Here is a 57,671-nt window from a genome sequence, read left to right on the forward strand (position 1 = left end):
CAGCGGGCAGATCGTGATCCAGGCTGTCGTTGGAAAAAGCAAAATCCAGCTCATGTGGGACTGGTTTGCAAAAGCGCTGAAGCTGAGAGACCGGAACGCCAACACGCGTGAATTTTCCGGAACATCCTTTCAGTTGGAGACGATACCGAAGCTGAAGATTTCAATCGATGGCGAAGTGCTGGCATCCACGCCAGTCCAGGTCCGCGTTGCGAGGGATGCCATAGAGGTCGCTTGTCCATAAGGGGCGGAACTATCCTGCGATGGCCGCGTAATTCTATTATGACACAACATAATGGAGAGTCCCCCATGGCGAAGATTGACAAGAAAAAAGCCGGACATTCGCACGAATATGAACGGCTGAACCCCGGGGCAGCACCCGGCACTCCGCATCGACCGGACAGTTCCTACGGCATGGATAAGGGCAAGGCCGGCGGTACGTATGGCGATGCGGACAATGTGCCGGTAAACAAGGACGATGATGCGACCCCCGGCGGCCAAGCCCCGGAAAAGGTGAGCGACCGTCCCAATTTTTCCACGGTTCGGCCCGGAGACTATCCGCTGAAGGATCGCAAGGACAGGCAGGCTTGAGCGTTTAGCAAAGCTATCGGGCCCCGCTGACTCCTTGCGCCTGATGCGGAGCTTTCGGCGGCGACAGCCTTATCCTTCGCAAAACTCCGCATCAACTGCGGCGCACAGCCTGTTTGGACAATCTCAAGCCTTGACAAATGGCCCGCAGACCTGTGTTACGCGTGCAATCTTTCCATCTGGGAAAGCACCCAATTCCAAAGGTCCATCATGCACGCATATCGCACCCACAATTGTTCCGCGCTCCGTTCTTCGCACGTTGGCGAGACCGTCCGTCTGTCCGGCTGGATTCACCGCAAGCGCGACCACGGCAATCTGCTGTTCGTCGATCTGCGCGACCATTTCGGTCTGACCCAGATCGTCAGCGAAACTGGTAGCGAGGCGTTCAAGACACTCGACAGCGCGCGCGTGGAATCGGTCGTCACGGTGACCGGCAAGGTTGTGGCCCGCGACGCCGAAACGGTGAACAAGAATCTGCCGACTGGCGACGTTGAACTGGTCGCCGATACGGTGAGCATGCAGGGCCCGGCCGACGAACTGCCGATGCCGGTTTTCGGCGAACAGGAATATCCCGAGGATATCCGCCTGCGCTACCGCTTCCTCGACCTGCGGCGCGAAAGTGTTCACGCCAATATGATGCTGCGCTCCAAGGTTATCGCCAGCCTGCGCAACCGGATGACCGAACAGGGCTTTACCGAATTCCAGACCCCGATCCTGACCGCTTCGTCCCCGGAAGGCGCGCGCGATTATCTCGTCCCGAGCCGCGTTCATCCCGGCAAATTCTATGCGCTGCCGCAGGCACCGCAGATGTTCAAGCAGATGCTGATGGTCGCCGGTTTCGACCGCTATTTCCAGATCGCGCCATGCTTCCGCGACGAAGACGCGCGCGCCGACCGTTCGCCGGGCGAATTTTACCAGCTCGATTTCGAAATGAGCTTTGTCACCCAGGAAGATGTGTTCCAGACGCTGGAACCGGTTCTGGCTGGCGTGTTCGAGGAATTTGCCGATGGCCGTTCGGTGACGCTTGCGGGCGAATTCCCGCGCATTCCCTACAAGGAATCGATGCTGAAATATGGCAATGACAAGCCGGATTTGCGCAACCCGATCATCATCCAAGACGTCAGCGAACATTTCAAGGGCTCCGGCTTTGGTCTGTTCGACAAGATTACCTCGACCGGCGGCACGGTGCGCGCCTTTGTCGCGCCGGAGGCCGGCAAGAACAGCCGCAAATTCTTTGACGCGATGAACGACTGGGCGCGCGGCGAAGGTTTTGCCGGGCTCGGCTATATCAACATGAAGGAAGGCGCAGCCGGAGGGCCGATTGCCAAGAACCATGGCGAGGAAGGCACGGCCAAGCTGCTCGCCGATCTCGGCTGTGGTCCCGACGACGGCGTGTTCTTTGCCGCGGGCAAGGAAGCGGAAGCCGCACGGCTCGCCGGTCTGGCACGGACCCGCACTGCGGAGCAACTCGACCTGATCGACAAGAATGCGTTCAAATTCTGCTGGATCGTCGACTATCCGATGTTCGAATATGATGCCGAACTGAAGAAAATGGACTTTTCGCACAACCCCTTCTCGATGCCGCAGGGCGAACTGGAAGCGCTGGAAAACCAGGATCCGCTCGACATTCTCGCCTGGCAATATGATATTGTCTGTAACGGCATCGAGCTGTCCTCCGGCGCGATACGGAACCACCGGCCCGACATCATGTACAAGGCGTTCGAGATCGCCGGTTACACCAAGGAGCAGGTCGACAGCGAATTTTCCGGCATGATCAACGCGCTGAAATATGGCGCGCCGCCGCATGGCGGTTCGGCTCCGGGCGTGGACCGGATCGTTATGATGCTGGCGAACGAACCGAATATTCGCGAGGTTGTCTTGTTCCCGATGAACCAGAAAGCCGAAGATCTGATGATGAGCGCGCCGAGCCCCGTCGCCGCGAAGCAGCTGCGCGAATTGCATATTCGGGTGGTGGAACCGCCAAAGGAAGCGTGATCTCAACAACTCAGATAGTCGTCATGCTTAACCTGATTCAGCATCCAGAGCCGTAACAAGCATGTTTTGCGAGCGGTTGTTCCGGATCCCGGATCAAGTCCGGAATGACGAAATAGGAAAAGTTCAATGATCCTCCCCGTTATGAATGTCTTTCCATCGTCCCATGGCGATATCTGCTATTTCGAATGGGGCAAGGCGGAGGACGGCCCGTCTGTCCTGCTGCTGCACGCGACCGGCTTTCACGCCCGCTGCTGGGACCAGGCCATCGCTGCCTTTCCGGCTGGCACACATGTAATCGCGGTCGATCAACTCGGCCACGGACGCAGCGCCGCACCGATCATCACCGACTGGACCGATGTCGCGGGCGCGACCGCCGAACTGGTGCAATCGCTCGGAATCCGCTTTGCGGTTGGAGCAGGGCACAGCATGGGCGGCCATTGTCTGGTGCAGGTCGCGGCCAGCCACCCTGATCTGCTGGAGCGGCTCGTCTTGATCGATCCGGTGATCATGGAACGGGAATTCTACCGGGATCTGCCCGATTATAGCGCGACCAGTGATATGGTGGCCAGACGGCGCAATAGCTGGACCGGACCGGATGTGATGTTCGAACGGTTCAAGGACCGGCATCCCTACAAGACATGGGATCCGGCAGTGCTGCGGAATTACTGCGAATATGGTCTGCTGTCAGACGGGGAGGGTGGTTACAGGCTGGCCTGTCCCCCACAGACCGAGGCATCGGTCTATGCGACCAGCGCCAGCGTCGATCCATGGCCTCTGATCGATCAGATCGAAAAGCCGGTCACTATCCTGCGCGCGCCACAGATCGAGCGGGATGGCGCCTTTGATTTTGCCGGTTCGCCGACGCCGCCAGGACTCGCCGACGGTTTTGCTCATGGCAGCGATATTTATCTGCCCGATCTCACCCATTTCATGCCGATGCAGGACCCGAAACGGATTGCGGAACTGATCATCAGCGGCTAATGTCTCGTTCAGATTAGTATCGATATTTGTGAACGACCATCTTTCGGGGGAATGGACATGAACAAATTATGGATCGGTGCGATCACCATCTTGATGACGCTATCAGGGCTTTCTGCAGCAGCGCAGGCCGAGGTTCTGACCATTGAAGGACTGGCAGCGGCCAATTCCCCCGAATTTGCCCGGATACAATCGATATCCATCGACCGTTTCGGTGGCCGCGACGGGCGGGCGCTGGCCTTTGAACTGGAAGACAGGCTTTCCGGCATAACGGTCTTTGGCCGCCCCTATTTTAATGTGATTGGCGGACCGTCCGCGGTGCAATCCGATGCGACGCTCTCCGGCAATGTTACCGCCGGGGTCGAGCAATATGAAACGACCGCAAAGCGGCGGCGCTGCGTCGAGCGGGATGACAAGGACAAATGCGTCACCCATAAAAATATGAAAGTATCTTGCCTGACCCGGACCATCGATTATCGCGCGCAGGTCCGGGCGACGCGATATAGCGATGGGCGCAGTATCTATACGGAAAGTTTTCCCGACCAGAATGAACAGACGATATGTTTCGGCGATGACGAGGATTTTTCGAGCAGTGAATCGGTGCTCCGGAGCATGATAGCCGGGACCGCCAGCGCCATCAGCAATGATCTGGCCCCAAGAGAATATCGTGAGGAAATCCGCATATTGGAAAGCCGCAAGGGTATGACGAAAACGGAAGGAAATTTCTTCAAGGCCGCGATCAAGAAGACCAAGAGCAACGCGGCCGAGGCCTGCCGGATGTGGGACGAAGCGGCCGGCAATGGACAGGTTCATATCTCGCTGACATTCAATCGCGGCCTCTGCGCAGAACAGCGCGGCGATCTTGAAGGTGCGCTGGATTTCTATCAAGAGGCGGACAGATTTTCCCCGGGAAAGCTTGAAGTGACGGAATCCTTGCGGCGCGTGAGCGATCATCGGCGCGCATTGGATGAATGGGAATTGCGTCAATCCGGAAGAGACTGAAGTCAAGAATGACTCACAGGGTTAACCGGCTGGCTGTTCATGCCAATCGGATATAGATTGACCTGCTCGGACTGAGCCTGTCAAAGCCGGTCCGAAGACGATAGATGCGGTTGAGCGTTGTCCGTCCCTTGGATCAGCGAGCGGTGCGCGAACGGAGTAAGAATGACCATAGACCTGTCCGACTATGAATCCGGCGACAAATTTGATGGCAATTATAGTGAGGCGCTGAAAGCGCTTCAGGACCGGCTCGCCCAGATCCATTTCAAGCATATCATCCACGGTTGCCGGTCGATTCTGGTGTTCGAGGGCTGGGATGCAGCGGGCAAGGGCGGCACGATCCGCCGGATGACCGGGGAATGGGATCCGCGCTATTATGATGTCTGGCCGATCGGCGCGCCGACCAGGGAAGAGAAAGACCGGCATTTCCTCTGGCGCTTCTGGCAGAAACTGCCGGGGAGCCGCGAAATCGGCGTGTTCGACCGCAGCTGGTATGGACGGGTGCTGGTCGAGCGGGTTGAAAATTTTTGCACCAAGGCCGAGTGGAAGCGCGGCTATGACGAGATCAATGAATTTGAAGCGCAGCAGATCGACGGCGGCACCAATGTGGTGAAGCTGTTCTTTCACACGACGCAGGAAGAGCAGGACGAGCGTCTCACCAAACGGCTCGACACGCCGCACAAGCGCTGGAAGATTACCGCCGAGGATTTTCGCAACCGGGAAAAGCGAGGCGATTATCTCGAAGCGATGGACGATATGTTCAAAAATACCGACACCCGCTGGGCGCCGTGGAAAGTGATCGCCGGTAATGACAAGAAATCCGCGCGCATCGCTGCCATGACCCATGTCGCCGATACGCTGGAAGCAGCGCTGCCAAAGGATTTGCCAGACGCTGATCCGGAGCTGGTGAAACTGGCGCATGATGCTTTTGGCTATGAGGCCAAGGATTAGCAGTCAAAAGGTTGATTTTTCGTCCGGCACAGTGAAGCCAGAGTCATTCCACCGGGCGAGCGGATAGCCAGACGGCCCAACCGGAAAATAGGGTTGCAATTGCTCCGCTCCCGCCGGAAAATGGCACTGAGCCCAGTCCCGAACGCACGGCAGCCATATTCAAGACAATGGCAATCACGCCAGCGATCATAGTGATCAGGCCGATTACCCGGATTTTTTTGCTGTCGTCGCGAAACAGTGTCAGGCTGAAGAGCAGGGCAGCCAGTCCGATTATCGCCTTTGCCAGATTGTAGAACAGAAATGATCCGGCGAGCAGGGTGCCCATAAGCGGCGCGAACTCGGGACCCGCTTTGGCCGCTGGCAGAAACATCGACAGTCCGATGCCCGACTGGACGATATTTATCAGCCCTGCCGCAACCAGAGCGGCCCAGCCCCATTGCATCGCCGGAGACCGAACCAGACCGACGAGCGAAGCGACCGTGATGCCGGTAAACAAGAGAATCTCTGTGGTCCAGATTGTCGATCGCAACGGCCAGCCATCAATAATCCCGACACCCTTCAGGGTCACGATATACAGCGATTGCGTCGCTACAGTGAGCAGCAGCATGATGGATACAGTTATTGCGATGCTGCGGGTTGTCTGTGGCATAAATTCTCCAGAATTCTCTATGGTTTGAAGGCTATTCAGGCGGACGGGAGAATTTGTTACAGTCGCAGGAAAATTTCATGAACCTGGGGCCAGGTCGATATCAGAGAGAAATTGTGCTCGATTCGAACAAGTCGGCCGTTAACGGCATTCATGGAGAGGATCATATCCGTACAGATACTGATTTGAATCAGTCGGAAAGCGGTTAGGGTTGCAGATCAACGACATTCATCTCTCCGAATTGGGAAGATGAAGGTTCACGCCCACGAACTTACAGAAGGTATTATTCCATGCCCGCATCCAAGCAAATTCTCGTCGCAACCGATCTGACGGCTAGGGGAGACCGGCCGTTTGCTCGCGCCAAAATGCTCGCGGATGTCTGGAATGCGGATAGAACCTTGTTGTTTGTGAACAGCGCCAAGACCGAGGTTGATATTGCCAAGGTCGAGGCTCTTCTGGTGCGGAATTATGGTGAGGATACCGAAGGCTGCAATCTCGCGATAAATTATGGCAAGCCCCCCAAGGTCATTGCCGACACCGCGTTGCAGCTGGGCAGCGATCTGATCATTGTCGGGGCTGCCCGTCACAATAATATCTCCGATTTTTTCCTCGGCACTGCGGTGGATCATTTGGTCCACCATGCCGAGGCTCCCGTGCTTATCGTCAAGGAGCGTCCGCGCGCGGACTATAGCCGAATATTGGTGGCGACCGACTTTTCGGATTGTTCGGCAAAAGCGCTTCGCGTTTCGCTGGCCTTTTTTCCCGCTGCGCAAATCGATCTCGTGCACGCATATCATGTGGCTTATGAAGCCTGGCTGAAATCAGAGGGCGTTGCGACGGAAATGCTGTCCGATGCGGAAAAGGAATTGCGGGATTTCATGGACGCTCTGAACCTGTCCGACACGGATAGCGCTCGCGTGAATCCCCGTCTGGTCCAAGGCAATCTTCACCAATCCGTGCATAATATGCTCGATTCCGGTGATTATGATCTTCTGGTTCTGGGAACCCACGGTCGGGGCGGTTTTTCCATGGCAACCATCGGCAGTCGCGCCAGTGAAATGATGGGCTGGTCGCCGGTGGACGTGTTGATGGTCAGAAACTCTGGCTAGAATGGATGTGTGCTAGCGAGGGAAATCGGTCTCGCGGCGGATATTTGTTGACAGTGTTATCTATATAACACACCTGCAGTTATATGGAATTATCGAAGAATATCGAAATCGAAACCAACCAGCCGCAACGCTGGATCATTCTGGCCGAGATAGCGGGTTTTGTCGCCTTCGCTTTGCTGTCCAAATATCTTATGAGTCTGCTGTTCTGGCGTTACGCTGGTCCGGTCTCGCTATTGCTGACCCTGGCTCTTGTCACAGTCTATATGCGCAAGATCGGTATTGACTGGCCTTCTCTGGGTCTGCGTCGCTTGCCCGGAATCAGAGCGAAGCTGATGGTAGCCCCGCAAGCCATGCTGGTCTTCGTGGCTTTCGCTATCGCGGTCGCATTGACCACCATAGGTGGCCCGGCAATCGGGCTGGATTTCATGACCGAGATGCCAGAGGGCGTGGAGGACCGATGGGGCGATGTCGCAGGAAACCTTCCTAAATATCTGATGTGGCTTGCGATTGTCTGGACCGCAGCGGCTTTTGGCGAGGAGATGTTTTTTCGGGGCTATCTGATCAGCAGGCTGCAAACCGCTTTTTCCGGTCACAGGCTGGCGTCCGTTCTAGCGGTGATCCTGCCCGCGTTTTTTTTCGGCTATGGGCATTTTTATTATCAAGGCTGGCGCGGCGCCATTGTAACCGGCTGCATTGCATTGGCATTCGGTACGATGTTCCTGCTGCTGAAACGCAATCTCTGGCCGGTGATCCTGATGCACGGCATAATCGATACGCTGACTTTCACGGCGCTCTATCTGGAGTGGGAATAGATATGGGCTGCCGATGTCATGAAGAGGGTTCTCAGCCAGAATTGTAAACCATAAGATTTGCACCGCTTCGCTTTTTCAGCAAGATAGACAGACATGCTCCGGCCAATTGTCGGTTGTGTCATATTTCGATCGCAGGAGAAGCCGGTGAATCTATCGCCTGACAGTTACGTGAACTGTGCAAAGCAAAACTGGTCCAAGCTGAAAAATTCCGCCGTGGCTGCAATTTTTCTCGGTATTGCTGCGACATTGCTCCCCCTGGATAATACAAAGGCACAGCAATCAACGGCAGAAGCACCTGCTGTAGAGGCGCAACCCGCTCAGCATAAACCAACATTGGCTGAGGCAGCGGGCCTCGCGCAAGGCAAGGTGGTTTACCGCGATGTTGTCCTAATTGACGGTACGAGTGAGAACGCGCGTCCGGACATGGCGATCGTGATCCAGGATGACCGGATCACGGCAATCGTCCCGAATTCGGCAGTCAGCGAGGATATGCTTGATGGGGCGACCGTCTATGACATGGCCGGCGAATATGTGCTGCCGGGCCTGATCGATTCCCATGTTCATCTGGCGACGCTGCCGCACCGGGCGACCGCCAGTGCCTATATGAAACGATATATTTATGGCGGCATTACCGGCGTCCGCGACATGGCTGGCGATGTCCGGGCATTGGCAGATCTGTCGCGCGCGTCACTGGTCAACGAAATACCCGCTCCCGATCTTTTCTATGCCTCGCTGATGGCTGGCCCGGATTTTTTCTCGGACCCGCGGACGGTGACCTCCGGCCTGGGCGGTGTTCCCGGAAAGCTGCCCTGGATGCAGGCGATCACCGAAGATTCCGAAATAGCTCTGATGGTGGCACAAGCGAAGGGGACATCGGCAACGGGAATCAAGATCTACGCCAACTTGCCGGGCAAGCTGGTGCAGGCGATCATCGCCGAAGGGAAGAAACAGAATTTCCCGGTCTGGTCGCATTTGCAAGTCTATCCGGCCACGCCTTATGACTCGCTGGGTGCAACGGTCGCTTCCCATGTCTGCATGATCGCACGATATGTCGGCGAGCGGAACAAGCAGCGCTATGGTCATGACAATCCGCCATCCTATGAGGGGATCACGGCCGAACATCCCGAAATCCGGAAATATATATCCGCGCTCCTGAAATCGGGCACGATCATGGAAGCGACCTTGAGTGTCTATGATGAAATATCGGCTGAACAGGCGGCGGCGTTGAACGAAGACGGGACGCCGCAGCGACCAGGTTGTTCACGGGTTCTGGCTGCGGGCATAACGCGGGCGATGCTTGAGGCCGGCGTACCGATCATTGCCGGGACGGACCGGGCGGCTCCCGCCGACGATCCCTTTCCTAAACTTTATGAAGAGATGGAGGCATTGGTTTCCGATGCCGGGCTGACCCCGCAGCAGGCGATACTGTCTGCGACATCGGTTGCCGCACGCGGTCTTGGCAAGTCACAGGACATCGGGACGTTAGAAGCGGGAAAGTTCGCCAATATGGTCTTTGTCAAACAAGATCCACTAGCCGATATTTCGGCGCTGCGCTCGATCAGTTTGACCGTGAAACGCGGTCACCGTTTTGAGCGGAAAGACTATGAGCATAAAAATATACCGGAACTGGTTTACCCCGAATGACCGTCTGGGATGAAAATATTCCAGCGATCTGTTCCACAGAATATTCGACCTACCCCGATCAGCGAAGGACAGAGAGTCATGCGTGACAATGGAATTTTGAAACGACCGTTCGAGCGACGCGGTGTCATCCAGTTGGCAGCAGGCACGATGACTGCAGGATTGGCACTGGGTGCGACCGGTGCTTCTGCAAAAGCAGGTGCGGACAGTCCGACAGCCGGAGGCGCAAAAGGCCGCAAGCCAATCATCATTGATGGGCTTGGCGGCATATCGAATGTTAATCTGCGAATATTGCCGGAAGAGAAATCGGGTGATCCAGCAGTGCCGGATAAGGGAATCGACGCACGCGCGCTCGAGGATGTGAAAGCGTCCGGAATGAGCGCGGTCAATGTCACCATTGGCTATGTTGCCGGAGAAATGGAGCCATTCGAACATAGCGTCCGGGAAGTCGGGCAGTGGGATGCTCTGATCAGGCGAAATAATGACCGTCTGGCTAAGGTACTGACGGCACAGGATATTCGTGATGCCCACGGTTCGGGCAAGGCCGGTGTCATCTTGGGGTTTCAGAATGCAGCAATGATGGGGGATGACGCGAGCCGTGTCGAAATTTTCGCCAATCTGGGCGTGCGGGTCATTCAGCTCACTTACAATGTCCGCAATCAAATCGGCGACGGATCGATGGTCTCCGAAAACCGGGGGCTGACCGAATTTGGACGCGAGGTGGTGGCACAGCTCAACGCCAATAATATTTTGGTGGACCTCAGTCATAGCGGCGAACGCACCTGTCTGGATGCGCTGGCTGCTTCCAAAGTCCCTATCGCGATTACGCACACCGGTTGCCGCGCTGTCACCGATCTGCCGCGCAACAAAAGCGATCAGGAATTGAAATTGCTGGCCGACAAAGGCGGTGTTGCCGGCATGTATTACATGCCCTTTCTGGCAACCGGACGTCAGGCGCTGGCTGCCGATCTGGTTGCGCATATGGAACATGCGATCAATGTCTGTGGTGAGGATCATGTTGGCATCGGCAGTGATGGCGGCGTTTCCGCCGTTGATGACATGTCCGCCTATCGTGCAATGATCAGGAAGGAAGTCGCTGCGCGCCGGGCAGCTGGTATCGGCGCGAAGGGGGAAACGGCTGACATCGTTCCCATGCTCCCTGACTTGCAGGGGCCGGACAAATATTGGAAACTAGCAGATATGCTCGAATCAAGAGGCCATAAGGCAGCGCGTATCGACAAGATACTCGGCGGCAATTTTCTGCGCCTGATGGATGACGTCTGGACAGGAGTTTAGCCGATCAGCCAGGAACTCGTCACTTATGTGAATACCGTCATTATTGGGTGGGGCTTGATCGCCGTGATGTTCAGCCTTGGCCTTTCCCTGACCGTCAAGGATTTCGCTTACGTCCTGCAAAACCGGAGGAGCATTGGCGCTGGCCTGATCGGTCAGCTGCTATTGCTGCCACCGCTGGGTTGCGCGGTCGTGATCCTGTTCGGACTGCCGCCCGCGCTCGCCATCGGTCTCTTGATCCTGGCGTTCAGCCCAGGCGGAATAACCTCCAATGCGGTGGTCTTTGCCGCCAAGGGCAATGTGGCTCTGTCCGTGGTGCTGACCTCGATAGCCAGCTTGGTCACGGTTTTGTCGACGCCGCTTCTGATCAATCTGTCGCTGGACTATTTTATGACAGAAGGCACGGCGCCAGCCTTTTCTGTTGTAGATACGGTTGGCCGTCTGTTTCAGATGACCATATTGCCGATTGTCCTGGGAATGATCATCCGCCGTGGGGTTCCGGCACTTGCAGAGCGGCTGGTTGTTTGGTTGCGGCCGGCTGCGCTGATTGTGTTGCTCTGCGTCATCGGCTTTTCGGTCTATATCAGCGCCGATCTGGTGTGGCAGAATATTGCTATTGCCGGACCTGCGGTCTTGGCTTTGAACATATTCGCAATGCTGCTGGGCCTGTGGCTGGCAAGAATGTTCCGGCTGGACGATAGGGACTCGATTACTATCGGCATAGAAGTGGGCGTGCAAAATGCCACGGTCGCTACCTTTCTGACCATGGCGGTGATGAACGATATCGTGCTGGCTGTGATCCCGACCCTATATGGCGTGCTCATGCTTGTGAATGCGTTCATATTGGTCCGCATCTGGCGATCCGGAAAACTCGCGAAAATATTCGGTCGGCCTGCAAATTCAGCGGCTGGGGCATAAGACAGAATGTATTATATTTCCGGAGAAGAAATCACCTCGATATTGAGCTATTCAAAATGTATCGAGCTGATGCGCAAGGCGATGGAAACCGTGGCCAGGGGCGATAGCGTTTTGCCTTTGCGGCAGGCCATACCTTTGCCAGATAGTGACAATAAACTGGGCGTGATGCCCGGCTATCTGGGCGGCGATGATCGGGCGTTTGGTGTGAAATTGCTCAGCCTCTATCCGGGCAATCCCGAGGCCGGTTTTCCTTCTCATATGGGTCTTTATACGCTGTTCGATGCCGAGCATGGCGAGCCGCTGGCGATCATGAATGCCAATGCGCTGACCGCCATTCGCACCGCCAGCATGACCGCTGCCGCGACGGACATATTGGCGCGCAAGGATGCCAAAATCATGTTGGTTGTTGGTACGGGCGAGCAGGCAGAGAGCCATATTCATGCGCTGTGCGAAGTGCGGCAATTTGAGGAAATCCGTATCTGGGGACGCAGCCTGGAAAAGGCTCGGGCGCTGGTCGCTGGATTGCAGACCGCTACGTCAGTGAAGTTGACCGCCGTCGGCGACCTCCATGCAGCCACCCAAGGCGCAGATATCATCACTGCGGTCACTGCCTCGCCGACGCCTCTGCTTGACGCAAGCTGTCTTGAGGCAGGCATGCACGTCAATAGCGTCGGAGCAAGCCATAGAGGGGTAATGGAGATTGCGCCCGATATGCTGGCGAATAGCCGCTTCATTGTCGATCATCTGCCAGCCGCTCTGGATCAGGCCGGGGAACTGCTCGCTGCGCTGGATCAGGGCATTATTTCCGGCGTCGATATGGTCCCGCAGATTGGCGATGTGTTTCTGGGGAAAGCAAAAGGCAGGACAGCCGATCAGGATGTGACGATCTACAAATCGCTCGGGATCGCGGCGCAGGATATTGCTGCGGCAAAATATATCTTGAGCGAATCCAAAGCGAAGGGGCTGGGAACCGAGCTATCTTTATAGGCAATGCTGACCGGTCGCTTTGCCGCATTGCTATGTCCGATATCGCGGTTCTTTACGGAAATTTGATCGCGACATCCGCCGGGGCACAGGTCTGCGATCTGACGGCTTTCGGATTTTTGGCAAACCGCGCGAGTGGTTCGGTCAGGCAATCCTGGCTTGTGATATAGGCTGCGTGGGGAGCGTCGGTTAAGGTCAGCATTGTGACTGAAGCGCTGGCGCGGAGGCTGGCTGCGTGTTTTGCCGCGGAATCATAGGGTGTTTTGGGGTCTAATGTGCCTTGCAAAATCAGCATCGGTGGCATGGCGACGGGCATTGCCAGCGCCGGGGGGGCTTCATATAGTGGAAACTGGTTGCTCACCAGCAGGCCGGGGAGCGGGCTGGTAAATCCCAGAGCTGCTTTTTCTGCTGCCAGTTGCTCGGCTGTCAGCTCGGGGCGGCTGTTGGATTCGGAGCCGGTGATGATCGCGGACAGGGGAATTGAAGATGTCGCCTGCTGGAACCGGGTGATATTACTCCAATATGCCTCGGCGCTCTGAATGATATTCTGGATCAGCGCACCCGCTGCGGCATCTCTGTTCGACAAGGCGGCAATGATATCGGGAATCCGGTTGCGGGCGCTTGGCACATCGAGAAGCAGGCCGAGCAGTTGCCGGATGTCGCCATTGGGAATGCTATCCAGACCGGGCATGTCTGCCCCTGCATCTATATCTTTGAGCAAAGCACGATAGGTGTCGACTGCATCTTTTCCCAGACTGCAATTGCTGTCTGCTGCACAGCGATCGAGCAGGGCCATTCCGACCCGGTCGGTGGTTTGCGAACGATAGGACAGGCCATTCAGATGATCGGACGGCGCGGGTGTCAGCGAATCGAGGATGATGCCGTCGATATCGGTGGTCGCCAGCCTGGCATATTCCAGCACCAGCGAAGTTCCGTAGGACACACCATAAACCAGCGTTTTTCCGTTGGAACCCAGTGTCGAAACGAGCGTGTCGAGATCACGGGCGGCGTTCCTCTGGCTGAAGCTATTGGCTCTCTTGGGGTCTGCATATAGCTGCCCGAAACAGGTCCCCCATTCCGCGCCGGCGAGGGCCAGCCCATCCGCGCTATCCGGCGTTTCCTCCGGCATGCACAATTTCGACGAGTAGCCGGTGCCACGATGGTCGGGAACCATGACATCATAATCGGCAAATGTCTGTCTGAAGAAATCTATGTCCGCATAGAAACTGGCACCGGATTCGCCGGGTCCGCCGGCAATCAGCCATATCTCGCCCTGATGCTCGCCGCGGGCGGGGAATTTGCGGACGAACAGTTGGACGGGCTCATCCTGCGAATCACTGTGATCGATTGTGGTTTCGATACACAGGCTGTCGGACAGATTCGCGTGCACATTCCGGTCGTCGCAGGCGGTGGATCCGGATTTTGCGATCCGTTCATCGGGAGTGGCGCAGGCACTCAAGGCTATGGTCGCCAGAACGGCAGGAAGGACTGTCTGGAGATATTTCACTGGCAACTTTCGGACTGAAATTGAGCGGAAGGCCGAGGACTCAACCCTTATAATTTTTGCCGATATAGCGCGTCAGCGGCGTGTCGCTGCGGATCGTCGGGCCGCGCGGGTTTTTCGTGTCATAGACCACCGCATTTTCCAGCACCCGCTTGACGTAATTGCGGGTTTCGGAAATCGGAATATCCTCGATCCACTGGACCCAGTCGATCCCGCCCATGCGCGGGTCGCCATTGGCGCGGAGCCATTTGTTCACATTGCCGGGGCCGGCATTATAGGCCGCGACGGCGAGCGGGTAGCTGCCGCCATAATAATCCATCATCCGCTGGATATAGCCGCTACCGAGGCGGATATTATATTGCGGATCATCGGTCAGCGACGAGAGATTGTAGGACAGATTTGCCTTGCCCGACTGTTCCCGGGCAGTGCCGGGCATTAGCTGCATCAGGCCGCGGGCACCAGCGTGGCTGATCGCGCCTTCGGCGAACTGGCTTTCCTGACGGGTGATCGCGTGGATCAGGGTCCAGCTGCTTTCATGACCAAAGGGAACATTCATGGTCGGAAAGGATGTTTCGTCAATCGCGCCGACGCCAGCGCTCAAGGCGCTGATACCCTTGATCACGCCAAGGTCGCGTGCGCCGATGCGAGTTGCAAGATCGCTGAGCAGCACATAATCCTTGGCTGTCTTGGCGTTATAGGCAAGCGCCCGGTGAAAGCGGATCTGCTCGCGCCAGGGACCGGTGCGGATCGAAGCCTTGGCCGCGATGACCAGTGGCTCGCTGTCATAGGCTTTCCGGTCTTCTTCGGTTATCTCGATCGCAGGTTTGCGATTGAAGACCGGGAGTGGACGCCCCAGCCGTTCCAGTGACAATTGACCATAGAAATGGTCTGGGAATTCAGCGGCTTTTTCGAAATAGGCCTTGGCCTGTTCCTTCTGCCCGGCTTCGGCGGCCGCGCGGCCGGCCCAATAATAGCCCTTGGATGTGATGTTGGGCGAATCATAGGATCGCGCATAGAGATCGAACATCGGCACCGCTTTGGCCGGTTGCCGCATGCCGTTCAGGGCAGCTGTGCCTGCTATCCATGCCAGATCGGAATATTTATCCCGCACCCGGCTATTCTGATCGGCGATCCGGGTCGGAACGGCATAGGCATCCTCGATTTTCGTGGCGATATTGTAGGCGGTCGACCATTGCCGGTCATTGGCGGCAGCTTCGGCGTTGATCAGCATTGCCTCGAACCAGGTATCGGGAGCCGCTGGCTTGACGCGCAATTCCGGACGGGTGGCTAGCAATTGCCGCGCCGCCGCGCTTTGGCCCTGATTGCGTAAATAGCGGGCGCGATCGGCCAGATAGCCAGCGTCATCGCGAGCAATAGCGCCGACTGCGCTGGCCTTGTCATTGGCATCGGAAGATTCTGTTAGCTGGGATAGTCTCGCTTCGAACACCGGTCGCCGCGTAGACGAGGTGAAGCTCAACTGGCGCGCTGCATCCCGCGTCGCTCTCGCCCATAACAGCGCGTCCATCCGCGCGTCATGATCATCGACGCTGAATGCGGAACTGAACCGCGAGATGAGTACAGCTTCATCCTCGTCGGTCAGAGTGCCGCCACGCCAGGCGGTTCTGGCCCATTGCTTAGCCAGATCCTGCTTCCCGGTCGCTTGCAGGGCAACTGCGAATTTTGCAGCACCCGCGTTGGTGATCGGTTCGAATCGACCGAAAAAGGCGAGTACACGGGCAGGGGAGAAGCTGTTGATATTGATCGCCTGTTCGGCGTTGCGTTGCATCCTCGTGTCTTCTGGCCAGCCGGGGAAAGTCACCAAGAACCCGGCATAATCTTCAAAAGAATAATTGTCTGACTGCGTTAACACGCGCCAGCGTTGCAAGCCCAGAACCGCATTGCCGCCGGTCGGATCGGACAGGCCTGCGTTTTCATTTTGCCAGCCCATTTGCTCGCCGATATTGTCGGCTGCCATGCAGGTGGCAGGGCTGAAAAGCAGTGCCGCTATAACAAATCTTGATACCATGCTGGACATTTTACGGCTAGGCTCCTTATCAGGCGCTGAACGGCGAACTATATCACCGTTAATATTGAAAATGACTTGGTGGTGGCTTTGCCAATTTCCAAGGCAAACATAAAGGATTATTAGATGTTCTCGGGCTCAATACCGGCTCTGGCGACTCCCTTTCGCGACGGATCGTTTGCCGAAGACCAGTTTCGCGCTCTGGTGGACTGGCAAATCGACCAGGGCAGCAGCGCTCTCGTTCCCTGCGGAACTACCGGCGAAGCTTCCACATTGTCCAATGCCGAGCATCACCGTGTCATCGAAATATGCATAGAGCAGGCGGCTGGCCGGGTACCGGTTATCGCTGGCTGTGGATCCAATGACACAACCAATGCCTTGCTGCATCTCAATTTCTCCAAGAAATGCGGCGCAGCGGCCGGTCTGGTCGTCGCCCCTTATTATAACAGGCCCAATCAGGAAGGCATTACCGCGCATTTTACCACGCTGACGGAAAATGTTGATTTGCCGCTGGTTCTTTACAATGTGCCAGCCCGTACGGTGACGGACATCATGCCTGACACGGTGGCGGCCTTGTCGAAACTGCCCAATGTCGTGGCGATCAAGGATGCCAGTGGTGATCTCGACCGGGTCACCGCGCACCGGCTCAACTGCGCCGATGACTTCGTGATGCTGTCGGGCGTGGACGAGCTGTCGCTGGCGTTCAATGCCGCCGGCGGTGTTGGCTGTATCTCGGTCACCGCCAATGTCGCACCCAAATTATGCGCCGAGTTTCAGGCTGCCTGCGCCGCAGGCGACTATGCCAAGGCGCGCGAGCTGAACGATGTGCTCTATCCGCTGCACAAGTCCTTGTTCTCGGACGCATCTCCCGGCCCGATCAAATATGCCATGTCGCGGGTTCTCGGAGATTTCTCGACCGATCTGCGCTTGCCGATGACACCGCCGTCCGAAGCCAGCCGCATGGCTGTGGATGCCGCTCTTGAAGGGGCTGGGCTGATCTGATGGCAAAACCGCGGCCGAAGGAATTTGACAAGCAGAAGGTCGTCGCCGAAAACCGGCGTGCGCGCTATGACTATTTCTTGGATGACAAATTTGAAGCTGGAATCATGTTGACCGGTACGGAAGTGAAATCGCTACGCTTCGGGTCGGGCTCAATCGCCGAAAGCTATGCCGAGGTGAAGGATGACGAAGTCTGGCTGATCAACGCCAATATTCCTGAATGGAGCCATGGCAACCGGCACAATCATACCCCGACGCGTCCGCGCAAATTGCTGCTGAGCCGGCGCCAGATAAACAAGCTGCATGGCGCGGTGATGCGCAAGGGCATGACGATTGTACCGCTGTCGATCTATTTCAACAGCAAGGGTCGGGCGAAGCTGGAACTGGCACTGGCCAAGGGCAAGAAAGCGCCGGACAAGCGACAGACCGAAAAAGACCGCGACTGGAAAAGGCAGCAGGGTCGGCTGATGCGCGAACATGGCTGATCCCAAGCCCAATATCCATGACAAGGATTTTGCTGCGCGTTTGATCATGTTCGTTGTTCATTGGCTCCAGCGCAAGATGCCGACCCGTGCGGCAATGGAGCAGAATAAATATCTCAAGCCCATTGCCCATCGCTTCCTGCACTCGGAGCTTTGGCGCTTCACCAGACGCTCTGTACCGCGTGGTGTCGCCTTGGGGATGCTGGCGGCCTTTCTGGTCCCCGTCGGCCAGATATTCGCTGCAGTTTTTCTGGCGCTTCCGGTGCGCGCCAATGTGCCGATCGCAGCGATAACGACTTTCATTACCAATCCCTTGACCTATCCATTCTGGATTGCCGCGGCCAACCAAACCGGAAAATTCGTCTTGCAGATAGATGCGATGACCGCCGGGCAGCCGATCAATACGCATATACAGAGCGAATTTGGCCAATGGCTCAGCTGGCTGGTGCGCGAGGCCGGTGTAACGGCGTTCGGGTTTCTGATGTTCGCGATATTTTTTGCCAGCATCGGCTATTTGATCAGTTCATTTGGATGGCGCTGGTGGATTGGACGCAAGCGAAAAGGGCGGTTGAGCAAAATTCTCGCCGACCGGACCGGCGATGGCCAGTAAAGCCCCGGGCAAAAACGGATTGCTGAATCCGAGCACACGCAAGGTGCAGACCGATGTCCGGACAAGGGCCGTATTGCTGTTGCTAGCGGTGCTGGCATCGGCCGGGCTGCTATACTGGCAAGTGCAGAATATTACCCTGATCATCGCTTTTCTCGCTCTCGTGCTGAGCTTGATGGGGGTTGCCTATTTTCTGCGGCCGCAAAATATCGCCGCCGGTCAGGATCGTTCCGACCCCGAAGATTGGGCGGTTACGCGCATGGTTGCCGATCAGTCATCTATCGGTTTGGCAATTACCGATCGGGCTGGCCGGCTGGTCTGTGCCAACGAGCTGTTCACCAAATGGTTTAATGGTGCAGCCGTTCCTCCCGAATTGCCGTTACACGATGGCGGCAATGAACTGCTCGCGACCGCTGGTCGAACCGCGTGGCGCGATGGTCGAGGCTATGCCGAGGGCCTGAAGCGTGGGGTTGCCGAATATAACGCAAAAGTCGTTCGCGCCGGGCAGGGCGATGAATATCTGCTCTGGCAGATGATACCGCAGATTCAGGCTGACATTATGGAGGAGATGATCGGTCTGGTCAGCGGCGGCGGTGGTCGTGCCTTTTCGGAAGTCGGTATATTGGCCAGTGTGATCGGTGGCGAAGGAAGGATTCGCGCGTCCAATCAGGCCTTTGCGTTACGCGCTACCGGGCGGGTTGATGCGAATATATCGGGCCGCAATTTCATCAATTTTCTGCGCTCCGATGACAAGGGCACGATCTTTTTCGAGCGAGACGGACGGCACGGCACCCCGGTGCGTTTGTTCCATGTTCCGCTCGATCGGGAAAAGGAAAAGGGACCGGCACTGATTCTGCTGATCGATGATGACGGCGGTATGGTGGAGCGCGGCATGGCGCTCGAGCAGGTGGAATCGATGCTGTCGCTTCTTCCACTGGGGCTCGCCCTGGCCGATCGCGACGGACGTTTCCTGTTTCTCAACGAGGCCTTCGCCAAAATCGCCGGGATCGATGATAAGGAAAAGCCGCTCTATCCCGGCGACCTGATGATCCGAGATGACAAATCGGCGGTTGCCGATGCCGTGCGCCGCTATGCGAGCGGCCCGGCTCTGACAGGGGATCTGGCGGTGCGGCTGCGCAATGGTGGAGAAGAGCCGGTCGCGTTGGGCATTGCCGGCGTTCGCGGATTGGGTGAGGCGGCGGTGCTGCTGTCGATCCGCGATAATAGCGAAGAGTCAAAATTGAAGAGCCAAGTGGCTCAGGCGACCAAGATGCAGGCTGTTGGCCAGCTTGCCGGGGGCGTGGCTCATGATTTCAACAATATTCTCACCGCCATCATTGGTCATTGCGACCTGATGCTATTGCGTCATGCGCCGGGTGACAGCGATTATGACGATATCCAGCAGGTCAAGAATAACAGCAACCGGGCTGCGGGGCTAACCCGCCAGCTGCTTGCTTTCTCGCGCCAGCAGACCCTGCGCCCGCAGGTAATCCAGTTGCCTGACGTGGTGGCGGATGTCTCGAATCTGCTCAAGCGCCTGCTCGACGAGACGATCGAGCTGGAAGTGCGGCATGGCCGCAACTTGGGTCTGGTCCGCGCCGATCCGGGGCAGCTGGAGCAGGTCATCATCAATCTTGGCGTCAACGCTCGCGATGCGATGCCAGGGGGCGGCAAGATTTCAATCTCGACCCAAGCGGTGGTGGCGGCCGATGTCCGCGCGTTGAAAAGCGAAATCCTGCCGATCGGAGACTATACGGCTCTGATTTTCACCGATTCCGGAAATGGTATTCCTCCGCATGTGATCGGCAAGATTTTTGAACCATTTTTCACGACCAAAGCGGTTGGCAAGGGGACCGGCTTGGGGCTGTCGACGGTTTACGGGATCATCAAACAGTCCGGTGGCTATATCTTTGCCGATTCCAAGCTCGGCAAGGGTACCACTTTTTCTATCTACTTCCCGGTTCACCAGCCCACCAAGGAAGACCTGGAGCGGGCCAAGCTGGATTCGCTGCCGGTCAAGGCGACGGCCAAGAAGGAATTGTGGGGTAGCGCTCACATCCTGCTGGTCGAGGATGAGGATATGGTTCGTGCGGTTGCAGAGCGGGCCCTGACCCGTCAGGGTTACACTGTGGTGACGGCCAGCGAAGGCGAGGAAGCCTTGGGATTACTGGCCGTTCAGGACGAAAGCGAACGGCAGTTCGACCTGATTGTGTCCGATGTGGTGATGCCCAATATGGACGGCCCGACCATGGCGAAACATGTTCGGAAAATCTATCCGGATATGCCGATCCTGTTCATGTCCGGCTATGCCGAGGAGCAATTGCGCAAGTCAATTGATGTCGACAAGGTCAATTTTCTGCCGAAACCCTTTTCCGTGGCGCAAATAGCCGAAGCGGTAGGGGAAACTTTGGCCGAACATGCCAAGAAAATATGAATTTTAAGCACATTTCTGTTATTAATCATTACGTTAGAATATTCGTAAAATAATTTCGTTCCCCTCTTGTTCTATAAGAACAAATGCGGTACATCGTCACAATCATTGATTGATGATGGTTAAGCATTTAGCGAAGGGGACAGGCAAATGGCCGGCAATTTAAAAGTCGTAGAATCGGAAAATCAGTTGAACTCATCAGACAGACAAAAGGCGCTCGACGCCGCATTGGCGCAGATCGATCGCGCCTTCGGCAAGGGCTCGGCAATGAAGCTGGGCCAGCGCAAGGCATTGGAAATAGAAGCTATCTCGACCGGTAGCCTGGGACTGGATATCGCGTTGGGAATCGGGGGGTTACCAAAAGGACGCGTGATCGAGGTTTACGGACCGGAAAGCTCCGGCAAGACAACGCTCGCGTTGCACGTCATTGCCGAAGCGCAGAAAAATGGCGGCACGGCTGCCTTCGTCGACGCAGAACATGCGCTTGATCCGGTCTATGCCAAGGCGCTGGGCGTGAACACGGACGAATTGATCATCTCTCAGCCGGATACCGGCGAGCAGGCGCTGGAAATCACTGATACGCTGGTCCGGTCCAATGCGATTGACATATTGGTCGTCGATTCGGTGGCCGCTCTGGTGCCGCGCGCGGAAATTGAAGGCGAAATGGGCGATACCCATGTTGGCCTGCAGGCGCGCCTGATGAGCCAGGCGCTGCGCAAGTTGACCGGTTCGATCAGCCGCTCCAAATGCATGGTGATCTTCATCAACCAGATCCGCATGAAAATCGGCGTGATGTACGGCAATCCGGAAACCACCTCGGGCGGCAATGCGCTGAAATTCTATGCATCGGTTCGGCTCGACATCCGGCGTACCGGCCAGATCAAGGAACGCGATGATATTGTCGGCAACACCACCCGCGTCAAAGTGGTCAAAAACAAGGTGGCGCCGCCGTTCAAGCAGGTCGAGTTCGACATCATGTACGGTCAGGGCATTTCCAAGGTCGGCGAAATTATCGATCTGGGCGTGAAAGCCGGCGTCGTCGAAAAATCCGGTGCCTGGTTCTCCTATGACTCGGTCCGCATTGGGCAGGGGCGTGAGAATTCGAAGCGCTTCCTCCTGGAACATCCGGAAATGATGGAGAAGCTGGAAAACCAGATCCGCGGCAAGCAGGAAGAAGTTGCCGAGGAAATGATGACGGGACCGATTGGTAAGGCCGATGACGGTGACGACGAAAAATAAGTGACTGGACTATCAGGGGGTGACTATTGTCACCGCCCTGATGACCTCACCATTTTTTGAAGACCGTTTCTGCTGGCCCGGTCGGCGCTGGGACGAAGAAATATAGACATTGCAAGTTTTGCCGGATCACTCTCCCCCGAGGCGATCCCTGGCATAGGGCCGTCCTTCTGTCCCCCGACATCAAGGACGGCCCATTTTTGAATCTGCAATCCATGGCTTCGCAATATACCGGCCAAATGTTGGAAAAGATTGACATATGGCCGTTTAAGAGGCTTGCTTGCCCCCAACTTTGAGCGTCCCGGAAGGCCCATATCACCATGACCATCATTCTTCACCATCTCGAAAACAGCCGTTCGCAACGGATCATCTGGCTGCTCGAAGAGCTCGGTCTGGACTATGAAATCAAACGCTACGAACGCCACCCCAAGACCCAGAAAGCTCCGGACAGTCTGAAAGCCATTCAGCCTCTCGGCAAATCTCCGATGATCGAGGATGATGGCGAGGTGATTATCGAGACCGCGGTGATTGCCGAATATCTGGTAGAAAAGGCCGGTGGCAGGCTGGGCGCTCCGAAAGACGCAAAGGGCGCGCGCCTCTATACGCAATATCTGCATTTCGCCGAGGGGTCGATGATGCCGCCCTTATATGGGCTGCTGGTCGTCGGCCGTCTCGGCCTGCTCGGCCTGCCGGCGCGCAAACCGGTTGGCCAGATGGTGACGGACCTGCTTGTCTGGCTGGAAACCGAACTGGCGGAGCGCGACTATTTTGCCAGTGATCAACTCACCGCTGCCGATATCATGATGAGCTTCCCGCTGGAGGCCTGTCAATCCCGCGCCGGGCTGGATGAGCGCTATCCGAATCTGCTGGCATGGCTGGAACGCATTCATGCCCGCCCGCAATATCAGACGGCACTCGAAAAAGGCGGTCCCTATGCCTATGCATGAACAGGGCACTGAATTCGCCCGCTCATGCAATGCAGGATTGTCAACGGCAGATCGCTCGCCTAAGTCGAATTCATGCAAACAACCAATGATATAAGACGGTCTTTTCTGGACTATTTCGCCGCCGAAGGTCACGAGATCGTCCCGTCCGCGCCGCTCATTCCCTATAATGATCCGACGCTGATGTTCATCAATGCCGGGATGGTCCCGTTCAAGAATATCTTCACCGGAGCGGAGAAGAGTTCTTATGCCACCGCAACGTCGAGCCAGAAATGTGTTCGGGCTGGCGGCAAGCATAATGATCTGGACAATGTCGGCTATACCGCGCGACATCATACATTCTTTGAAATGCTGGGGAATTTCTCCTTCGGCGACTATTTCAAGGAACAGGCGATCCTGCATGCGTGGACCCTGATTACAAAGACATGGGGTATTTCACCCGACCGGTTGACCGTCACCGTCTATCATACAGACGACGAAGCCTTTGATCTGTGGAAGAAAATCGCCGGACTGCCGGACGAGCGGATCATCCGCATCGCGACCGATGACAATTTCTGGTCAATGGGTGATACCGGCCCTTGCGGTCCGTGCAGCGAGATATTCTACGACCATGGCGCGCATATCGCCGGTGGCCCTCCCGGCAGCCCGGACGAAGACGGTGACCGCTTTGTCGAAATCTGGAATCTCGTGTTCATGCAATATGACCAGCGCGGCGAAGGCGATCGCGTTGCTCTGCCCAAACCGTCTATCGACACTGGCATGGGGCTGGAGCGTGTTGCTGCGGTCATGCAGGGTGTGCACGACAATTATGACATAGACCTGTTCAAGGCGCTGATCGCCGAATCAGGATCGCTGACCGGGACCTCGACAACCGGTGATAACCAGGCCAGCCATCGGGTGATTGCAGACCATCTGCGCGCATCATCCTTCCTTGTGGCCGACGGTGTGCTGCCCTCCAACGAAGGCCGCGGCTATGTATTGCGGCGGATTATGCGGCGGGCGATGCGCCATGCTCATCTGCTGGGCGCCAAGGATCCATTGATGCACCGGATGGTCGGTTCGCTGACCGGTGAAATGGGCAATGCCTTCCCCGAACTGATCCGCGCCAAGCCGCTGATCGAAGAGACATTGTTGCGCGAGGAAACCAATTTCCGGCAGACATTGGCCAACGGCCTGAAGCTGCTCGATGCGGAAATCGCCGATATGGACGAGGGCGATATCCTGCCCGGGGAAACCGCTTTCAAACTTTATGATACATTCGGATTTCCCTATGATCTTACCGAAGATGCCTTGCGCGCCCAGTCGCTGGGTGTGGATCGCGAAGGCTTTGACAAGGCGATGGCGGAACAGAAAGCCGCTGCCCGTGCCGCCTGGAAAGGGTCCGGCGACCAGGCGTCCGATACTGTCTGGTTCGATATAGCCGAACGGGAAGGCAGCACCGAATTTACCGGGTATACGTCCGAGCAAGGCGAAGGCGTCGTGGTTGCGCTGGTCAGGGATGGTGCTGAAATAGATACGGCCCAAAGCGGCGAGACGGTAACCTTGTTGACCAACCAGACGCCGTTCTACGGTGAAAGCGGCGGTCAGATGGGCGATGCTGGCGAGATTTCCGGCGCGGACGGTTTCGCTGCCGCCGTCACCGACACCAGAAAGCCGCTCGGACGGCTTCATGCCCACCAGATTGAAATCAAGTCGGGTACCGTCTCGGTCGGTGATATGGTCCATCTGACGGTGGATAAGGATCGGCGCACCGCGCTGCGGGCCAATCACAGCGCCACCCATTTGCTGCACAAGGCGCTGCGGCATCATCTGGGCGACCATGTGACGCAAAAGGGCAGTCTGGTCGCACCCGATCGTCTGCGGTTCGACTTTTCGCACGTCTCGGCACTGACCGAGTCCGAGTTACAGGCCGTCGAGGCTGATGTGAATGCGCAGATTCGCGGTAACAGTCCGGTGACGACACGATTGATGAGCCCGGATGACGCGGTAGCCGCAGGCGCGCTTGCCTTGTTCGGCGAAAAATATGGCGACGAGGTGCGGGTGCTTTCGATGGGCCAGGACGCCGATCTGGATTATTCGGTCGAGCTATGCGGAGGTACCCACGTCAGTGCTCTGGGCGATATCGGGCTGATGGTGATCGTGTCGGAATCCGCGGTTGCCAGCGGTGTCAGACGGATTGAAGCGCTGACCGGCGAAGCGGCTCGACTGTGGCTGGCGGATCGCGATGCCAAGCTCAAATCGATTGCCGCAGCGCTGAAGTCTTCTCCTGAAGAAGCCGCGGATCGCGTGGCCATATTGATCGACGAGCGCAAGAAACTGGAGCGCGAACTGACCGAGGCGAAAAAGGCACTGGCTTTGGCCGGTGATGGCGGCGGAGCAAAAGCAGCGGAAGCGGAAACCGTCGGCGATGTGACCTTCAGCGGTCAGGTGATCCAGGGCCTGAATCCAAAGGAATTGCGCGGTCTGGTTGACCAGGCGAAGAAGCAATTGTCGAGCGGCATAAGCGCACTGGTTGCGGTGAACGATGGTCGGGCAACCGTTGCGGTTGGTGTGACTGACGATCTGACCGGGCGCTTCAGCGCGGTTGATCTGGTTCAGGCAGGTGTTGCCGCCGTTGGCGGGAAGGGCGGCGGCGGTCGTCCGGACATGGCGCAGGGCGGCGGTCCCGACGGCGCGAAGGCCGATGATGCGATTGCCGCTATCAGGTCTGTTCTTGCGGGCTGAGCCCGTCCGGCACCAAATCGTCAGCTGTCGCCTGTCCGACAGATGTGGAGAATGATTTGAGCTTGGGTTCCTGATCCAGGTCGCCTTCTTCCTGTATCTGTTTGCGGTAGATATCGCGCAGTTCGTGGATCGATGCGATGACCGGGCCCATGGCCACGCCATTTTCGACGAGCACGGCTTCCGACAATTGCAGCGAACCCTCGAGCGCTTCGGGCACGGCATTGGTTGCGCCGGCCTGATAAAGTTCGGCGGCATGTTCTATGTCCCGCGCCCTTGCAATGATCGGCAGGTCAGGCACCCAGGCGCGAACCTTTTTGACGATCTGTACCGACAGCACCGGCTCGTCCATCGTCAGGACCAGAGCCTTTGCATGCCCCAGTCGCAAACGGTCGAGCATTTCGTTGCGAGATACGTTGCCGAACATGATCGGATAGCCCTCGCGGCGGGCCTTTGCGACCGTATCGATGTTGGTTTCGACCGCCAGATATTTCTGGTCATGGGTTGTCAGCAGATCGGCGATAAGCTTGCCGACCCGGCCAAAGCCGATGATGATCGTCTGCTGGGCTTCAACCGGCAATTCATCGGCCGCTGCACCACCGCCGCTGCGCATTTCCATCCGCCGAGCGATGTCATGGCCAAACCGGGCCAGCAACGGGGTAATGGTCAGGCCGATGGCCGTCACAATCTGCCAGAATGCCGCCGTTTGGGGCTGGATGAGCTGCGCCTGTGTCGCCGCGGCCAATACGATCAGGGTGGTTTCGGACGGGCTCGACATCAAAACACCGGCTTCGGTAGCCGTTCCGGCACTAGCACCTGCGAAGCGGAGCAACCCGCCGGTCACCGCAGCCTTTACCAGAACAACGCCGACGACGGCGGTGAGCAGACTGCCCCAATTCTCAAGTACTACGCGAATATCGACCTGCATCCCGACGGTGATCAGAAACACGCCAAGCGCCAGCCCCTTGAACGGCTGGGTGATGACTTCGACTTCCCCGTGATATTCGGTTTCGGCGATGAGCAGGCCAGCGAGCAGGGCGCCGACGATGGGTGACAATCCGGTTGCGGCGGTTGCCAGACTCGCGAGGATTATGACCAGCAAGCTGACGGCGAGGAACAGTTCCGGGCTCTTTGTGCGCGCCGCCTGCGCAAAGATGCGGGGTAGCAGTAATCGTCCGAGTACCAGCATGCCGATGATGACCGCGCCACCAAGCAACAGAGTTCGTCCCAGATCACCCCATCCGCCATCGGCGGTGATCGCCGGGGAAATGGCTCCGAGGAGGAAAATGATCGGGACAATGGCGACATCCTCGAACAGGAGCATCGCCAGAGCGGCACGTCCGACCGGGCTTTTGGTGCCGGACATCGGTAGCACCAGAGCGGTCGAGGACAGGGCGAGGGCAAGACCTAGGCCCAATGCCCCGGCGGAATTTTGACCCAGCAGATATAAAACCGATGCGATAATCAGGCCTGAAGCCAGCAATTCCGCCGCACCAACACCGAATACGAGCCGACGCATCGACCAGAGACGTTTAAACGAGAGCTCCAGTCCGATGGAGAATAGCAGCAGGATGATGCCCATTTCGGCAAATGGCTCGATCGATTCGCGGTCGCTGATCGTGACAAATTGTAGCCATTCATATTGGCTTTGCAGCGAGCCGAGGCCCGACGGTCCAAGCAGGAGGCCGACCAATATGAACCCGATGATCGGTGTGATCCGGAAGCGGGTAAAGGCGGGAATCACGATCCCTGCCGCGCCAAGAATGACGATTGCGTCAATGAAGGCTGGATTTTCGAGAGGACTGTGCATGGAGCGACCCTATATACGAACGATCTGTTTGTCAGCAGCTTACGTGAAGGAGAAGGCAATTGCCGAAAAATGGCCGCGACATGGTGATTGCCAGCGGGGTCTCCGGTTCTTGGCAACGCTATCTATGCGATGTCATCGATTTGCGGTGTTTGTAAAAAGGCTAGCAGATGCGTTGCATCCACGAGCTTCAGATAATTGCGCGGGAAAGGGGGATTGCGCCGCTATTGCGGCACAGTCTTTGGGTGGTATTGGACCAGGGTTCGGGCGAGAGGATATCCACTCGCCCGAAATTCCCTTCAATCCGTTAAGACTTTTGCCAGTTTTCCATTTCCGTCTCCAGATTGGAACGAACCGCTTCGAAAAACTGTTCGGTCGTCATCCATGACTGGTCTGGTCCGATCAGGATCGCGAGATCCTTGGTCATGTCGCCATTTTCAACGGTCTGGATACAGACTCGTTCCAATGTTTCGGCAAAGCGCGTGACGTCTGGCGTATCATCAAATTTGCCACGATAGATCAGGCCGCGGGTCCAGGCGAAGATCGAGGCGATCGGGTTGGTCGATGTCGCCTTGCCTTGCTGATGCTGGCGGTAGTGGCGTGTGACCGTACCGTGCGCGGCTTCCGCCTCGACGCAATCGCCGGTCGGGGTCATCAGCACCGAAGTCATCAGGCCAAGCGAACCGAAGCCCTGTGCAACCGTGTCCGACTGGACATCGCCATCATAATTTTTACAGGCCCAGACGAATTTGCCGCTCCATTTCAAGGCTGAAGCAACCATGTCATCGATCAGGCGATGTTCGTAGGTAATTCCGGCCTTGTCGAACTTGGCTTTGAATTCTTCCTGGAAAATCTCTTCGAACAGATCCTTGAAGCGCCCGTCATAGGCCTTCATGATCGTGTTCTTGGTCGACAGATAGACCGGCCATTCGCGGTTCAGGCCATAGTTCATCGATGCGCGGGCGAAATCCCGGATCGAGTCATCCAGATTGTACATCGCCATGGCAATGCCGGGGGAGGGGAACTGGAATACTTCTTCGTCGATTGAATCGCCATTGTCGCCTTCCCAGACCAACCGCAATTTGCCTGGTCCGGGCACCTTGAAGTCGGTGCAACGATACTGGTCGCCAAAGGCATGACGGCCGACAACGATAGGATCGGTCCAACCGGGCACGAGCCGCGGGACATTGTCGATCACAATCGGTTCACGGAACACGACGCCGCCAAGAATGTTGCGGATGGTGCCGTTTGGCGATTTCCACATCCGTTTCAGACCGAATTCTTCGACCCGGTCTTCGTCCGGGGTGATTGTCGCGCATTTTACGCCGACGCCATGCTTCTTGATCGCATTGGCCGCGTCTACGGTGATCTTGTCGTTGGTATCGTCGCGGACTTCGATCGAGAGATCGTAATAATGCAGATCAATGTCGAGATAAGGTTCGATCAACCGCTCGCGAATCCATTGCCAGATGATCCGCGTCATTTCGTCGCCATCAATTTCGACGACCGGGTTTTTGACCTTGATTTTCGACATATCGTTTATTTCTTTCCTGAAACGGGAACAAGAGGGAGGAATGATGTTGCGAGCCTCTTAGCAAAGATTGTCATTTGTTCAACCCAGAGTTGCTGGCTCGGCTTGCTGATGGCTGAGCAATTTTCCGGTCGAGGATTTTCAATATATCAACGGGAGTGTTGTCAGGACAATGGCTCGCCACTAAGTAGCGTCCATGGCAATTGAAAAATATTCGAACAAGGGGCTGGGTGAAGCCAAATGGGCTTTCCCGCCGATCCATCCAGAGGGACGGAAATTCGCGGTCATCGCCGGAGTAATTACTGCGTTTTTTGCAGTCATGGCCTGGGAGACCCTCGCTTGGCCGATGGCGGCTATTACCATATGGGTATTGGCTTTTTTCCGGGACCCGAAACGGGTCACGCCGCTCGACGAAAAATATATTGTTTCGCCCGCTGACGGCCTGGTCAATCTGATCATGCCGGTAAAGCCGCCTGTTGAACTGCAGGGTGAGGGTGGACTTGGCGATGAGGAATTGATCCGGGTCTCGATATTCATGAGCGTCTTCGATGTCCATGTAAACCGGACGCCGATTGAGGGAACCGTCAAACGGCAGGCCTATATTTCCGGAAAATTTCTGAACGCTGATCTGGACAAGGCAAGCGAGGAAAATGAGCGGCAGCATTTCCTGGTGGAGCGGAACGACGGGCTCAAGGTCGGTTTTACCCAAATCGCAGGTCTGGTGGCCCGGCGGATCATGGCCTTTGTCAAGGAAGGCGATTTTGTTGCCGTTGGCCAGCGCATCGGACTGATACGATTTGGTAGCCGGGTCGATGTCTATCTGCCCAAGGGGACCGAATCAAATGTCGTGTTGGGGCAGCGGGCGATTGCCGGTGAAACCGTCATCGCCGTGATCGGGCAGACAAAAGAAATTGAAGGTGTAGGCCAATGATCGCCGGATCGCCAAATCGCGGGTTGCAGTACAGCTGATGGCTAACAAAGGTTCACTCAAGCGACCCGAACGCGGGATTCCGCTGCGCGCTTTCGTTCCGAATGCAGTAACGGCGCTGGCGCTTTGCGTCGGTTTGAGCAGTGTTCGTTTCGCCTATATGGACAATTGGGTGCTGGCCGCGGCATCGATCGTTCTGGCGGGCATATTGGATGGCCTGGATGGCCGAATTGCCCGTTTGCTGAATGCCCAGAGCCGTTTTGGTGCGGAACTGGACTCGTTGTCGGATGTAATCGCCTTCGGCGTGTCGCCTGCGCTGGTGATGTTTCTGTGGTCGACTCAATATATGCCGCAATTCGGTTGGGTTCTGGCGCTTACGATGGTCGTTGCCTGTGCCCTCAGGCTGGCTCGCTTCAACGCGTTGATCGATGATGAAGACCAACCACATAAATCGGCCGGGTTTCTTACCGGTATCCCGGCGCCCGTCGGTGCCGGCCTAGCGATGTTGCCGCTATATCTGTGGATGATTACCGATCAGGAAATCTTTCGCCATTATGCGTTGGTGTCTCCGTGGATCGTGCTGATTGCTTTTCTGATGCTGTCCAACACCGCGACCTACAGCTGGTCTTCCCTGCGTTTGCGTAAAAATATCAGGCTGGAGGCCATTGCCATCATCGCCTTGATCGGAGTTGCGCTGATCAATTCTCCCTGGATCATGCTGTCCGCGATCAGTATCGGCTATCTGATATTGATACCGTTCAGTGTCCGCAGCTATGCGAAGGTCAAGCGGCAGCGCGCAGCGGCACGCGCTGCGGCGAGCGATGCTGCGCCATAAGCGGCGACGTTTTAACTGTCCGGTGCCGATAGGGCGTTGACTGGAAAATCGCTTCGGACGGATCGACCCGCACCCCGTTGCGAATGACGCTGGCAATCCTGTCCCTATATTGGAAAAACATCATCGAAATGACTATGGCAGAGCCCGCAAACGCGAGCAGAAAAAAGGAAGAGATAGCGATACTGAGCATGTGTTGATTCCATTCGTTCTATCAATGAACCCTTAATGTTCCATATCTGTTCTCATTGTCAAGCGCTATTTGATTGCAGCCGGGAATCCGGGGGCAAACGGCGTGCTGCGGCCGCAAGTATCTGTTGCAGTAAGCGTATGAACCTTTTAACTGGTCGTTCTTTGGGAACTGATCGATGGTGCATATTACTCAACCGCCAAAAACCACTGTTTCTTCTTTTCCATCCATTCAGGCCAAATTGGCATCCTGCTCCCAGGTCGTGGGAGAAGCATTTTTCCCGGTGATGGTGGAAGCGCTGGCCGAAGCGCTTTCGGCGCGATGGGTGCTTTTGAGTACTCTTCATCCGGTTGACCGCGGTAAAGCCTGTACCGTGGCGGTATGGGACAATGGGCCCGGCGAGAATTTCGAATATGATCTGAAAGACAGCCCCTGCGAAAATATCGTGGGGCAGGGTGCCTGTTGTTTTCCCGATAATATTGTCGATCTTTTTCCGCAGGACCAGATGTTGAAAGACATGGGCGCTGTTAGTTATGTCGGAACGCCGTTGCGGAGTTCATCAGGGGAAATTCTGGGTCTGCTGTCCGTGCTGGATGAAAAGCCGTTTGAAAATGCAGAGCAGGCTTCCGAAGTGGTCGAAGTGTTCTCCGGGCGCGCAGCGGCTGAACTCGAGCGGCTGGCAACGGCTTCGCTCAACGAAAGGTTCGGGCGTATCGTCGAGGATTCGGTCAGTGAAGTCTATATTTTTGACGGAGATAGCTATCATTTCGAGTTGGTAAACCGGGGGGCTCGGGAAAATCTTGGCTATTCAATGGAAGAACTTCGTCTGTTGACGCCCTGGGATATCAAGCCGCAATTTAATCAGGAAGAATTCATTCAATATGTGACGCCGTTGCGGAAGGGCGAGGTCGCAAACCAGCTATTTGAAACGCAGCATCAGCGGAAAGACGGTTCCATTTACGATGTTGCGGTGCAGATACAGTTTTTCCCGGGCGTCGAAAATCTTTTCTATGCTTCGATTAGCGACATCACCGATCGCAAGCGCGCAGAAGAAGCGCAGGCCCATCTCGCAGCCATTGTATCTTGTTCCAGCGAAGCAATCATATCCAAGGCTTTGGATGGAACGATAAAGAGCTGGAACAATGGAGCGGAAAAAATCTTCGGTTATTCGGCCGAGGAGATGATCGGGAAATCCATTCGCGCGCTCATTCCTGCCGACCGGCAAAATGAAGAGGAAGACATACTCGCGCGGATCAGTCGCGCCGAGCAGGTCAATAATTACGAAACGGTGCGCTTGTGCCGGGATGGGCGGGAGGTCGACGTATCGGTCACCGTTTCGCCGATTTTCGATTCTGCAGGGACAATCGTGGGCGCGTCCAAAATTGCCCATGACATAAGCGATAGAAAACTCGCGGAAGCGCGAGAGCAACTGCTTATGGGAGAGGTCAACCATCGAGCGAAAAACATGCTGACACTGGTGCAGGTGATCGCACGCCAGACAGCTGCGAATGACGCCCATACTTTCGCGCAGCGTTTTGACGAACGCATACTCGCGCTTTCGGCCAGCCACGATGTTCTGGTAAACAGCTATTGGCAAAATGTGCCGCTGGATGAACTCGTCAGATCGCAGCTGGGGCATTTTCAGGATATATTCGGCGCGCGGATAAAACTGTCCGGGCCGTCTATCAAAATCACGGCGCCGGCGGCTCAGGCGATTGGAATGGCGCTGCATGAACTCGCTACCAATGCTGCAAAATATGGCGCGCTGTCCAATGACGAAGGGACGATCGAAATTGTCTGGCAACTCGACGAGAGCGAAGGTTCTGAACAGCGCTTGCTGATGGACTGGATCGAGCGGGGAGGGCCGAAGGTTGAAAAGCCATCTCGAAACGGCTTTGGGTCCACGGTAATTGATCAGATATTGGAAGCCAGCATCGATGGTGAGGTTACGCTGGACTGGCTCCCGACTGGTCTTGTCTGTCATGTATCCTGTCCGGCCGAAAAGGTGCTCGATAATTTAGAGGTGTCGAGCCAGCAATCGCAGGCGGCTCCGCACAAGGGGCGGGCAAGCTCGTCGGAGACCCGACGCATTCTGGTCGTAGAGGACGAGATTCTCATTGGAATGGAAATATCTGCAATATTGAAAGATGCCGGATTTGAAATCTCTGGTCCAGTGGCAACGGCCGCGGCAGCGCTTGCGATATTGGAGCACCAGATGTGCGATGCAGCGGTGTTGGATATCAATTTGGGCAGAGAAACGTCCGAGCCCGTTGCCCAGCTGCTTTCCAAGGCGGGAACTCCCTATCTCTCGGTGTCTGGCCGCAGTATAGAAGATCGTCCACCGGCATTTTCCGATGCTCCTCATCTTGCTAAGCCAATTCAATCGACGCTTTTGATCAGAGAATTGGGGCAGTTGCTTGACGCAACGGCAAGCCAGAGTCCGGGGCAAGTCGGCTGAGCGAAGCTGCCGAGGTTCCGGTGCGGTCGTCGCGGAACCTCCCGCCGGACGGAATTATGAGGCTGGCGCGAACGATTCCAGTCGGCGCTGTTTATGGTCAGGTTGTTACCTTCCTGTAATTTGTGGTTGCATTTTCCGCTGCTTCGCCTTAACGGCACGCTCATTCCACATGGAAAGCACTCATACCGGTGCCAATAGCGGTCTTTCAGGTCGTTCGAGGTTCTCAGCTTTCCAGAGGCATAACCGGATAAGGAGAAATATTATGGCGGCCCCTGTCGTCACCCTACAGCAATTGATTGAAGCCGGAGCGCATTTCGGCCACCAGACCCACCGCTGGAACCCGAAGATGAAACCATACATCTTTGGTGCCCGCAACAGCGTCCACATTCTTGACCTTTCGCAGAGCGTGCCCTTGTTCGCACGGGCGCTCGACTTTATCGCCAATGCCGTTTCGGCTGGTGGCAAGGTCCTGTTCGTTGGTACCAAGCGTCAGGCGCAAGAGCCTATCGCTGAAGCAGCGCGCGCGAGCGGCCAGCATTTCGTAAACCATCGCTGGCTCGGCGGCATGCTGACCAACTGGAAAACGATTTCCAACTCGATTCGCCGGATGAAAACCCTGGAAGAGCAGCTCGGTGGTGACACCGCTGGCTTTACCAAGAAAGAAGTCCTGCAGATGACGCGCGAGCACATCAAGCTGGAACTTTCGCTTGGCGGTATTCGCGACATGGGCGGCATTCCTGATGTCATGTTCGTGATCGATGCCAACAAGGAAGAACTCGCAATCAAGGAAGCCAATGTTCTGGGTATTCCGGTTGTCGCAATTCTCGATTCCAACGTTGATCCAAGCAACATCGCTTTCCCGGTTCCCGGCAATGATGACGCGGCACGGGCGATTCGCCTCTACTGTGAATCCGTTGCTGCCGCAGCCACCAAGGGCGGCCAGGACGCTTCGGTTGCAGCTGGCGAAGATCTCGGAGCAGCGGTTGCTCCTCCGGTTGAGCAGATCGTGTCGAGCGAAGCCAATGCCAGTGCCATGACGTCCGGCGAAGAAGCGGCGGTTGCCGATATTGCTGAAATAGCGGCAGAAATGACGTCAGCTGAAAAAGCGCCGGCAGAAGAAGCGAAGGCGGCTGCTGTCAAGAAAGATGATGCAAAGGCAGGCGAAAAAGCCTGAACTTGAAGCTTCTTTCTGCGGTCATATATTGACTGTAACAAAACAAATAGGGGGCGGCATTTTTGTCGCCCCAATTTCACATTTCCCGGTCAAGAAATTGAGGAACGAATAATGGCTATTACAGCAGCAGCAGTGAAAGAACTGCGTGAGCGCACCGGTGCGGGCATGATGGATTGCAAAAAGGCACTGAACGAAACCAATGGTGACGTCGAAGCAGCGGTAGATCTGTTGCGGACCAAGGGCCTGGCCGCAGCACAGAAAAAATCCAGCCGTACGGCAGCAGAAGGTCTTGTCGGTGTTTCCGTTGAAGGCACCAAGGGCGTTGCCGTTGAAGTGAACAGCGAAACCGATTTCGTTGCCAAGAATGAACAGTTTCAGGACTTTGTTGCCAAGGTGACAACCGTTGCACTGGGTCTGAACAGCGACGATGTCGAAGCTTTGGCTGCTGCAGACTATCCTGCTGGCGGCACCGTGAAAGACGTGCTGACCAACAATATTGCGACAATTGGTGAAAATCAGGCGATCCGCCGGATGAAAACGGTCGCAGTCTCCAGCGGTTTGGTTGTTCCCTATATTCACAACGCTGTCACACCTACGATGGGCAAGATCGGCGTATTGGTTGCGCTCGAAAGCACCGCTGGCGCTGACGTTCTCGAGCCACTCGGCAAGCAGATTGCGATGCATATCGCGGCTGCATTTCCTCTGGCGCTGAACGCAGACGGTCTCGACCCTGAAATGCTCGCTCGCGAGCGGGCAATCGCCACCGAAAAAGCAGCTGAATCCGGCAAGCCTGAGAATATCGTCGAGAAGATGGTCGACGGTGCGATGGCGAAATTCGCCAAGGAAAATGCACTGCTCAGCCAGACTTTCGTGATGGATAATAAAACTCCCATCGCACAAGTCGTCGAGCAAGCCGGTAAAGATGCCGGTGCTGAAATCAAGCTGACCGAATATGTCCGGTTCCAGCTTGGTGAGGGCATCGAGAAGAAAGAAGAAGATTTTGCAGCGGAAGTTGCTGCTGCGGTTGCTGGCTAATCGAGCAACAGATTGAATATTTCAGGCGGTAACGCTTGGCAGCATGGCGCGGACTATCTATGGTCCGCGCCATAGTTGTATTTGGGGCCGGGCATTGATTCCGGCGGGATAGGATTGGCATGAAACGACCGGCGTTCAAGCGTATTTTGCTGAAGCTTTCTGGTGAAGTCCTGATGGGCTCGAGTGAATTCGGGATCGATCCGGAGACGGTCAACCGCATTGCGACCGAAGTAAAATCTGCCAAAGAGGCAGGATTTGAGCTGTGTCTCGTCGTTGGCGGCGGCAATATATTCCGTGGACTGGCTGCGGCAGCCAAAGGCTTTGAACGGACTAGCGCCGATTATATGGGCATGCTGGCAACGGTGATGAATGCTCTGGCGGTGCAGAATGCGCTGGAACAAATGGGTTGTGATACGCGTGTCCTGTCGGCCATCCCGATGGCGAGCGTGTGTGAACCATATATTCGCCGCAAGGCCGTACGCCATCTGGAAAAAGGCCGCATCGTCATTTTTGCAGCGGGGACCGGCAATCCTTATTTTACCACCGACACGGCCGCAGCGTTGCGCGCAGCGGAAATGGGCTGTGAGGCGCTTTTCAAGGGCACGAGTGTCGATGGCGTCTATAATGCCGATCCGAAACTCGATCCTGACGCCACGCGTTATGAGGAATTGAGCTTCGATCAGGTGCTGAGCGATAACTTGAAGGTCATGGATGCCAGTGCGGTTGCGCTCTGCCGTGAAAACAAGATACCAATCGTCGTCTTTTCGATCCGGGAGCAGGGCAATCTTGCCACCGTATTGGGTGGCGGCGGAACTGCGACCATGGTCGGAACAACCGAATAGCTATTTAGGGGAAACAGCAATGGCAAAATATGACAAAGCCGATCTGCAAAAGCGGATGAATAGCACGCTGGAGGCGCTCAAGCATGATTTGAGCGGCCTGCGTACCGGCCGGGCCAATATCGCTCTTCTGGATACGATAACGGTTGAGGTTTACGGCTCGAAAATGCCACTCAATCAGGTCGCCACTGTGTCTGTGCCAGAGCCTCGTATGCTGTCGGTCCAGGTTTGGGACAAGGCCAATGTCCAACCGGTGGAAAAGGCAATCCGTTCGGCCGGGCTCGGATTGAACCCGATGACGGACGGTCCCAATGTCAGGCTTCCCATTCCGGATCTGACCGAAGAGCGACGCAAGGATCTTGCCAAATTGACCGGTCAGTTTGCCGAAAAGGCCCGCATTGCCATTCGCAATGTCCGGCGGGACGGCATGGATGATTTGAAAACCGACGAGAACAAGAAAGAAATCAGCGAAGATGACAGAAAGCGGCTCGAGACTGAAGTCCAGAAACTGACGGACGACATGATTGCTGAAGCCGACAAGCTGGCCGATGCTAAAGAGCAGGAAATCCTCACCCAGTGAAGCTTGCGCGTTCAAAGAGCGGTTCTGCAGATCCTGCGCAGGCTGCGGCCGGGATATCCGACCCGACATTTGGTGCCCGTCACGTAGCAATCATCATGGATGGCAATGGGCGCTGGGCGAAGCGCAAGCATCTGCCGCGCGCCCTCGGCCACAAAAAGGGTGTCGAAGCGGTCCGTAATATTGTCCGTGTAGCCGGAAAAATGGGCATCGAGGTCATGACACTCTATGCTTTTTCATCGGAAAACTGGAACCGGCCGGAAGAAGAAATCAGCGATCTAATGGGATTGCTGCGGCAATATATTCAGTCGGATATCAATGAATTTGTCGAAAATGGCGTGCGATTGAAGGTCATCGGCAATTACAAGGCGCTGGATGCCGATATTGTCACCATGATCGACAATGCGATAGAGAAAACCGCCGGCAATGACAAGATGACGCTGGCCGTCGCGCTCAACTATGGCGCGCAAGACGAAATGCTCCGCGCGGTCCAGCATATCGCAGGCACTGTGAAAGCGGGCGAACTGGAGCCGGAGGCGATCACGCTCGGTCATATCTCCGGTGCACTGGATACAGCCGATCTGCCACCACTGGATCTGCTGATCAGAACATCTGGGGAGCTGCGGCTGTCTAATTTTCTTTTATGGCAGGCTGCCTATTCAGAACTTTATTTTACCGACACACTCTGGCCGGATTTCGACAAGGCTGAGCTTGAAAAGGCGCTGCAATCCTTTGGTGATCGTGAACGACGATTTGGTGGACGCTGAACATGGCTGAACCAGCTGCTCCGGCGCCTAAAAAAGCCAATGAACTGCAAACTCGTGTCATTGTTGGTGTTCTCCTGATTGGGGCGGCTTTGCTGGCGGGTTATTTTGGTGGCATGTATCTCTGGTTGCTTGCCGTGCTGATGTCGCTTGGCATCATGAGTGAGTGGGCAGGGCTCACGGGCCGTCGCGAGAAGCGACTGCTCGCAATGTATGCGCTGTCCGTGCCCCTGGCGATCATGTCTCCATGGGCTGCGGGGGCATCTTTTCTGGCGCTCGGCCTGATCCTGGGGGCTGCGATGTTTGTCGCGGTATTTGATCGTTCGACCAGGCTCGCTGCCGGCGTGATCTATGCTGGCCTTCCGGCTCTTGCGATTCTCTATCTGCGCGAGATTGATAACGGGATTCTAATCATGCTGTGGACGCTCGCGCTGGTCTGGGCCACGGATATAGGTGCCTATTTTTCAGGTCGTGCGATCGGCGGACCCAAATTGGCGCCGCAATATAGTCCGAACAAGACCTGGGCAGGCTTGATCGGTGGTGTCGTCCTGACTGCGGCTTTGAGCTTCGTGCTGCATATCTATTGGGAGCTTCCCTTCTATCTGGTTTTGCTCAGCCTCCCGCTTGCGGTCCTGGCACAAATGGGTGACCTGTTCGAAAGCGGGCTCAAGCGAAAGGCGGGCGCCAAGGATAGCGGGACGATATTCCCCGGTCATGGTGGCGTCATGGACCGTCTCGACGGATTGATCCCGGTCGCACCGGTTGTCGCCCTGATCATGCTGGTCGAAAACTGGCCCACCGGATCATGACCAAATCGATTTCGATATTTGGTGCGACAGGATCGGTCGGTCTGTCGACTCTGGATCTTGTCCGTCAGCATCGGGATCAATATGATGTCATTGCCCTGACTGCCAACGGAAATGCTTCGCAGCTTGCCGCATTGGCCAAGGAATTTTCTGCACGGATCGCAGTTGTTGCAGACGATGCCGCCTATGCCGAACTCAAGCAGCTACTGGCAGGAACGTCGATCGAGGCCGCTAGCGGGCCGGACGCGCTGATTGCTGCGGCTGCTCTTGGTGCGGACTGGACAATGGCTGCGATCGTCGGTTGCGCCGGACTGCCGCCGACACTGGAAGCCCTGCGCTGCGGCAAGACGGTTGCCTTGGCCAACAAGGAGGCTCTGGTTTCTGCCGGTGCCCTGATGATCAACGAGGCCCGGAAAGCCGGTGCGACATTATTGCCGGTCGATTCCGAGCATAATGCGATATTCCAGGCGCTGCAGGGCGGTCGGATCGATCAGATCCGCAAGATTACCCTGACTGCCAGTGGCGGTCCGTTTCGCACTTGGACGCGCGAGCAGATGGCAAGCGTCACGCCGGAACAGGCGGTCGCGCATCCCAACTGGAACATGGGTGCCAAAATATCGGTCGACAGCGCGACGATGATGAACAAGGGGCTGGAACTGATCGAGGCTCATCATCTTTTCCCGGTCGGGCTCGAAAATATCGAGATATTGGTGCATCCGCAGTCGGTGATTCACTCGATGGTCGAATATCGGGATTGTTCCACGCTTGCCCAGCTGGGCTCCCCGGACATGCGGATACCGATTGCCAGTGCGCTGGCCTGGCCGGACCGGATGACGACCAATTGCGAGCCTCTCAATTTGGCAGAGATCAGCAGGCTGGATTTCGAACTGCCCGACGAAAATCGCTTCCCGGCCACGAAAATTGCGAGAGCCGCGATCATGGCGGGCGGTGCAAAGCCGGCGATGCTCAATGCAGCCAATGAGGTTGCCGTAGCAGCATTTCTGAATCGTGCGGTTCAGTTTCTGGACATCACAGAGATTGTATCGCGACTGTTAGATAGTTATAGCCCGCCCGACCCAAGCGAGTTGGCGGATATTTTTGCGATAGACAAAGAAACGCGCGTTCGGACCGAACAGCTGGTTGAGGAATTGAAGGTTTGACGGAAAATCCCGGTATTTTGATATATTTATTTTCATTTCTGATCGTCATCGGTGTGCTCGTTTTTGTGCACGAGATGGGGCATTATCTGGTCGGGCGCTGGTGTGGCGTGAAGGCGGAAACCTTTTCAATCGGCTTTGGCAAAGAGATTACCGGGTGGACCGACAAGCGCGGGACGCGCTGGAAAATCAGCATGTTGCCATTGGGCGGCTACGTCCAGTTTGCCGGAGATATGGATCCGGCGGGGACAAAGAGCAAGGAATGGCTGAGCCTGCCGGAGGCGGAACGCAACCAAACCTTCCAGTCCAAATCATTATGGCGGCGCGCCGCGATCGTGTTTGCAGGACCGGCGATCAATTTCATCTTTGCCATTTTGATCATCATGGGTTTTGTCATTGCTTATGGCACCAGTGCGACCCTGCCTGTTGCGAGCGAAATTTCTCCCAATTCGACCGCGGCTGCTATCGGGATGAAGCCCGGAGACCGGATCATATCCGTCGACGGTGAGCAGATTGAGCTATTCGAGGATCTGCGGCAGAAAATGATTCTGATTCCCGATCAGAATGTTGAAATTGTCTACGAACGGGACGGCCAGCGCATTGCCAAGCGCGGCAAAATCGGCGTCCATATCATGAAGGATAGGTTCGGCAACGAATATCGGCTGGGTCTATTGGGCATGTCATCCAACAAGGTAGAGTGGCGCGAAGTCAGTCCGCTTGAGGCACCTGCTGTTGCGGTAGAGAAAACCTTTGGCATCGTGGATCAGATCACGACCACCCTCGGCCAGGTGATTACCGGCAAGCGTTCGATCAAGGAGCTTGGCGGACCGCTCAAAATTGCTCAGGTTTCCGGAGAGCAGTTCAAGATGGGGCTGGAAAGTTTCATTCTTTTTGTCGCACTGATCTCAATTAACTTGGGGTTCATCAACTTGCTGCCAATCCCGATGCTCGATGGAGGGCACCTGATGTTCTATGCAATTGAAGCGGTGCGGCGAAAGCCGGCCAGTCCAAAAGTGCAGGAATGGGCTTTTCGGTCCGGATTGGCACTGGTTATGGTGTTCATGCTGGTGGTGACATTTAACGATTTATCGTCATTTGGCCTGTTCCGGTCTATCACCGGCTGATTGACCATTGATTGACACGCTGCATTGGGGCAGGGGGTTGGCGAAGTTGGTGCTTTGGTGCCAGTTTCATTTTATTTTTGGTTTATGGTGTGAAAGCGAGTGTGTCTGTGAATCATAAAAAGCGGCTTCTACCCTTGTTAATGTGTGGCACTATTCTGAGTGGCGCAGCGGTTTCTTCGCAGGCGCAAGCGCAGGAAGCGGCGCAAGCCGCATCCGTGGCTCCGACGGACAACACCATACGGTCCATCGTCGTCAATGGTGCCCAGCGACTGGAGCCCACCACTGTCCTGTCCTACATGAAATTGCGTATCGGACAGACGTACACGCAAGAATCGGCCGATCAGGCCCTGAAGGATCTGTTTGAAACAGAACTGTTCAAGGATGTCAGTATCCGGAACGACCAGGGTGCCGTGATCATTGAGGTTGTCGAAAATCCCGTGATCAACCGCATCTTGCTGGAAGGCAACAAGCGGATCAAGGAAGACAAGATCTATCCCGAGATCCGATTGGCTCCGCGACAGATATTTACCCGGTCAAAAGTCCGGGCCGATGTCGCTCGAATCGTCGAGCTGTATAAACGCAAAGGTCGCTTTGCGGCGAACGTTGAGCCGAAAATGGTTCAACTGGACCAGAATCGCGTCGATATTGTTTTCGAGATCAATGAAGGACCCAAGTCCAAGGTTCAGCAGATCAACATCATCGGCAACGAAGAATTTTCCGATGGCAAGCTGCGCGGTGAAATGGTTACCAAGCAATCGCGCTTCTATCGTTTCTTCAGTTCCAGTGACACTTATGATCCGGATCGTCTTGCCTTTGACCAGCAAAAACTCCGTCAGTTCTATTTGACAGAAGGTTACGCAGATTTCCGGGTTATCTCTGCTGTTGCCGAGCTAACCCCGGACAAGCGTGATTTCATCATCACCTATGTCGTGGAAGAGGGTGATCGTTATCAGTTCGGTGAAGTGACGGTTGAAAGTGAAATTCGCGATTTTACCGCGGAATTCCTGACCCCTCAGCTGCCGATGAAAGCCGGGGATTTTTACAACGCCAAGCAGGTGGAAGATACTGTCGAGCGGCTTTCGGAAACTGCCGGCCTATTCGGATATGCTTTTGCCGATGTCCGCCCGCAATTCACCCGGAACAAAGACACGCTGACCATGGATATCCTGTTCCAGGTCGCGGAAAGTGACCGGGTCTACGTCGAACGGATCGACATCAACGGCAACACGCTGACCCAGGACAAGGTCGTGCGCCGGGAGTTCCGGCTGAATGAAGGGGACGCTTTCAACAGCTTTCAGGTCAAGCGATCAGCCAACCGGATCAAGTCGTTGGGCTTTTTCCAGGAAGATCTGGAAATTGAGCAAAAACAGGGAAGTGCACCCGACCGCATCATATTGGAAGCCAATGTTGAAGAAAAGGCGACCGGGGAACTGCAACTTTCGGCTGGATTTTCCAGCGTCGAGAATTTCATTCTCCAGGCGTCCGTGCGGCAGCGGAACTTTCGTGGCAAGGGGCAGGAACTGCGAGCCAGCGCCAGCTATTCGAGTTATTCGCAGTCGATCGAGCTAGGCTTTACCGAGCCCTATCTGTTCGACCGGAATATTGCCGTCGGCGCGGATGTTTTTCGTCGTGACTTGAACAGCTTTAACTACGTCAATAGCGATCGCCAAACTACCTTTGAGCAGCTTACTACGGGTTTCCAGATCCGGGCGGGTGTTCCGATCACCGAATATCTGTCCGCATCGCTCCGCTATGGGCTCAGTCAGGACGACGTGACGCTTGAGCCAAGTCTGTTTTTCACGGACAGCAATAGCGACGGAATTCGGGGTAACAGCCCGGCGGATGTTTGCGAACCACTGCTTGCCGGACGTTATTTGTGCGATGCTCTGGGTAATCGCACGACATCATCCATTGGTGCATCTTTAATTTATGATGACCGGGACAATCGCATTCGCCCAACCCGTGGTCAGTCGATTGTCGGCAGCGTCGATTTTGCTGGCCTGGGGGGCAGCGTCAAATATCTCCGCGGTCGTTTGAATGCTTCCAAACACTGGCGTGTTCTGGGGGATTTCATCTTCACCGCTAGTGCCGAAGGCGGATATATTCATCCGCTGGAAAATCGTTCGACGACTGCAGGGGACGGCATTGATGACGTCCGTCTGACCGATCGCTTTTTCCTCGGTGAACCGCAAATCCGAGGTTTTGATATTCGCGGCGTTGGGCCACGCGTTGTGCGTTCATCGACTATTCCCGGACTGGATACCAACGGCAATCCGATCAACGTGATTGTGGACGCCAGCAGTGGCACCCAGACCGACGATGCAATCGGCGGCCGGGCTTATTATCTGGGACGCGCAGAGCTTGAAATTCCGCTGGGATCCGGTGCGCGCGAACTTGGTTTGCGGCCTTCCATTTTTGTCGATGTCGGTGCCGTTTTCAACGTGGTTCAGCCGCTGCTTCTTACCGACCTGCAAACGCAATCTTCGGGAACCGTGGCGACCCGAGATGCCACTGGTGCTGTGATTAGAGATGCTACTACCGGCGCTATCATTACGGCCACCGGGCCGCTGTATCTCAGCCTTGATGATACCGGGCAGGCCGTACAGGTGGTGGACGCCGTCAATGCGAGTGGTGTTGCCAATCCTATCGCCACCAACTTCACGGAGGGTTTTTTCGGTGATTCACCAAAGCCACGAGTATCCGTCGGCTTCGGCGTGAACTGGAATTCTCCATTTGGTCCATTCAGGATCGACATAGCCAAGGCACTGTTGAAAGAGCCGGGCGATGATACCAAATTATTCACCTTCAACGTAGGAACACAATTCTGATGACAAGTTTTTTCAAAACTGCACTCGCCGTTCTCGCCGTAACTGCTGCGCCCCTGGCGCTTGGTTCTGTAGCAAACGCTCAGGTCTCCGGCATCGCTACGGCAAATCCAACGATTGCCATAGCCAAGACGAAAGCTTTTTCTGCCGCCTATTCTCAGATTGGAACGCAGTACAAGAGCTATTTTGATCAGATTGAAGCGCGCAACAAAACTCTGAACGGACTGCGTGCGCAGCTGGACACGGACAATAACAAGCAGCTGACGCAGGAAGAGCTTGATGCTGCAGTAAAAGCCAAGAGCCCGGTTTTGCAAAGCATGCAGACTGAAGAAGAAGAAATCCAGAAGCTTCAAACTCCTGCAATCAAAGCCCAGATGTTTGCAATCGAAAGTATTTTTAACGAATATTCCAATGCTCAGCAGCAGGTAGTCGCAGCCAAGAAAATCGGCGTTATCCTGAGCCCGGATGCATTTATCTATGCGCCGCCGCAGACAGATGTCACCGATGCTATCACAGCGGCTCTGGACACGAGAGTCCCGACGGTCAGCACCACGCCCCCTGCAGATTGGCAGCCGCAGCGCAACACTGTGTCGCTCCATCAGCAGTTGCAGCAATTGCTGATGGCAAGTGCCCGTAGTCAGGCGACTCAGCAACAGCAACAACCGCCGGCGGCACAGCCAGCCAGTCGCTAGTTGACTATTGATGACCGAACTTCTCGACTATGATGTAACCAAGGTGATGGCGGTGCTGCCGCACCGCTATCCCATGCTTCTGGTCGACCGGGTGGAGGAACTTGTAAAAGACGAATCCATTCGGGCGATCAAGGCGGTCACCATGAACGAAGGCTTTTTCCAAGGCCATTTTCCGGGGCGACCGATAATGCCCGGCGTAATGATCGTGGAAGCGCTGGCGCAGGCCGCCGGTGTTCTCGCGATGGAGAGTTTCGACATGGTTGGTTCGGGAAAACTGGTCTATTTCATGGCAATAGACGGTGCGAAATTCCGTCAGCCTGTGGAGCCGGGCTGCTTGTTGACCCTGAACGTGAAATTTGAGCAAAAACGTGCGCGCGTTTGCAAATTTTCCGGACGGGCAATGATCGGCGACAAGCTGGCTGCCGAGGCGAACTTTACCGCGATGATAGCCGACCCTCCAGCGGCATAGGCTTTTATAAAAGAATCTTGCCCTTTTGCCATTCGGCGGTTAATGCGCCGCTTCCGTTAAATTTATTCGCTTTGGGTCTGGTCGGAAACCAGCCTGTTTAGGAGCCGAAAATGAAATCCGATACGCATCCAGACTATCACATGATCACCGTTCAGATGACCGATGGCACGACTTTTGAAACCCGTTCAACATGGGGCAAGGAAGGCGATACGCTGCAACTGGACATCGATCCTTCCTCGCACCCTGCATGGACCGGCGGCAACCAGCGCCTGCTCGATCAAGGTGGCCAGGTGGCTCGCTTCAACAAGCGCTTTGGTGGTTTGTCGCTCAAAAAGAGCTGATCTTTATCGAGGCTATTCAATAGCTTCAATGAATTACCACAATTTGATCTGGCCTAGCCAGGAAGATAGCAGGGAAAGCTTTTCCCGGTATATTTCCGTGGCCCGTTCCGTCGTGGTTTGCACAAACTGAATTCGTGAGCCCGAACCGAGCTGGCCGATCAAATGACGGTCGGCCCTGATGATCTGCGCAATCCGGGGATAGCCTCCGGTTGTCTGCGCATCGGGACCGAGAAGATAGGGCTGGCCGCTCGGTGGGAGCTGGATTGTCCCGGGGAAAACCGCTGCGCTCGGCATATTGGACGAGTCGCAAGCGCTTAGGGCTCCGCCCTCCAGTGCCAAGCCCATTCGGCTGGCCCGTGCTCCGACTGCATAGGGAGCCAGACACAGGTCATCCAGGACGTTCTCGTTCCGTGTGTCAGCTTCCGGCCCCGGAGTAATCCGCAGCACATGATTATCGCTAAAATGCGGTCGGAGATCTTCCGGTGTGGTTCGCTGCAATTCCGTGACTGGCGAATCTGGGGTGAAGGCAATGACATCGTCATTCCTGAGGGCCCGGCCGTGAAACCCGCCGAGCGCTGCTGCCAGACAGGTTGACTGGCCTCCGAGCAGATGGTCGGCATGAATTTTAGCCGCTGTCGCCAGATAGGTCCGGCATCCCGGGCGGCTCGGGCCGATATCGATCTGGTCCCCTGTCATGACTTTCAGCGTCTGATGCCGAGGTCGATCCTGACCATTGATCCGGACATGTTCAGCCGCACCGACGACAGCGATGGAGCCGGGCTCGTTCATCCGGAAAAGCGCGCCCGTGAGCGTGATCTCGATTGCGATTTCACCATAGGACTTTCCGACAAGAAAATTTGCCAGGGCCAGCGAAAGACAATCGGCGGCTCCGGCCGCGGGCATGCCCAGATGCCGGTGCCCGGTGAAGGGCGCGCCTTGCAACGAGCTTTGCAGCCCGGCATTCAAAACGGTGATGCTCATTGTTCCGTTTCCTGTGGCCAGTGATCGAACGCGTCTTTCGAAATGGCCTCGAAGCGCACAGTATCTCCGGCTGAAAGCAGGGCGGGCTGGTCTTTGGCCGGATCGAACAGGCGGAGCGGTGTGCGACCGATAATCGGCCATCCGCCGGGGCTGTCAAAGGAGTAGATACAGCTTTGCCGGCCAATGATACCGATGGAGCCCGGCGCGACCGATTGTCTTGGATTGGCGAGCCGACCGATATCGGAACATCCTTCCATGCTTTCCAGATAGGCAAAGCCAGGCATGAAGCCCAGCATGGCTACCCGCTGTATTTGTGCTGCATGCCAGGAGGATAATGTCTCCGTCGTGATCCCCAGCTTTTTGGCGGCATATTCACTATCCGGAGCGAGCGCTGCGTCATAGCAGACAGGGATCACCTTAGTGGACGGCGACATTCCGGCCATCTGTGTCAGGTCGCTGATTTGATCCGACGCCATGCTGGCGGCATCAGCGGGCGAAACGAGGGCGGGATCGAACTGTATCGCTATGCTGTCGATGCCCGGTACAATTTCTGTCCAGCGAACGTCAGCGGATAATATATTCCGCGCAGCCAGGACTCTATCCATGTCGGGCAAGTTGATGCTGATCCAGTCGTCACAGATGTGGATTGTCGGACGTGGGACGGCCATTATCGGACTGAGCCGATCACAATGCAGGCTTGCTCGAGCGCAAGACGCATCTTTCTGGCTGTTTCCAGAGCGCCGTTGCTGTCAGAGTGGAGGCAGAGGCTCTGCGCCCGGATTGTCAGAGGTGCTCCATCCTTTGTATTCAGCGCAGTCCCTTTTGCCAGCGACAGGCCTTGGTGAATTCGCAGGGCATCGTCCGCAATCACGGCACCCGCTTCGCTGCGGGGAACCAGTCTGCCATTAGCGGCATATTGCCGGTCGATGAAGGCTTCGGCGATGAAGGGAATCGCTCTTTCGTCGGCTGTTTTCTGAAGGAGCGATCCGGGCATGCCCACCAGAGGGAGAGTGGACCGGGCTGCCAATTTGACCAGCAAAGTGGAGAGTTCCGGATCATCCTGTGCGTCGTTGTACAGAGCGCCATGTGGCTTGATGTGGGTCAGCGTCACGCCGGTTTCTGCCGCGGTGTCCCCGATGGCGTCTAGCTGTTCCGTCAGACTGGCTTCCAGGTCCGCAAGCGAAAGCTCCATCGTTTTGCGTCCGAAACCGGCGCGATCAGGATAAGAGGGATGGGCGCCGGGCGCGACAGACCGCGACTTCGCAGCCGCCAGCATCGTTCGCATGATGTCCGGCGATCCGGCGTGGCCACCGCAGGCGATGTTAATGCTCGATACGATGTCCATGATCGCGATGTCGCGGGCGACACCTGCGGGGCTTTCATCCTCGCCAAGGTCGGCATTCAGATCGATCATCACGGTCACGGCCAGAACCCCAGTGCGCGGGCGATCAACCGGACACCCAAGCCGGTGGTGATCAGCAAAATGGCTACGCCGAGAATATTGGCCCTAAGGCCATTTGCATATTGCCCGAGCAGCGCCTTGTTGTTCGCCAGCCGGAGCAGGAAAATCGCAATGATAGGGAGCAGCAGGCCGTTGGCGATCTGGGCAACGAATATCAGCTCAACCGGCTGATAGCCTAGCAGAGCTGCTGACATGCCAGAGAGGATCACAATCAGAGCACCGATCTGAAACGGTCTGCGCGAGTGGGACGATTTGAAAATTTCCTGCACGATATAGCCTGTGGCCAACGGAGCGGTGATGGCGGAGGTAAGACCCGCTGCGAATAGGCCCGCGCCGAGCGTGACAGTCGCCATGCTGCCAAACAGGGGGGTGAGCTGCTGTGCCATATCAACCGCATTTTCTATCGTCTTGCCACTGCCAAAAAGGCTGGCTGCCGCGGTTGCCAATATCGTCATCGAAACCAGCCCGCCGATGCCGATTGAAATAGTGTTGTCCAGCTGGGCTTCGGGCAATTGCTCCTTGTCCCAGCGCTCGCGTACGCTCGCTGCATGGAGAAACAGATTATAGGGTACGATGGTGGTGCCAATGAGTGCGATCGCGGTCATCAAGCCACCATCAGGGACGGATGGTACGAAGCCATCCAGCAAGGCCCCGAGGTCCGGTCTGATCAGCAAGAAGGTCAGAATGAAGGCCGCGCTCATCAATAATACCAGCAGGATCAGGATATTTTCTATCCATTTGGGTTTTGATAAAACCAGCATCGCCGCCGCAAATAGCGCAATGGTGAGAATGATCGGTGCTTTGCCAAAGGCCAGTGGCCCGCCGTTAATCGCTTCGAGACCAAGCGCAGCGCCGGACATATTGCCGGCCTCATAAGCTGCGTTGCCAAGCACGAGAGCGGAAATCAGAAGCAAGGCTGCAAGGGTGCGGACAAGAGGCGACGCTACAGATTTGAGCATCGCTTCTGCCAGTCCGAGTTGCGTAACCAGCGCGATGCGGATGGCGAAGGACTGGAGGATAATAGTGGTGAAAGTGGCAAATGCCAGCGCCCAGAGCAGCGCGAATCCGAAACTCGCTCCTGCCAATGTGCAGGCTGTCACGGTTCCGGGGCCGATGAAGGCGGCAGAAACCATCATGCCGGGGCCGGGCCGGTAGTTAAGAATTTTCATTGTCTTTGGTGCAATCGATTCATCCATTCCATGGCCAGGGTTTTTCGCGATACCATTTGGTGATCACATATTTTGTGCCTTTTCTCACCTTCATGCCATGATGCAAGGTCCAGTCATTGACCGAACTGTCGAGATTGCGGTTATTCCAGCACAACATGGTTCCGGTTTCAGGGGTAAAGCTTTTCTTGAAATGCGGGAAGCGGGTGGCACCACCTGCCTCGGGTTCGTTGAGATAGATCATGAATGTCCAACTGCGCTGGCCGGAGATGGAGCAATATTTTTGGAAATCCTGGCCATTGGGGTCGAAAAAATCCGTGTGCGCCTTGAATTCCTGACCGACCGCATAGCGCTGACCCTGCAGGGGCTCGCCAAATTTCGCGTCGATATCGGCGAAAGCACAGATCTTCGCGTCAATTTCAGCCACGAAGCCATCCGCATGGTCGAGATCACAGGTCTCGCTGGTCCGGAAATAATCATCACCATTGGGGTCGGCGATAGCGGACGGGCGGCGCTTTTCGTCGATTAGCGCCATCAGTTTGCGGCATTCGTCGGGATTGAGGAAATTTTTGACGATGCATAATTCTATTTCCTTGCGCGGGAACCGCTGCACCTTTCCCAATGCCACGAGATAGTCAGCCGAAGTATTATTGGCCTCTGTCATATGAACGTCCAAAATTGTACCTAACCAACCTATGTTAGGATAAATGAATCCCCGTTGATCGCAACCGCTGTTTGCGGCTCGGGCCAATCTGAATATAAGCGAGGTCGATGGACAAAGTCTCCGCCAAATCCTGCAATCGCAATGGCTTCACTCTGGTCGAGATGATGGTAGCGCTGTTCATTTTTGCGATGCTGTCGGTGGCTGGGGTGATCATGCTTCGGACTGCGGTCGATAGCGACGAGATAACCGCAAAAAATCTGGGGAAGATGGCTGAAATGCAGCGCTTTGTCTCTTTGATGGAGGCCGATTTGAGCCAGGCCTTGCCGCGGACATCTCGTGATGATCGTGGTGACCGAACGCCGGCCTTCGGTAGTGAAGCGGGCGGAGCCGAACCGGCTTTCCTGAAATTCACACGCGGTGGCCAGAGCAATATCAACGGCCAGGCGCGATCCAATCTGGAGCGGATTGAATATCGGCTTACGGACGGCAATCTGGAGCGGTGGCGATACCGGATGACAGATGGCGGCAAGATTGATCAGCCAGCGGTTCTGATTTCGCAAATCACTTCACTCGATCTGCGCTTTCGCGACAAGCGAGGGCAGTGGTCCAGTCGCTGGGAAGCCGAGCGCCTGGCAGATTTGCCGCGGGCGATTGAGATCCAGTTTGAACAGCAGGGCCGACGCTATCGCCATTTGTTCCTCGTCGGGACCGGCTATCTGTGAGCGAATTTCAGGAAATTGGGACCGAGAAGGAACGGGGCGCAGCGCTGTTGACGGTGTTGTTGCTGGTCGCAGTGATTGCGATATTGGCGGCGCACGGGATTGACCGGCTGGCCGGCGCTACCAAGCTTGCCTCCAATGCGCGCGAACTGTCGCAAGCCAAGGCCTATCTGATCGCGGCCGAATCGATCGGAATGCAGTCGGCCGAGCAGATTGTGTCCGCTTCTCCGGGCCGGACGATCAATGTCGGCGGCTGGAACGGCAAGGAGCAGAGCTTTCCGGTGCCCGGCGGGATTATCACGGCATCGCTGGCCGACGGGGGCAATTGCTTCAACATCAACAGCCTTGTTACGCAGCAGCAGGATGTCCTGACGGCAAGGCCGGAAGGTCTGGCGCAATTTTCGCGGCTGATGGTCATGCTCGGCATATTGGACGGTGATGCTGCGGATATTGCGGAATCGGTCGCTGACTGGATCGACAGCGATATGGTGGCGGCGCCCCGTGGAGCGGAGGATCAATATTATCTCCAGCAGGAAAGCCCCTATCGCACGGCCAATGCGCTGATCGTCGATGTCAGCGAGTTGCGGACAATCAAGGGCGTGACCGACGATGTGTACGTCCGCCTCGCGCCCTGGATTTGTGCCTTGCCGACCACCGATTTGTCGCCGGTCAATATCAACACGTTGCGGCCGGAGCAGGCGATCTTGTTGGCCATGCTGGGAGCGGTCCCGTCCGATCTCACACCGGCGCGGCAATTTCTCGGGCGGCGGCCGGAACTGGGATATGGCAGCCTCAATGATTTCTGGGCGCAATCCTATCCTGCCAGCCTCGGAGCCGCGGCTGAAGTCCAGAGCCAGGTCAAGCTGACCACTCGCTGGTTCCGCGTTGATCTGGCGGTCGAGATGCAAAGCGCGCTGGTCGAGGAGCGGGCGTTGATCGATGCGGCGCGGCAACCGGCCCGGCTTGTCCATCGTCAGCGCGGCGATACGTTTTAATTCCAAAATGCCCCGCTAAATGCTTGACGATGGCTACCGGCTATCCCTATGGACCCCATCGCAATGCGGCTATATAGTGCGCGGCTTGTGGCGATCGTAGCTCAGTTGGTTAGAGCGCCGGTTTGTGGTACCGGAGGTCGGGGGTTCAAGACCCCTCGATCGCCCCATTTTCCCTCAGGAAGCATAAGGCCATCACCACCTGGCCCGTGCTGCAAAGTCTCTCTTTATTTGTAATTAAATTACAGCTATGAGATATTTAATTACTCCAGTTTGCTAGGGATGACTGCCATGAGCGTGATGTGGGATTTGCCGGATTTTGACGACCATGAAGCGGTCCATTTTTTCCATGATGCCGACAGCGGGCTCAGCGCGATTATCGCGCTGCACAGCACGCATCTCGGCCCCGGCGCGGGCGGAACCCGGTTCTGGCATTACGAGAATCGCGAAACCGCGGTGACCGATGCGCTGCGCCTTTCGCGCGGCATGAGCTTCAAGAACGCGATGGCCGGTCTGCCACTGGGTGGCGGCAAGGCGGTGATTCTCGCCGACCGCAATCGCACCAAGACACCGGAAATGCTCGCCGCTTTCGGCCGGATGATCGAGTCGCTCGGCGGCCAATATGTCACCGCTGAAGATGTCGGGATCACCGCTGCCGATATGGTCGCTCTGACCAAGGAAACCAAATATGTCTCCGGACTGCCGGTCAGCAACAGCGGCGAAGCCGGCGGCGATCCCGGACCCTTTACCGCAATGGGTGTCTATCTCGGCGTGAAGGCCGCGGTAGCGCACAAGCTGGGCCGCGAATCCATGGACGGTGTCCATGTCGCGATCCAGGGTGTTGGCAGCGTTGGTGGCGGACTTGCCCGTCTGCTGGCCAAGGATGGGGCGAAGCTAAGTATCGCTGACATCAACAAGGACCATGCGGCTGCGCTGGCAGAGGAAATCGGAGCCACGGTCGTCGGTCTCGACGAGGTCATGCGGATCGAGGCAGATGTCTTTAGTCCCAATGCTTTGGGCGCGATACTGGACAAGGTTTCCATCGCTCATCTCAATGTTCCGATCGTTGCGGGCGGTGCCAATAACCAGCTGGCGACTCCTGAAGACGGACAGCGAATCTTCGACCGTAACATATTGTTCGCGCCGGATTATGTCATCAACTCCGGCGGGATCATCAGCGTCGGTCTGGAATATCTAGGCGACGGCGACGTCAAAGAAGTTAATCGTCGGGTCGCGATGATTCCGCAGCGTCTGACCGAAATCTGGGAACAGAGCGCGGCGCAAAAATTGCCAGATTCCGATGTCGCCGACAATATGGCGATGGCGTTGATCGGCCGGGGTTAGGGCCAGGCCGAACTTTACACGGATCAATTGTTTTATTTTCTGTAACCTTCTCCTGAAAGTCTCCCGTTTCTGCCATTCTCTAGCCGCCGGACCGGCGCCTAGTGTAATCTTTGGATTCTGCGCCCGCTCGCGCGGTTCTTTAAGTTCGTGCGAACATCCTTATTTCGTTCAAATGTCAAAGAGCCTGTCCTGCGCTTGGCGAAGGACAGGCCGGAAGATACGAGATCAGGCCGACTGTAGGAAAGAAGTTTTGACGGGATGACGGAAGAGAGGTCCGCAGACGGTCCCTTCCGTTCCAGCGTTCAATATTATGGCGTGACTGCAGCCTTGATTTTGGCCCAGCTGACCAGCTTGAAATTTTGCGTGCCGCCTTCATTTGCACCATCCTGCATGACCATCAGGCCTTCGGGATAGTCGGGGCCAAAGTCGCCCAAGATGACTTCAATCCCGTCTGTTTCCGAAGTGCCGTCGATTGTTCCATCTACCAGCCTGAAGCGGTTCACATAGGCGCCTGTGGTCAGGTCATAGAGCACATAGGCATTGTCGCCCTGGCTAGAGGCGACCAGATAGCCGCCGGTTTCTCCGGTAGGCGCGAGCGCCAGTCCTTCGACATCGGCCACCAGTTCCTTGCCATTGATATTGGCAAAGCGCTGCGGCTCGAAATTGTCCGCGTTCAGATCGAACAGCCAGATGCCGCTATTTTCCTCGCCGACATAAAGCCGCCCCGTGCGGTCATCGACGACGCAGCCCTCCGGCTGGGTCGCGAGCTTATATTCCCGGGTAATGGTTGCGCTCGGCGTGCTGCCCTCAAAGGAGAGGGTGATCTCGCGGACAAAGCCGCTTTTCTCGATCATATAGGCGAAGGTCTCGCCGCCGCTGTCCTGACCGAAGCAGAAACCATAAGCTTCGCCGGGACCGACCGGATATTTGCCCAGCAGCGTCAGTTCCGCGGATTCGGGATCGAGCCGGTACAGACCGATATGCGCATTGGCGCGGTCGTTGCGGATGCTGGCACCGACCAGCACGGTCTTCTCGCCACCGATCATGACTTCGCGCAGATCGACATTGTTGAGTTCGCCTTCGGGCAGGAAGGATTTTTTCGATCCATCCAGTCCGTAGACATAGAGACCGGCGCGCTTGTCGGTCCCGATTATCAGGCTGTTCGCCGGATCATCGGCATTGCGCCAGATCGCCGGATCATCCGCCGCATCGCGATTGACGGTGCCGACCGGAACGGTTTCTGCGTCCGCGGTCAGTTCGAGGGTTGGCGCAGCAGTGACTGTACCGGACGGGGTCGCGCAACCGGCCAAAGCCAGGCTGCCGAGCAGGAGAGGGGAGATTATATTTTTCATCACATTGTTATCTTTGCGCCAAATTTGAAGGTCGAGCCATATTCTTCATATTGCAGCAGCCGCTTGCGCGTATCGAAATTCTGATAGGCGGAATATTTGGCGTTGTTGATGTTGATCCATTCCGCGAATAGCCGGATATTGTTGTTCAGTTTCAGCTTCACGCTGGCGTCGAGCTGGAAATGATTGTCGACATAGCGGTCCTCGCCGGCTTCCGCGCCGAGCTCGTCGAGATAATGATCCCGATAAGTGCCCGCCAGACGGAAATCGAAAGGGCCTTTCTCGTAACCGAGCACCGCGTTGAACGTATGCTTGGAACTGCTGGGCAGCGCGATGCTGCGCAGATTGGTGATATCGCCGTCGGTTGGTACCGTGCCGCTGGCGTCGGTATAGGTATAGTTGAAGTTGACAAGAAAACCGTCGAGCGGGTCCGGCAGGAAATTGAGCGCTTGCGCAAAACCCAGTTCGATGCCGAACACTTCGGCGCTGGAACCGTTGATCGGTATGGTTGCTTCGTCGAAATCTATGCCGAAGCGCGTGCCGTTTTCCTCCAGCGAGCTGACGATGAAATTCTTGATATCCTTGTAAAAGACATTGGCCGTGAGCGCGCCGTTGGAACTGAAGTAAAATTCCGCTGCGGCATCGAAGTTCCAGGCTTCGTAGGGCTGCAAGTCGGGATTGCCAAATTCGCCTTCGCGCTCATTGTCGTCATTTTGCTCGACCGCGAACCGAGGGGCCAGGTCAGACAGATTGGGTCTCACCACGCTGCGATAGCCGGCAGCGCGAAATACAAGATTGCGCTGCGGTTCAAAGCGGACATTGAGGCTGGGGAGCCAGTCGTCATAGCTGCGCGTGAAGCCATTGGGCGTGACGAATACCGTGTCGTCGGTCAGTGTCACCCCGTTGAAGACCGCATCCTCTTCTACCAGCGTGACTGTGTTGGCGGAAATGACATTCTCCGTGCGTTCAAAGCGGACGCCGCCAATCACGCGGACCTCTTCACTATCCCAGCGCCCCAGCAGATAGCCGGCATAAATATCTTCCTGATTGATATAATCCGAGACGGCGGAATCGAACTGGCTGTCGATATCCTGCAACTCGAAATCACCGAAATTGGCACGAAAATATTCGGTCGCACCGGTCCGGCTGACAACCGGTCCGAGGTCGGCGAGGCGATAGGTTTGCTCGCCCAGCACGTTGGCGAGCGTATAACTGCCGGTGCTGTCTTCATAAAATTCGACGTCATTGTCATATCGCTTTTCTCGCCAGCGACCCTTGAAACCGGCCTGGACGGTGAAATCGCCACTGCCCATCGCGAAAAGGCGGGAAACGTCCAGTCGGGCGGAAAATTCTTCGTCCTGAGCGGCTGAAAGAGCGGTCAGTTCAACATCTCCCAGATCATAAAGACTGGCGTCATTGGCGAGAGCAGCGCCGGACGCGTAGCTATATGCCGGTATGCGATCGTCTGCATAGTCGAACAGCACACTGACGCCGTCGCCTTCGAATTTATTGGAAAAAGTTGTGGGGTCGAGCGAGCCATTTTCCGATTCGCTGGATTTGGACCAGCTGCCGGAATATTCTGCTTTCCAGGGACCTGTTTCGGTCTTGCCGCCGACGACTATGGAACGGATCTTCTGGCTTTCGAAACGATCTTTCATGTCGCGTTCGATTTCGATTTCACCGTCCGCATCATCGAACAGGGCGCTGTTGGCATCGCCGCTGCTGGCTGCTTCATCCAGTTTGAATGTGGTCCGGGCGCGATATTCCTGATCATCAAACTGGCTGTAAATGCCGCGAACATAAAGTTCGGTGCTATCGCTTGCGCGGAAATCGAAGGAAAGCGAGGCGCTGATCCGTTCCCGTTCGACGTCATAGTCGCGAAACTGGACCTCGTCGGCATAGGCTATGCCGTCATCATTGACGTCCCAGCCTTCTGCTTCGATATTGTCGGTTTCGAACTTGCGCTTATAGTAAGAAACGCCTCCGGCCACGCCGATATCGTCGGTGAGGCGAGTCGAGAAATCGATGCTGCCCTTTGGCGTTACGTCGCCCGAATATTCGTTGTAGCTGCCTTCAATCTTGCCCGTCAGCAGATCCTTCTTGCGGTCAAAGGCACTGACCGTGCTGATTTCGATCGAGGCACCGATCGTATCGCCATCCATGTCAGGGGTGAGCGATTTCTTGATTTCGATCGATTCAATGAGATCGCTGGAAATAACGTCCAGAGCCACGGAACGGACATCGCTTTCCGGTGAAGGGATCCGGACGCCGTTCAGCGAGGAGGCGTTCAGATTGGGGTCGAGGCCACGGACTGAAACAAACCGGCCTTCGCCCTGATCATTGAGAATATTGACCCCGGGTACCCGGCGTAGGGATTCTGCGACATTCTGGTCCGGAAACTGACCGATTGCGTCTCGAGTCAGAACCGACGACACGCCATCACCTTCGCGTTTGCGCGACAGGGCGCTGGCCTGGTTGGCACTTTGGCCGATGACCAGGATTTCGGTGCCGGAGCCGGTCTGCAACGTGATGTTCGCGACAACAAGGCCGGTTTCGGTGACGGTCACGCTGGCTTGACTGGTGTCGGCTCCGATATAGCGGGTCTCGAGCGTATAGGTGCCGGCCGGGACATCGGGAAATCGATAGCTGCCGTCGCGTTCCGTGGTCACGACACGGTCCAGTTCCACAATGCGAACCTGCGCCGATTGCAACCCTCTGGTTTCGCTGGGATCGCTGACGACACCGGTCACGGTGCCGGCCCAGGCTACGGTCGGTAGCGTCACCATGATCCCCGCTGATCCGATTAGTAACCCTCTGCGAAATTTAGATATTTTTGCCATGATGCCCTCCGGTAAATCTGATGTACCGGGCCTCTAGGCGCTAATTGTGAAGGGAATTGACGGTTTCGGAGACTCATGGATGAATCTTTGATTACGCTTTGGTTACAAGCAGAAAATCCCGGGAATCAGACTGTTGTGCCGCGGCTTGATTCCGGGAATTCGATTATCGGTGGTCCTGGATATTCTCCGGTAATTCGGCTGTCTCCGCTAAACTGGCTGCGACGGGCCGGCCGGGCTTTTCAAATCCGTTCAATCCCATCCACCATTGCAAGGCAATGACTGCACCCTTGGCCGGTTGCAGCAGTGCAGCGATCAGCAGCAGCGCCAGGGTGATTATGATCGCCAGATTGGTCCAGACGGAAAAATCGGTATCATTTATCATGTAGATGATGATCGGCGCGAGAATATGTCCGGTTAGGATAATGGCGATATAGGCAGGAAAATCATCCGCCTGTTGCGCGGTCCAGTCCTGGCCACATATCGGGCAATGTTCGATCGGCTTGAGCAGACGAGGGAACATCTTGCCTTCACCGCAGCTCGGGCAGCGGCCCCGCAGGCCACGGGTGAAGGCTTCAAAAGCCGTCTTCGGCAGGCCGGGTGTATCGAGGTTCTGCGTCATTTCTTTGTCTGCTCCATCGCTGCTGCTCATGTCATCAACGATTCTGTCGAGCAAAGTTTCAAATCCGGCCATAATTTTTATTCTGTCCCATCATTTCTGGAATTCGCGGCTGGCATTAGGGCAGCCTC

The 57,671-nt window shown here is 56.1% G+C and carries 51 protein-coding genes and 1 tRNA gene (1 of these 52 cut by a window edge); 38 read left to right on the forward strand and 14 right to left on the reverse strand.

The features are described 5' to 3' along the window. The 6 genes from AZE99_RS05130 to AZE99_RS05155 form a co-directional block, all read left to right on the forward strand. On the forward strand, window positions 1-241 hold the end of the coding sequence (locus tag AZE99_RS05130; protein ID WP_067198612.1) for a diacylglycerol/lipid kinase family protein. Its footprint begins 644 nt before the window's first position; 241 of the gene's 885 nt are visible here — the last part of the coding sequence; its start codon lies beyond the left edge, outside the window; the stop codon is at window positions 239-241. Between the two features lie 65 nt (window positions 242-306). Beyond that, window positions 307-588, forward strand: a complete 282-nt coding sequence (locus tag AZE99_RS05135; RefSeq protein ID WP_067198614.1) for a hypothetical protein — start codon at window positions 307-309, stop codon at window positions 586-588. A 207-nt stretch (window positions 589-795) separates the two neighbouring features. Beyond that, window positions 796-2,580, forward strand: coding sequence for an aspartate--tRNA ligase (aspS, locus tag AZE99_RS05140; RefSeq protein ID WP_067198616.1), 1,785 nt, complete (start codon window positions 796-798; stop codon window positions 2,578-2,580). A 126-nt stretch (window positions 2,581-2,706) separates the two neighbouring features. After that, window positions 2,707-3,561 carry an alpha/beta fold hydrolase gene (locus AZE99_RS05145; protein WP_082788247.1) on the forward strand — a complete coding sequence of 285 codons (855 nt, stop codon included), beginning with the start codon at window positions 2,707-2,709 and terminating at the stop codon, window positions 3,559-3,561. Between the two features lie 57 nt (window positions 3,562-3,618). After that, on the forward strand, window positions 3,619-4,560 hold the full coding sequence (locus tag AZE99_RS05150; protein ID WP_067198620.1) for a tetratricopeptide repeat protein: 942 nt from the start codon (window positions 3,619-3,621) through the stop codon (window positions 4,558-4,560). Between the two features lie 162 nt (window positions 4,561-4,722). Then, entirely contained in the window at window positions 4,723-5,508 is a 786-nt protein-coding gene (locus AZE99_RS05155; protein ID WP_067198621.1) for a polyphosphate kinase 2 family protein, read from the forward strand. 43 nt (window positions 5,509-5,551) lie between these two features. Here the strand turns inward: AZE99_RS05155 and AZE99_RS05160 are convergent, their stop codons facing one another. Continuing rightward, window positions 5,552-6,157 carry a hypothetical protein gene (locus AZE99_RS05160; protein ID WP_067198623.1) on the reverse strand — a complete coding sequence of 202 codons (606 nt, stop codon included), beginning with the start codon at window positions 6,155-6,157 and terminating at the stop codon, window positions 5,552-5,554. 287 nt (window positions 6,158-6,444) lie between these two features. On the opposite strand from AZE99_RS05160, the gene AZE99_RS05165 reads away from it, so the two are divergent. From AZE99_RS05165 to AZE99_RS05190, 6 genes are all read left to right on the forward strand, one after another. Beyond that, window positions 6,445-7,263 (forward strand): universal stress protein, encoded by an 819-nt coding sequence (locus AZE99_RS05165; RefSeq protein ID WP_067198625.1) that lies wholly within the window; start codon window positions 6,445-6,447, stop codon window positions 7,261-7,263. Between the two features lie 83 nt (window positions 7,264-7,346). After that, on the forward strand, window positions 7,347-8,075 hold the full coding sequence (locus AZE99_RS05170) for a CPBP family intramembrane glutamic endopeptidase (protein WP_082788248.1): 729 nt from the start codon (window positions 7,347-7,349) through the stop codon (window positions 8,073-8,075). 144 nt (window positions 8,076-8,219) lie between these two features. Further along, window positions 8,220-9,719 (forward strand): amidohydrolase family protein, encoded by a 1,500-nt coding sequence (locus AZE99_RS05175; protein ID WP_197460256.1) that lies wholly within the window; start codon window positions 8,220-8,222, stop codon window positions 9,717-9,719. Window positions 9,720-9,797: 78 nt separating this feature from the next. Then, a complete protein-coding gene (locus AZE99_RS05180; RefSeq protein WP_231862690.1) occupies window positions 9,798-11,012 on the forward strand; it encodes a dipeptidase in 1,215 nt (404 codons plus the stop codon). 27 nt (window positions 11,013-11,039) lie between these two features. Beyond that, entirely contained in the window at window positions 11,040-11,927 is an 888-nt protein-coding gene (locus AZE99_RS05185) for a bile acid:sodium symporter family protein (RefSeq protein WP_067198628.1), read from the forward strand. A gap of 6 nt (window positions 11,928-11,933) precedes the next feature. Beyond that, window positions 11,934-12,914 (forward strand): ornithine cyclodeaminase family protein, encoded by a 981-nt coding sequence (locus tag AZE99_RS05190; RefSeq protein WP_067198629.1) that lies wholly within the window; start codon window positions 11,934-11,936, stop codon window positions 12,912-12,914. A gap of 52 nt (window positions 12,915-12,966) precedes the next feature. Here the strand turns inward: AZE99_RS05190 and AZE99_RS05195 are convergent, their stop codons facing one another. Next, entirely contained in the window at window positions 12,967-14,418 is a 1,452-nt protein-coding gene (locus AZE99_RS05195; protein ID WP_067198631.1) for an alpha/beta fold hydrolase, read from the reverse strand. Between the two features lie 40 nt (window positions 14,419-14,458). After that, complete coding sequence (locus AZE99_RS05200; RefSeq protein WP_082788251.1) at window positions 14,459-16,450, reverse strand: lytic transglycosylase domain-containing protein; 1,992 nt, start codon at window positions 16,448-16,450, stop codon at window positions 14,459-14,461. A 114-nt stretch (window positions 16,451-16,564) separates the two neighbouring features. On the opposite strand from AZE99_RS05200, the gene dapA reads away from it, so the two are divergent. From dapA to alaS, 7 genes are all read left to right on the forward strand, one after another. Next, window positions 16,565-17,440: a 4-hydroxy-tetrahydrodipicolinate synthase gene (dapA, locus tag AZE99_RS05205; RefSeq protein ID WP_067198635.1), complete on the forward strand. Its 876-nt coding sequence runs from the start codon at window positions 16,565-16,567 to the stop codon at window positions 17,438-17,440. Further along, window positions 17,440-17,922: an SsrA-binding protein SmpB gene (gene smpB, locus AZE99_RS05210; RefSeq protein ID WP_067198637.1), complete on the forward strand. Its 483-nt coding sequence runs from the start codon at window positions 17,440-17,442 to the stop codon at window positions 17,920-17,922. The genes dapA and smpB overlap by 1 nt, the downstream gene beginning before the upstream one ends. Continuing rightward, window positions 17,915-18,529 carry a DUF2062 domain-containing protein gene (locus AZE99_RS05215; protein WP_231862691.1) on the forward strand — a complete coding sequence of 205 codons (615 nt, stop codon included), beginning with the start codon at window positions 17,915-17,917 and terminating at the stop codon, window positions 18,527-18,529. Before smpB ends, AZE99_RS05215 begins: the two co-directional genes overlap by 8 nt. Beyond that, window positions 18,519-20,960: a response regulator gene (locus AZE99_RS05220; RefSeq protein ID WP_082788252.1), complete on the forward strand. Its 2,442-nt coding sequence runs from the start codon at window positions 18,519-18,521 to the stop codon at window positions 20,958-20,960. Before AZE99_RS05215 ends, AZE99_RS05220 begins: the two co-directional genes overlap by 11 nt. A 147-nt stretch (window positions 20,961-21,107) precedes the next feature. Next, complete coding sequence (gene recA / locus AZE99_RS05225) at window positions 21,108-22,196, forward strand: recombinase RecA (RefSeq protein ID WP_067198639.1); 1,089 nt, start codon at window positions 21,108-21,110, stop codon at window positions 22,194-22,196. 317 nt (window positions 22,197-22,513) lie between these two features. Next, window positions 22,514-23,140, forward strand: coding sequence for a glutathione S-transferase family protein (locus AZE99_RS05230; protein ID WP_067198641.1), 627 nt, complete (start codon window positions 22,514-22,516; stop codon window positions 23,138-23,140). Window positions 23,141-23,212: 72 nt separating this feature from the next. Beyond that, window positions 23,213-25,861 carry an alanine--tRNA ligase gene (gene alaS / locus AZE99_RS05235; protein ID WP_067198642.1) on the forward strand — a complete coding sequence of 883 codons (2,649 nt, stop codon included), beginning with the start codon at window positions 23,213-23,215 and terminating at the stop codon, window positions 25,859-25,861. On the opposite strand, the gene AZE99_RS05240 is transcribed toward alaS, so the two are convergent. Then, a complete protein-coding gene (locus AZE99_RS05240) occupies window positions 25,839-27,668 on the reverse strand; it encodes a cation:proton antiporter domain-containing protein (protein WP_082788253.1) in 1,830 nt (609 codons plus the stop codon). The two genes, alaS and AZE99_RS05240, sit on opposite strands and share 23 nt — an antisense overlap. A 304-nt stretch (window positions 27,669-27,972) precedes the next feature. Next, window positions 27,973-29,199 carry an NADP-dependent isocitrate dehydrogenase gene (locus tag AZE99_RS05245; RefSeq protein ID WP_067198644.1) on the reverse strand — a complete coding sequence of 409 codons (1,227 nt, stop codon included), beginning with the start codon at window positions 29,197-29,199 and terminating at the stop codon, window positions 27,973-27,975. 193 nt (window positions 29,200-29,392) lie between these two features. Between AZE99_RS05245 and AZE99_RS05250 the strand changes: the two genes are divergently transcribed. Beyond that, entirely contained in the window at window positions 29,393-30,127 is a 735-nt protein-coding gene (locus AZE99_RS05250; RefSeq protein WP_067198645.1) for a phosphatidylserine decarboxylase, read from the forward strand. Window positions 30,128-30,164: 37 nt separating this feature from the next. Next, window positions 30,165-30,959: a CDP-alcohol phosphatidyltransferase family protein gene (locus tag AZE99_RS05255; RefSeq protein ID WP_067198647.1), complete on the forward strand. Its 795-nt coding sequence runs from the start codon at window positions 30,165-30,167 to the stop codon at window positions 30,957-30,959. On the opposite strand, the gene AZE99_RS16260 is transcribed toward AZE99_RS05255, so the two are convergent. Then, window positions 30,907-31,149, reverse strand: coding sequence for a hypothetical protein (locus AZE99_RS16260; protein WP_197460257.1), 243 nt, complete (start codon window positions 31,147-31,149; stop codon window positions 30,907-30,909). The genes AZE99_RS05255 and AZE99_RS16260 overlap by 53 nt on opposite strands. Before the next feature lie 238 nt (window positions 31,150-31,387). Here AZE99_RS16260 and AZE99_RS05260 point away from each other — a divergent pair, with 238 nt between their 5' ends. The 13 genes from AZE99_RS05260 (at window position 31,388) to rpmE (ending at window position 45,407) form a co-directional block, all read left to right on the forward strand. Beyond that, the gene (locus AZE99_RS05260) at window positions 31,388-33,604 is read left to right on the forward strand and encodes a PAS domain S-box protein (protein ID WP_197460258.1); all 2,217 of its coding nucleotides are present in this window, start codon (window positions 31,388-31,390) and stop codon (window positions 33,602-33,604) included. Window positions 33,605-33,866: 262 nt separating this feature from the next. Then, on the forward strand, window positions 33,867-34,778 hold the full coding sequence (gene rpsB, locus AZE99_RS05265; protein ID WP_067198651.1) for a 30S ribosomal protein S2: 912 nt from the start codon (window positions 33,867-33,869) through the stop codon (window positions 34,776-34,778). A gap of 111 nt (window positions 34,779-34,889) precedes the next feature. Then, on the forward strand, window positions 34,890-35,813 hold the full coding sequence (gene tsf, locus AZE99_RS05270) for a translation elongation factor Ts (RefSeq protein ID WP_067198652.1): 924 nt from the start codon (window positions 34,890-34,892) through the stop codon (window positions 35,811-35,813). Between the two features lie 119 nt (window positions 35,814-35,932). Then, window positions 35,933-36,655, forward strand: a complete 723-nt coding sequence (pyrH, locus tag AZE99_RS05275; protein WP_067198654.1) for a UMP kinase — start codon at window positions 35,933-35,935, stop codon at window positions 36,653-36,655. 19 nt (window positions 36,656-36,674) lie between these two features. Continuing rightward, entirely contained in the window at window positions 36,675-37,232 is a 558-nt protein-coding gene (gene frr / locus AZE99_RS05280; RefSeq protein ID WP_067198656.1) for a ribosome recycling factor, read from the forward strand. A gap of 53 nt (window positions 37,233-37,285) precedes the next feature. Continuing rightward, window positions 37,286-37,996, forward strand: coding sequence for an isoprenyl transferase (locus tag AZE99_RS05285; protein WP_067203305.1), 711 nt, complete (start codon window positions 37,286-37,288; stop codon window positions 37,994-37,996). Between the two features lie 2 nt (window positions 37,997-37,998). Beyond that, window positions 37,999-38,802 carry a phosphatidate cytidylyltransferase gene (locus tag AZE99_RS05290; RefSeq protein ID WP_067198658.1) on the forward strand — a complete coding sequence of 268 codons (804 nt, stop codon included), beginning with the start codon at window positions 37,999-38,001 and terminating at the stop codon, window positions 38,800-38,802. Continuing rightward, window positions 38,799-39,959 carry a 1-deoxy-D-xylulose-5-phosphate reductoisomerase gene (locus AZE99_RS05295; RefSeq protein WP_067198659.1) on the forward strand — a complete coding sequence of 387 codons (1,161 nt, stop codon included), beginning with the start codon at window positions 38,799-38,801 and terminating at the stop codon, window positions 39,957-39,959. Before AZE99_RS05290 ends, AZE99_RS05295 begins: the two co-directional genes overlap by 4 nt. After that, window positions 39,956-41,080, forward strand: a complete 1,125-nt coding sequence (gene rseP / locus AZE99_RS05300; RefSeq protein ID WP_067198661.1) for an RIP metalloprotease RseP — start codon at window positions 39,956-39,958, stop codon at window positions 41,078-41,080. The genes AZE99_RS05295 and rseP overlap by 4 nt, the downstream gene beginning before the upstream one ends. 140 nt (window positions 41,081-41,220) lie before the next feature. Next, window positions 41,221-43,908, forward strand: coding sequence for an outer membrane protein assembly factor BamA (gene bamA, locus AZE99_RS05305; RefSeq protein ID WP_067198663.1), 2,688 nt, complete (start codon window positions 41,221-41,223; stop codon window positions 43,906-43,908). After that, a complete protein-coding gene (locus AZE99_RS05310; RefSeq protein WP_067198665.1) occupies window positions 43,908-44,597 on the forward strand; it encodes an OmpH family outer membrane protein in 690 nt (229 codons plus the stop codon). Before bamA ends, AZE99_RS05310 begins: the two co-directional genes overlap by 1 nt. A gap of 10 nt (window positions 44,598-44,607) precedes the next feature. Continuing rightward, window positions 44,608-45,066 carry a 3-hydroxyacyl-ACP dehydratase FabZ gene (gene fabZ, locus AZE99_RS05315; RefSeq protein WP_067198666.1) on the forward strand — a complete coding sequence of 153 codons (459 nt, stop codon included), beginning with the start codon at window positions 44,608-44,610 and terminating at the stop codon, window positions 45,064-45,066. 110 nt (window positions 45,067-45,176) lie between these two features. Further along, window positions 45,177-45,407 (forward strand): 50S ribosomal protein L31, encoded by a 231-nt coding sequence (rpmE, locus tag AZE99_RS05320; RefSeq protein WP_067198668.1) that lies wholly within the window; start codon window positions 45,177-45,179, stop codon window positions 45,405-45,407. Between the two features lie 33 nt (window positions 45,408-45,440). Here rpmE and AZE99_RS05325 read toward each other — a convergent pair whose 3' ends face one another. Genes AZE99_RS05325 through AZE99_RS05345 form a run of 5 tightly spaced genes read right to left on the reverse strand, consistent with a single transcriptional unit; the run spans window position 45,441 to window position 49,680 of the window. Beyond that, on the reverse strand, window positions 45,441-46,388 hold the full coding sequence (locus AZE99_RS05325) for a biotin-dependent carboxyltransferase family protein (protein ID WP_067198670.1): 948 nt from the start codon (window positions 46,386-46,388) through the stop codon (window positions 45,441-45,443). After that, entirely contained in the window at window positions 46,385-47,056 is a 672-nt protein-coding gene (locus AZE99_RS05330) for a 5-oxoprolinase subunit B family protein (protein ID WP_067198672.1), read from the reverse strand. The genes AZE99_RS05325 and AZE99_RS05330 overlap by 4 nt, the downstream gene beginning before the upstream one ends. Beyond that, window positions 47,056-47,802, reverse strand: coding sequence for a 5-oxoprolinase subunit PxpA (gene pxpA / locus AZE99_RS05335; protein WP_231862726.1), 747 nt, complete (start codon window positions 47,800-47,802; stop codon window positions 47,056-47,058). The genes AZE99_RS05330 and pxpA overlap by 1 nt, the downstream gene beginning before the upstream one ends. 5 nt (window positions 47,803-47,807) lie before the next feature. Continuing rightward, the gene (locus AZE99_RS05340; RefSeq protein WP_231862692.1) at window positions 47,808-49,046 is read right to left on the reverse strand and encodes an Nramp family divalent metal transporter; all 1,239 of its coding nucleotides are present in this window, start codon (window positions 49,044-49,046) and stop codon (window positions 47,808-47,810) included. Beyond that, entirely contained in the window at window positions 49,039-49,680 is a 642-nt protein-coding gene (locus tag AZE99_RS05345) for a prolyl hydroxylase family protein (protein ID WP_067198676.1), read from the reverse strand. Before AZE99_RS05345 ends, AZE99_RS05340 begins: the two co-directional genes overlap by 8 nt. 107 nt (window positions 49,681-49,787) lie before the next feature. Here AZE99_RS05345 and gspJ point away from each other — a divergent pair, with 107 nt between their 5' ends. The 4 genes from gspJ to AZE99_RS05365 all read left to right on the forward strand — a co-directional run bounded on the left by gspJ (window position 49,788) and on the right by AZE99_RS05365 (window position 52,735). After that, complete coding sequence (gene gspJ / locus AZE99_RS05350) at window positions 49,788-50,402, forward strand: type II secretion system minor pseudopilin GspJ (RefSeq protein ID WP_067198678.1); 615 nt, start codon at window positions 49,788-49,790, stop codon at window positions 50,400-50,402. Then, a complete protein-coding gene (gene gspK / locus AZE99_RS05355; protein WP_067198681.1) occupies window positions 50,399-51,394 on the forward strand; it encodes a type II secretion system minor pseudopilin GspK in 996 nt (331 codons plus the stop codon). The genes gspJ and gspK overlap by 4 nt, the downstream gene beginning before the upstream one ends. Before the next feature lie 90 nt (window positions 51,395-51,484). Beyond that, window positions 51,485-51,561 (forward strand) — tRNA-His (locus tag AZE99_RS05360). A gap of 121 nt (window positions 51,562-51,682) precedes the next feature. Then, entirely contained in the window at window positions 51,683-52,735 is a 1,053-nt protein-coding gene (locus AZE99_RS05365; protein ID WP_067203310.1) for a Leu/Phe/Val dehydrogenase, read from the forward strand. 308 nt (window positions 52,736-53,043) lie between these two features. Here the strand turns inward: AZE99_RS05365 and AZE99_RS05370 are convergent, their stop codons facing one another. From AZE99_RS05370 to AZE99_RS05380, 3 genes are all read right to left on the reverse strand, one after another. Further along, complete coding sequence (locus AZE99_RS05370) at window positions 53,044-54,087, reverse strand: phytase (RefSeq protein ID WP_067198682.1); 1,044 nt, start codon at window positions 54,085-54,087, stop codon at window positions 53,044-53,046. After that, window positions 54,087-56,924 (reverse strand): TonB-dependent receptor, encoded by a 2,838-nt coding sequence (locus tag AZE99_RS05375; RefSeq protein ID WP_067198684.1) that lies wholly within the window; start codon window positions 56,922-56,924, stop codon window positions 54,087-54,089. The genes AZE99_RS05370 and AZE99_RS05375 overlap by 1 nt, the downstream gene beginning before the upstream one ends. Window positions 56,925-57,087: 163 nt before the next feature. Further along, window positions 57,088-57,615: a DUF983 domain-containing protein gene (locus AZE99_RS05380; protein ID WP_335339233.1), complete on the reverse strand. Its 528-nt coding sequence runs from the start codon at window positions 57,613-57,615 to the stop codon at window positions 57,088-57,090. Window positions 57,616-57,671: the final 56 nt, after the last annotated feature.

The organism is Sphingorhabdus sp. M41, from assembly GCF_001586275.1.
Taxonomy (GTDB): Bacteria; Pseudomonadota; Alphaproteobacteria; order Sphingomonadales; family Sphingomonadaceae; genus Parasphingorhabdus.

Bases quoted from the DNA above. Each gene is read 5' to 3' on its own strand.
- AZE99_RS05135 (WP_067198614.1), top strand. From the start codon at position 307: ATGGCGAAGATTGACAAGAAAAAAGCCGGACATTCGCACGAATATGAA.
- aspS (WP_067198616.1), top strand. From the start codon at position 796: ATGCACGCATATCGCACCCACAATTGTTCCGCGCTCCGTTCTTCGCAC.
- AZE99_RS05145 (WP_082788247.1), top strand. From the start codon at position 2,707: ATGATCCTCCCCGTTATGAATGTCTTTCCATCGTCCCATGGCGATATC.
- AZE99_RS05150 (WP_067198620.1), top strand. From the start codon at position 3,619: ATGAACAAATTATGGATCGGTGCGATCACCATCTTGATGACGCTATCA.
- AZE99_RS05155 (WP_067198621.1), top strand. From the start codon at position 4,723: ATGACCATAGACCTGTCCGACTATGAATCCGGCGACAAATTTGATGGC.
- AZE99_RS05160 (WP_067198623.1), bottom strand. From the start codon at position 6,157: ATGCCACAGACAACCCGCAGCATCGCAATAACTGTATCCATCATGCTG.
- AZE99_RS05165 (WP_067198625.1), top strand. From the start codon at position 6,445: ATGCCCGCATCCAAGCAAATTCTCGTCGCAACCGATCTGACGGCTAGG.
- AZE99_RS05170 (WP_082788248.1), top strand. From the start codon at position 7,347: ATGGAATTATCGAAGAATATCGAAATCGAAACCAACCAGCCGCAACGC.
- AZE99_RS05180 (WP_231862690.1), top strand. From the start codon at position 9,798: ATGCGTGACAATGGAATTTTGAAACGACCGTTCGAGCGACGCGGTGTC.
- AZE99_RS05190 (WP_067198629.1), top strand. From the start codon at position 11,934: ATGTATTATATTTCCGGAGAAGAAATCACCTCGATATTGAGCTATTCA.
- AZE99_RS05200 (WP_082788251.1), bottom strand. From the start codon at position 16,450: ATGTCCAGCATGGTATCAAGATTTGTTATAGCGGCACTGCTTTTCAGC.
- dapA (WP_067198635.1), top strand. From the start codon at position 16,565: ATGTTCTCGGGCTCAATACCGGCTCTGGCGACTCCCTTTCGCGACGGA.
- smpB (WP_067198637.1), top strand. From the start codon at position 17,440: ATGGCAAAACCGCGGCCGAAGGAATTTGACAAGCAGAAGGTCGTCGCC.
- AZE99_RS05215 (WP_231862691.1), top strand. From the start codon at position 17,915: ATGGCTGATCCCAAGCCCAATATCCATGACAAGGATTTTGCTGCGCGT.
- AZE99_RS05220 (WP_082788252.1), top strand. From the start codon at position 18,519: ATGGCCAGTAAAGCCCCGGGCAAAAACGGATTGCTGAATCCGAGCACA.
- recA (WP_067198639.1), top strand. From the start codon at position 21,108: ATGGCCGGCAATTTAAAAGTCGTAGAATCGGAAAATCAGTTGAACTCA.
- AZE99_RS05230 (WP_067198641.1), top strand. From the start codon at position 22,514: ATGACCATCATTCTTCACCATCTCGAAAACAGCCGTTCGCAACGGATC.
- alaS (WP_067198642.1), top strand. From the start codon at position 23,213: ATGCAAACAACCAATGATATAAGACGGTCTTTTCTGGACTATTTCGCC.
- AZE99_RS05240 (WP_082788253.1), bottom strand. From the start codon at position 27,668: ATGCACAGTCCTCTCGAAAATCCAGCCTTCATTGACGCAATCGTCATT.
- AZE99_RS05245 (WP_067198644.1), bottom strand. From the start codon at position 29,199: ATGTCGAAAATCAAGGTCAAAAACCCGGTCGTCGAAATTGATGGCGAC.
- AZE99_RS05250 (WP_067198645.1), top strand. From the start codon at position 29,393: ATGGCAATTGAAAAATATTCGAACAAGGGGCTGGGTGAAGCCAAATGG.
- AZE99_RS05255 (WP_067198647.1), top strand. From the start codon at position 30,165: ATGGCTAACAAAGGTTCACTCAAGCGACCCGAACGCGGGATTCCGCTG.
- AZE99_RS16260 (WP_197460257.1), bottom strand. From the start codon at position 31,149: ATGCTCAGTATCGCTATCTCTTCCTTTTTTCTGCTCGCGTTTGCGGGC.
- rpsB (WP_067198651.1), top strand. From the start codon at position 33,867: ATGGCGGCCCCTGTCGTCACCCTACAGCAATTGATTGAAGCCGGAGCG.
- tsf (WP_067198652.1), top strand. From the start codon at position 34,890: ATGGCTATTACAGCAGCAGCAGTGAAAGAACTGCGTGAGCGCACCGGT.
- pyrH (WP_067198654.1), top strand. From the start codon at position 35,933: ATGAAACGACCGGCGTTCAAGCGTATTTTGCTGAAGCTTTCTGGTGAA.
- frr (WP_067198656.1), top strand. From the start codon at position 36,675: ATGGCAAAATATGACAAAGCCGATCTGCAAAAGCGGATGAATAGCACG.
- AZE99_RS05290 (WP_067198658.1), top strand. From the start codon at position 37,999: ATGGCTGAACCAGCTGCTCCGGCGCCTAAAAAAGCCAATGAACTGCAA.
- AZE99_RS05295 (WP_067198659.1), top strand. From the start codon at position 38,799: ATGACCAAATCGATTTCGATATTTGGTGCGACAGGATCGGTCGGTCTG.
- bamA (WP_067198663.1), top strand. From the start codon at position 41,221: ATGTGTGGCACTATTCTGAGTGGCGCAGCGGTTTCTTCGCAGGCGCAA.
- AZE99_RS05310 (WP_067198665.1), top strand. From the start codon at position 43,908: ATGACAAGTTTTTTCAAAACTGCACTCGCCGTTCTCGCCGTAACTGCT.
- fabZ (WP_067198666.1), top strand. From the start codon at position 44,608: ATGACCGAACTTCTCGACTATGATGTAACCAAGGTGATGGCGGTGCTG.
- rpmE (WP_067198668.1), top strand. From the start codon at position 45,177: ATGAAATCCGATACGCATCCAGACTATCACATGATCACCGTTCAGATG.
- AZE99_RS05325 (WP_067198670.1), bottom strand. From the start codon at position 46,388: ATGAGCATCACCGTTTTGAATGCCGGGCTGCAAAGCTCGTTGCAAGGC.
- AZE99_RS05330 (WP_067198672.1), bottom strand. From the start codon at position 47,056: ATGGCCGTCCCACGTCCGACAATCCACATCTGTGACGACTGGATCAGC.
- pxpA (WP_231862726.1), bottom strand. From the start codon at position 47,802: ATGATCGATCTGAATGCCGACCTTGGCGAGGATGAAAGCCCCGCAGGT.
- AZE99_RS05340 (WP_231862692.1), bottom strand. From the start codon at position 49,046: ATGGATGAATCGATTGCACCAAAGACAATGAAAATTCTTAACTACCGG.
- AZE99_RS05345 (WP_067198676.1), bottom strand. From the start codon at position 49,680: ATGACAGAGGCCAATAATACTTCGGCTGACTATCTCGTGGCATTGGGA.
- gspJ (WP_067198678.1), top strand. From the start codon at position 49,788: ATGGACAAAGTCTCCGCCAAATCCTGCAATCGCAATGGCTTCACTCTG.
- AZE99_RS05365 (WP_067203310.1), top strand. From the start codon at position 51,683: ATGAGCGTGATGTGGGATTTGCCGGATTTTGACGACCATGAAGCGGTC.
- AZE99_RS05370 (WP_067198682.1), bottom strand. From the start codon at position 54,087: ATGAAAAATATAATCTCCCCTCTCCTGCTCGGCAGCCTGGCTTTGGCC.
- AZE99_RS05375 (WP_067198684.1), bottom strand. From the start codon at position 56,924: ATGGCAAAAATATCTAAATTTCGCAGAGGGTTACTAATCGGATCAGCG.
- AZE99_RS05380 (WP_335339233.1), bottom strand. From the start codon at position 57,615: ATGGCCGGATTTGAAACTTTGCTCGACAGAATCGTTGATGACATGAGC.